This window comes from Marinobacter daepoensis DSM 16072 (genome assembly GCF_000421165.1).
GTDB classification, from domain to species: Bacteria; Pseudomonadota; Gammaproteobacteria; order Pseudomonadales; family Oleiphilaceae; genus Marinobacter; species Marinobacter daepoensis.
This window is the reverse complement of sequence record NZ_ATWI01000009.1, coordinates 57,672-115,342: the sequence shown is the minus strand read 5'-3', so window position 1 is coordinate 115,342 and position 57,671 is coordinate 57,672. Positions and strand designations below refer to the sequence as shown.

At 56.4% G+C, this 57,671-nt stretch carries 48 protein-coding genes and 1 other RNA gene (2 of these 49 cut by a window edge); 13 read left to right on the top strand and 36 right to left on the bottom strand.

The features are described from left to right. The 3 genes in view from holB to K325_RS0105980 are tightly spaced (each overlapping or abutting the next) and all read right to left on the bottom strand, a layout consistent with a single transcriptional unit that may run on beyond the window. Positions 1-644, bottom strand: the 5' portion of a protein-coding gene (gene holB, locus K325_RS0105990; protein WP_029653362.1) for a DNA polymerase III subunit delta'. The gene continues 388 nt to the left of window position 1, outside the view; 644 of the gene's 1,032 nt are visible here — the first part of the coding sequence; its start codon is at positions 642-644; the stop codon falls past the left edge of the window. Continuing rightward, the gene (locus K325_RS0105985) at positions 637-2,727 is read right to left on the bottom strand and encodes a transglutaminase TgpA family protein (RefSeq protein WP_036193142.1); all 2,091 of its coding nucleotides are present in this window, start codon (positions 2,725-2,727) and stop codon (positions 637-639) included. The genes holB and K325_RS0105985 overlap by 8 nt, the downstream gene beginning before the upstream one ends. Beyond that, positions 2,724-3,746 carry a DUF58 domain-containing protein gene (locus tag K325_RS0105980; RefSeq protein WP_029653360.1) on the bottom strand — a complete coding sequence of 341 codons (1,023 nt, stop codon included), beginning with the start codon at positions 3,744-3,746 and terminating at the stop codon, positions 2,724-2,726. Before K325_RS0105980 ends, K325_RS0105985 begins: the two co-directional genes overlap by 4 nt. A gap of 241 nt (positions 3,747-3,987) precedes the next feature. Between K325_RS0105980 and K325_RS0105975 the strand changes: the two genes are divergently transcribed. Further along, positions 3,988-4,599, top strand: a complete 612-nt coding sequence (locus K325_RS0105975; protein WP_029653359.1) for a hypothetical protein — start codon at positions 3,988-3,990, stop codon at positions 4,597-4,599. A gap of 135 nt (positions 4,600-4,734) precedes the next feature. Here K325_RS0105975 and K325_RS0105970 read toward each other — a convergent pair whose 3' ends face one another. Then, positions 4,735-5,565, bottom strand: a complete 831-nt coding sequence (locus K325_RS0105970) for a DUF6160 family protein (RefSeq protein ID WP_029653358.1) — start codon at positions 5,563-5,565, stop codon at positions 4,735-4,737. 158 nt (positions 5,566-5,723) lie between these two features. Continuing rightward, a complete protein-coding gene (locus K325_RS0105965) occupies positions 5,724-6,272 on the bottom strand; it encodes a hypothetical protein (protein ID WP_029653357.1) in 549 nt (182 codons plus the stop codon). 215 nt (positions 6,273-6,487) lie between these two features. On the opposite strand from K325_RS0105965, the gene pabB reads away from it, so the two are divergent. Beyond that, positions 6,488-7,831: an aminodeoxychorismate synthase component I gene (gene pabB / locus K325_RS0105960; RefSeq protein WP_029653356.1), complete on the top strand. Its 1,344-nt coding sequence runs from the start codon at positions 6,488-6,490 to the stop codon at positions 7,829-7,831. Between the two features lie 45 nt (positions 7,832-7,876). Here the strand turns inward: pabB and thrH are convergent, their stop codons facing one another. Next, the gene (gene thrH / locus K325_RS0105955) at positions 7,877-8,491 is read right to left on the bottom strand and encodes a bifunctional phosphoserine phosphatase/homoserine phosphotransferase ThrH (RefSeq protein WP_029653355.1); all 615 of its coding nucleotides are present in this window, start codon (positions 8,489-8,491) and stop codon (positions 7,877-7,879) included. Positions 8,492-8,696: 205 nt separating this feature from the next. Between thrH and K325_RS0105950 the strand changes: the two genes are divergently transcribed. Continuing rightward, positions 8,697-9,425, top strand: a complete 729-nt coding sequence (locus K325_RS0105950) for a phosphoadenylyl-sulfate reductase (RefSeq protein WP_029653354.1) — start codon at positions 8,697-8,699, stop codon at positions 9,423-9,425. Positions 9,426-9,514: 89 nt separating this feature from the next. On the opposite strand, the gene cysB is transcribed toward K325_RS0105950, so the two are convergent. Then, a complete protein-coding gene (gene cysB, locus K325_RS0105945) occupies positions 9,515-10,492 on the bottom strand; it encodes an HTH-type transcriptional regulator CysB (protein ID WP_029653353.1) in 978 nt (325 codons plus the stop codon). A gap of 297 nt (positions 10,493-10,789) precedes the next feature. Here cysB and K325_RS0105940 point away from each other — a divergent pair, with 297 nt between their 5' ends. Next, a complete protein-coding gene (locus K325_RS0105940; RefSeq protein ID WP_029653352.1) occupies positions 10,790-13,528 on the top strand; it encodes a winged helix-turn-helix domain-containing protein in 2,739 nt (912 codons plus the stop codon). 237 nt (positions 13,529-13,765) lie between these two features. On the opposite strand, the gene dinG is transcribed toward K325_RS0105940, so the two are convergent. Genes dinG through K325_RS0105915 form a run of 5 tightly spaced genes read right to left on the bottom strand, consistent with a single transcriptional unit; the run spans position 13,766 to position 20,649 of the window. Next, positions 13,766-15,943: an ATP-dependent DNA helicase DinG gene (gene dinG, locus K325_RS0105935; protein WP_029653351.1), complete on the bottom strand. Its 2,178-nt coding sequence runs from the start codon at positions 15,941-15,943 to the stop codon at positions 13,766-13,768. Continuing rightward, entirely contained in the window at positions 15,943-16,665 is a 723-nt protein-coding gene (locus K325_RS0105930; protein WP_029653350.1) for a general secretion pathway protein GspB, read from the bottom strand. Before K325_RS0105930 ends, dinG begins: the two co-directional genes overlap by 1 nt. 7 nt (positions 16,666-16,672) lie before the next feature. Then, on the bottom strand, positions 16,673-18,349 hold the full coding sequence (locus K325_RS0105925) for an ExeA family protein (RefSeq protein WP_029653349.1): 1,677 nt from the start codon (positions 18,347-18,349) through the stop codon (positions 16,673-16,675). 6 nt (positions 18,350-18,355) lie between these two features. Then, positions 18,356-19,843, bottom strand: a complete 1,488-nt coding sequence (locus K325_RS0105920; RefSeq protein WP_029653348.1) for a DUF3336 domain-containing protein — start codon at positions 19,841-19,843, stop codon at positions 18,356-18,358. A gap of 23 nt (positions 19,844-19,866) precedes the next feature. Beyond that, positions 19,867-20,649, bottom strand: a complete 783-nt coding sequence (locus K325_RS0105915; protein WP_029653347.1) for an MlaA family lipoprotein — start codon at positions 20,647-20,649, stop codon at positions 19,867-19,869. Positions 20,650-20,737: 88 nt separating this feature from the next. Between K325_RS0105915 and K325_RS0105910 the strand changes: the two genes are divergently transcribed. Next, positions 20,738-21,145, top strand: a complete 408-nt coding sequence (locus K325_RS0105910) for an acyl-CoA thioesterase (protein ID WP_029653346.1) — start codon at positions 20,738-20,740, stop codon at positions 21,143-21,145. Between the two features lie 6 nt (positions 21,146-21,151). Here the strand turns inward: K325_RS0105910 and K325_RS0105905 are convergent, their stop codons facing one another. The 3 genes from K325_RS0105905 to K325_RS0105895 form a co-directional block, all read right to left on the bottom strand. Continuing rightward, positions 21,152-22,273: a beta-ketoacyl-ACP synthase III gene (locus K325_RS0105905; RefSeq protein ID WP_029653345.1), complete on the bottom strand. Its 1,122-nt coding sequence runs from the start codon at positions 22,271-22,273 to the stop codon at positions 21,152-21,154. Between the two features lie 125 nt (positions 22,274-22,398). Then, complete coding sequence (gene hrpA / locus K325_RS0105900; RefSeq protein WP_029653344.1) at positions 22,399-26,319, bottom strand: ATP-dependent RNA helicase HrpA; 3,921 nt, start codon at positions 26,317-26,319, stop codon at positions 22,399-22,401. 133 nt (positions 26,320-26,452) lie between these two features. Further along, positions 26,453-28,129 (bottom strand): long-chain fatty acid--CoA ligase, encoded by a 1,677-nt coding sequence (locus K325_RS0105895; RefSeq protein ID WP_029653343.1) that lies wholly within the window; start codon positions 28,127-28,129, stop codon positions 26,453-26,455. A 223-nt stretch (positions 28,130-28,352) separates the two neighbouring features. Here K325_RS0105895 and K325_RS0105890 point away from each other — a divergent pair, with 223 nt between their 5' ends. Continuing rightward, complete coding sequence (locus K325_RS0105890) at positions 28,353-28,838, top strand: MaoC/PaaZ C-terminal domain-containing protein (RefSeq protein ID WP_029653342.1); 486 nt, start codon at positions 28,353-28,355, stop codon at positions 28,836-28,838. Between the two features lie 14 nt (positions 28,839-28,852). Here the strand turns inward: K325_RS0105890 and K325_RS0105885 are convergent, their stop codons facing one another. The 21 genes from K325_RS0105885 to K325_RS0105790 form a co-directional block, all read right to left on the bottom strand. Beyond that, positions 28,853-29,833 (bottom strand): AgmX/PglI C-terminal domain-containing protein, encoded by a 981-nt coding sequence (locus tag K325_RS0105885; protein ID WP_029653341.1) that lies wholly within the window; start codon positions 29,831-29,833, stop codon positions 28,853-28,855. Continuing rightward, a complete protein-coding gene (locus K325_RS0105880) occupies positions 29,826-30,314 on the bottom strand; it encodes an ExbD/TolR family protein (RefSeq protein ID WP_029653340.1) in 489 nt (162 codons plus the stop codon). The genes K325_RS0105885 and K325_RS0105880 overlap by 8 nt, the downstream gene beginning before the upstream one ends. After that, positions 30,311-30,841 carry an ExbD/TolR family protein gene (locus K325_RS0105875; protein WP_029653339.1) on the bottom strand — a complete coding sequence of 177 codons (531 nt, stop codon included), beginning with the start codon at positions 30,839-30,841 and terminating at the stop codon, positions 30,311-30,313. The genes K325_RS0105880 and K325_RS0105875 overlap by 4 nt, the downstream gene beginning before the upstream one ends. A 2-nt stretch (positions 30,842-30,843) precedes the next feature. Further along, positions 30,844-31,491 carry a MotA/TolQ/ExbB proton channel family protein gene (locus K325_RS0105870; protein WP_036193138.1) on the bottom strand — a complete coding sequence of 216 codons (648 nt, stop codon included), beginning with the start codon at positions 31,489-31,491 and terminating at the stop codon, positions 30,844-30,846. Between the two features lie 23 nt (positions 31,492-31,514). Next, the gene (locus tag K325_RS18015) at positions 31,515-31,880 is read right to left on the bottom strand and encodes a hypothetical protein (RefSeq protein WP_051146580.1); all 366 of its coding nucleotides are present in this window, start codon (positions 31,878-31,880) and stop codon (positions 31,515-31,517) included. After that, positions 31,877-32,365, bottom strand: a complete 489-nt coding sequence (locus K325_RS0105860) for a tetratricopeptide repeat protein (RefSeq protein ID WP_051146579.1) — start codon at positions 32,363-32,365, stop codon at positions 31,877-31,879. The genes K325_RS18015 and K325_RS0105860 overlap by 4 nt, the downstream gene beginning before the upstream one ends. After that, positions 32,362-35,184, bottom strand: coding sequence for an outer membrane protein assembly factor BamD (gene bamD, locus K325_RS0105855; protein ID WP_029653335.1), 2,823 nt, complete (start codon positions 35,182-35,184; stop codon positions 32,362-32,364). Before bamD ends, K325_RS0105860 begins: the two co-directional genes overlap by 4 nt. After that, positions 35,181-36,743 carry a tetratricopeptide repeat protein gene (locus tag K325_RS0105850; RefSeq protein WP_228128398.1) on the bottom strand — a complete coding sequence of 521 codons (1,563 nt, stop codon included), beginning with the start codon at positions 36,741-36,743 and terminating at the stop codon, positions 35,181-35,183. Before K325_RS0105850 ends, bamD begins: the two co-directional genes overlap by 4 nt. Positions 36,744-36,839: 96 nt before the next feature. Beyond that, on the bottom strand, positions 36,840-37,310 hold the full coding sequence (locus K325_RS0105845) for a hypothetical protein (protein WP_051146578.1): 471 nt from the start codon (positions 37,308-37,310) through the stop codon (positions 36,840-36,842). 429 nt (positions 37,311-37,739) lie between these two features. Next, positions 37,740-38,918, bottom strand: a complete 1,179-nt coding sequence (locus K325_RS0105840) for a vWA domain-containing protein (protein ID WP_029653332.1) — start codon at positions 38,916-38,918, stop codon at positions 37,740-37,742. Between the two features lie 22 nt (positions 38,919-38,940). After that, positions 38,941-39,783, bottom strand: a complete 843-nt coding sequence (locus tag K325_RS0105835) for an AAA family ATPase (protein ID WP_029653331.1) — start codon at positions 39,781-39,783, stop codon at positions 38,941-38,943. An 18-nt stretch (positions 39,784-39,801) separates the two neighbouring features. Continuing rightward, positions 39,802-41,805, bottom strand: coding sequence for a VWA domain-containing protein (locus K325_RS0105830; RefSeq protein ID WP_029653330.1), 2,004 nt, complete (start codon positions 41,803-41,805; stop codon positions 39,802-39,804). 34 nt (positions 41,806-41,839) lie between these two features. Next, positions 41,840-42,184: a hypothetical protein gene (locus tag K325_RS0105825; RefSeq protein ID WP_029653329.1), complete on the bottom strand. Its 345-nt coding sequence runs from the start codon at positions 42,182-42,184 to the stop codon at positions 41,840-41,842. Then, complete coding sequence (locus tag K325_RS0105820; RefSeq protein ID WP_029653328.1) at positions 42,184-42,630, bottom strand: YcgN family cysteine cluster protein; 447 nt, start codon at positions 42,628-42,630, stop codon at positions 42,184-42,186. The genes K325_RS0105825 and K325_RS0105820 overlap by 1 nt, the downstream gene beginning before the upstream one ends. Continuing rightward, entirely contained in the window at positions 42,627-42,920 is a 294-nt protein-coding gene (locus K325_RS0105815; RefSeq protein WP_029653327.1) for a YcgL domain-containing protein, read from the bottom strand. The genes K325_RS0105820 and K325_RS0105815 overlap by 4 nt, the downstream gene beginning before the upstream one ends. Beyond that, on the bottom strand, positions 42,917-44,068 hold the full coding sequence (locus K325_RS0105810; protein ID WP_029653326.1) for a ribonuclease D: 1,152 nt from the start codon (positions 44,066-44,068) through the stop codon (positions 42,917-42,919). Before K325_RS0105810 ends, K325_RS0105815 begins: the two co-directional genes overlap by 4 nt. 17 nt (positions 44,069-44,085) lie before the next feature. Beyond that, positions 44,086-44,688 (bottom strand): recombination mediator RecR, encoded by a 603-nt coding sequence (gene recR, locus K325_RS0105805; protein ID WP_029653325.1) that lies wholly within the window; start codon positions 44,686-44,688, stop codon positions 44,086-44,088. 32 nt (positions 44,689-44,720) lie between these two features. After that, positions 44,721-45,044, bottom strand: a complete 324-nt coding sequence (locus tag K325_RS0105800) for a YbaB/EbfC family nucleoid-associated protein (protein ID WP_029653324.1) — start codon at positions 45,042-45,044, stop codon at positions 44,721-44,723. A gap of 4 nt (positions 45,045-45,048) precedes the next feature. Beyond that, on the bottom strand, positions 45,049-46,908 hold the full coding sequence (dnaX, locus tag K325_RS0105795) for a DNA polymerase III subunit gamma/tau (RefSeq protein ID WP_029653323.1): 1,860 nt from the start codon (positions 46,906-46,908) through the stop codon (positions 45,049-45,051). Between the two features lie 166 nt (positions 46,909-47,074). Further along, positions 47,075-47,171: signal recognition particle sRNA small type (gene ffs / locus K325_RS18365), an RNA gene on the bottom strand. Between the two features lie 71 nt (positions 47,172-47,242). Next, positions 47,243-48,007: a 2OG-Fe(II) oxygenase gene (locus K325_RS0105790; RefSeq protein WP_228128397.1), complete on the bottom strand. Its 765-nt coding sequence runs from the start codon at positions 48,005-48,007 to the stop codon at positions 47,243-47,245. Positions 48,008-48,112: 105 nt separating this feature from the next. On the opposite strand from K325_RS0105790, the gene K325_RS0105785 reads away from it, so the two are divergent. The 7 genes from K325_RS0105785 to K325_RS0105755 form a co-directional block, all read left to right on the top strand. Beyond that, the gene (locus K325_RS0105785) at positions 48,113-49,033 is read left to right on the top strand and encodes a D-hexose-6-phosphate mutarotase (RefSeq protein ID WP_029653321.1); all 921 of its coding nucleotides are present in this window, start codon (positions 48,113-48,115) and stop codon (positions 49,031-49,033) included. Positions 49,034-49,063: 30 nt separating this feature from the next. Further along, positions 49,064-49,879, top strand: a complete 816-nt coding sequence (locus K325_RS0105780) for a lysophospholipid acyltransferase family protein (protein ID WP_029653320.1) — start codon at positions 49,064-49,066, stop codon at positions 49,877-49,879. Beyond that, the gene (locus K325_RS0105775) at positions 49,879-50,826 is read left to right on the top strand and encodes an SDR family oxidoreductase (RefSeq protein WP_029653319.1); all 948 of its coding nucleotides are present in this window, start codon (positions 49,879-49,881) and stop codon (positions 50,824-50,826) included. Before K325_RS0105780 ends, K325_RS0105775 begins: the two co-directional genes overlap by 1 nt. A gap of 125 nt (positions 50,827-50,951) precedes the next feature. Further along, positions 50,952-53,090 carry an XrtA/PEP-CTERM system histidine kinase PrsK gene (prsK, locus tag K325_RS0105770; RefSeq protein WP_029653318.1) on the top strand — a complete coding sequence of 713 codons (2,139 nt, stop codon included), beginning with the start codon at positions 50,952-50,954 and terminating at the stop codon, positions 53,088-53,090. A gap of 135 nt (positions 53,091-53,225) precedes the next feature. Continuing rightward, a complete protein-coding gene (gene prsR / locus K325_RS0105765) occupies positions 53,226-54,596 on the top strand; it encodes a PEP-CTERM-box response regulator transcription factor (RefSeq protein ID WP_029653317.1) in 1,371 nt (456 codons plus the stop codon). A 50-nt stretch (positions 54,597-54,646) separates the two neighbouring features. Next, on the top strand, positions 54,647-57,349 hold the full coding sequence (locus tag K325_RS0105760) for a tetratricopeptide repeat protein (protein WP_029653316.1): 2,703 nt from the start codon (positions 54,647-54,649) through the stop codon (positions 57,347-57,349). Positions 57,350-57,467: 118 nt separating this feature from the next. Further along, on the top strand, positions 57,468-57,671 hold the beginning of the coding sequence (locus K325_RS0105755; RefSeq protein WP_029653315.1) for a PA14 domain-containing protein. The gene runs 1,761 nt beyond the window's last position; only the first 204 of its 1,965 coding nucleotides appear in the window; it begins with the start codon at positions 57,468-57,470; its stop codon lies beyond the right edge, outside the window.

Below are 57,671 nucleotides of genomic sequence, written 5' to 3'. Positions count from 1 at the left end.
AGTCTCGGGGCATTGCCTGCGATGGCCAGACTCTTGACCAATGTCTCAGCCGACGGTCGCTCGTTCTCTGGCAGCTCCGAAGCCCGGACGGCCAGCCATCGCCCCGCATCGTCCGGATTCGGTAACGGAATGGCTAATGCCTGACACCGGGAGCGGATGGTGGGAAGAACCGGCCTGCCGCTCTCCTGAAGCAGCAGCAGAGTCACGTCCGGCAAAGGCTCTTCAAGCGTTTTCAGAAGAGCATTGGCCGCGTTGATATTAAGTTGATCCGCCCGGTCCACAATGGCAACTTTCCGGCGGGCAACCTGAGGCGAGGCCACTGCGAACGAAGACAGCGCTCTGATCTGATCAACTTTTACCATTCGGGATTTTTCAGGAGCATACACCCGGACATCCGGATGGCTGCCAGCCGCGACCAGCTGGCATTGCCGGCAGTGTCCGCACGAAACCGGTGCCCCCTCCTCCCTGCCCTCCGGCTGATCACACAGGAGCAACCCTGCGACCGCCTCAGCCCAGGCCCGCTTCCCAACGCCCCGCTCACCCACCACCAAAAGCGCATGAGGCAGCCGACCCTGAGCCAGGCGATGCTGAACCGCGCTCCAGGCTCGGTGTAACCAGGGCATATCCTTGGCAAGATCAGTCATTTTCAGGGTTCCGGAAGGTGGATTTTCGTGAGCGCCGCAGCTGACGTTTCATACGATTCAGCAACCGGCTCAGTCGACGTACATCATATACAGAGCCCTCTGGCGCTAACGTTGTATAGTAATGGCTGTTAACCGCGTGGGCAAAAACACGCGCCGTTGCTGCCACCTCGGGGTGTGCTTCGGAAAGACGTTCCGCCAGCGCAAGCGGTGTCTCACCCGAACGAACCGGTACTCCGGTTTTCGCGCATAATCGGTGCCAGGAATCCACCACCCGTCCGAAGGCGTCTCTTCTCACGCCTCGCCGGGCCGACACGGCAGATACCAGGCCGGCGATCAGCAACGCGGCACCAATCACCCCGGCAGTCGCATAACCAAAGTCCCTGAGCCCCCAACCACCCGGTAATCGGGACATGAGATCCATCTGGCTTTGCCCCTGGTACCCAACAACCCAGCGCTGCCACTGGTAGTTGATACGGTCCATCTGCAACGACGCCCATTGAAGAATCGCAATGTCGCCATAACGCTGGGGCGAGGTCAGATCGTTTTCGAGAAATGACCCTTCCTCGGCCACGGCCTCCCGCAATCCGGATTCTATTCGGCTGGGAGCAATCGCGGCGGTTGGATCTACCCGGACCCAGCCCCGCCCTTCCAGCCAAACCTCAACCCAGGCGTGGGCATCGTACTGGCGGACAATAAGATATTCACCCCCGGCCCCGGCATCGCCCCCCTGATACCCCACCACAACACGGGCAGGTATCCCCGCCGCCCGGAACACAAAGGTCGCTGCCCCGGCATAGTGAGCGCAAAATCCCCGCTTTTCGTCAAAAAGAAGCGCATCAATGCCATCCTCCGGCATCGCCGGCGGTCTCAGTGTGTAGAAATAAGCCTCCTGCCGGAATCGGCGCAACAGCTCACCCACCAGCTCAACCGGCGCCAGATCACCCGCCAGGTGCTGCGCCAGCGCCCTCGCTCTGGGGTTTCCTGTTGCCGGCAGTTGGAGGTAACGACGTTCGTCGGCCGCATTCAGCACATCCGATGCGCCGACCTCATCCGACCGTTGTTCCAGGCGGTAACGGACGGGGCTGTCCGCCGGGCGATTGAACCGAAACAGGCGTTCTGGTGTGGCCTGAACGTTGTCGGAAACCGCTACGGAATTTTCCAGAGAGAAGGCCCACCGCTGATCCGTAGGCTCCATCAGAATGTCATACTCGCGGCTTTGAAGCGGGCCAACACCGCCATCATTATTCACTCGCGCCGGCCTGCGGAAGCCGTCAGCCTCTCGCTGACGCCAGGTTTCCCCGTCAAGGTAATCCAGAATAAGGCCTCGCCAGTATCGCTCCGGGTAAGGTGGCGGCTGATCACCAAAGGTAACCCGGAAAGCCCGCTCACTACTCTGTGCCAGATTGGAGATATCGCCCGGCCGCATCGTATCCGAAATGCCACTCCGGGCCTGACCGGACACCAGAGGCACACTCCACAAGGGTGCCATTCTCGGAAAAAAGACAAACAGCAGAATCACCACCGGCACCGTTTTCAGGACCATCCCGCCCAAGCGCTTCCAGCCTGCACTCTGGCTCTCCGGGACGTCCGGCGCATTCAGCACCTGCAACCCCACCATCAAACAGCCTATGGCGACAAAGGTCAGCAACGCCCACGCGATCTCCTGCTTGAACAGAAAGTTAACGGCAGCGAGGTACACCTGAATGAAAAACAACACATAGAAGTCGCGATTTGAGCGGGTTTCCAGCCACTTAAGCCCAACAGCCAGCACAAAAAACGAGGCCGCGGTATCCACCGTAAATCGCCCCTGTACCGTCGCTACGTACACGCCAATTAACGCAAACATAACGCCGCCCCGAAGCAACCGGCCTGGCAGTTTGACACGACCGCGCTGGGCCAGCCATCGCCAGGCCGAAAGCACCACACACGCCGCAATCAACCACCATGGCAGGCGGTCCCACTGAGGAATCAGAAGCAAACCAAAACTGGCAATCAACCAGAGCAACGCCGGCGCGGGGATCGCCTGAACCGGTTCAGCATCCGCCCCCCTGAAAGAGAAACGCCCGGTAAGCCATGCTCTCATACGGAGCCCCCCACCACCGGATGGTCCTGTAACTGCCTTGTTCCGAAGGGCTGACCATCAGCGTCTCTCGGAGGCTGCTCGCCCCAGGTCGCCAGTGCCCTGAGACAACGTTCGCCGTGGAGCGCCCCGGCGTCCGGCTCAATGGCATCCCCGGGCAGAGCCAGGCCAAATTTCGCGTTCTTCTGAACCCGGTCCAACACCATCCAGGCGAGGTAACTCAACCGGGTTTCCGCATCCACGCCGGGAAAAGCGTTAAAGTCCAGCCAATGGGGGCTCCCCTGTTCGCCCTGCCAGTCTGCGACAATCATCTGCCCGGAGCGCGCAAACCGCTTCCACATGACCCGCTGACTCATATCCCCCTCTCGCCAGGGGCGGAGATCAGCGGTGTCCTGGCCCGACACCGGTGAGGAAGCTAAGAGTTCTTGCCCATCCATCACCGTACTGTTGGTGTCTGGTGCGGGTATTGGTCGCGGAAATGCTACCCCCGAGGAAACCGGCCGCAACCACGTCCAGGCCTTAAGCAGGCCAAACGGAAAACGGGTTTCAATCCGGATCCGATCCGGGCGAAGGTACCCCCGATACGCGGAAGGGACTGGCACAACCACCTCCCGGCTTTCTGACGACGGCACATGTACGCCGGCCACTGAGGAATCCTCAACCGACAGGTCCAGCCCCAAGCCAGCATCCTTGCCTGCCGTCACCCGAAGGGTGAACGAAATGTCTTCGCCAGCCTGCCCTTCTCCCGCACGAACAACATCAACCGTTAGCCCCGACAGGTTTCTGTGGGTTTGATGCATAGCCCCAACGAACAACGCGCCAAGAAGGAACGTCAGCAGGTAAATCAGGCTGTTCTGATAATTGATTGCGGTAATCAGCATAATCAGCAACAAAAAACCGAACACCACACCCGCCGCCGTTGGCAGGATAAAAATGTTCTTCTGGCTCAGAACCTGGCTGTCCGACCTTGGGATACGGCGATTTATCCAGCGTCGCCAGCGCGCCTTGAGAGAAATTGACATCGTACTCCTGAACCAAAAAGGACCGCCCGAAACTCACACCCCAGGCAGGCATCAAACCACAAATGACCACGCCTCTTAAAGGTTTCCCCTCTGACAGCGGATGCGGGTCACACACCGGGCACTTACCGGTTGAAAAATGGTCAGACAAACCGAATACTCAATACGTTAGCATGAAGCGTAATGCCTGAAGCAGTATATCAGCAGCGCCTCTTTGAACCGGTTCAGCATGAGGCAAACTACAATGCGTCGCAAACTGCTTGCAGCAGCCCTCACGGCATCAGCAATTACCCCCGCCTGGGCAGGTGTACAAACCATGACATCGGACGAGATGGTGGATACTTATGTTGAGGATTCCGCCGTCATTGTCGTCCCAAGGCAACAACAGAAAACGGAAGCGGATCGGCAGAAGATCATTCGGGCTCTCACCATCTCCCCCGGCGAGCCCGTGTTAAGTGAAGCCGAAGAGGAAGCCTACCGGGAGGCCCTGCAACGGTATCTGGATGACGGAAAAAAGGACGCCCTGTCAGATGCTGAAGAGGAATTCCTTCGCAGGGCCCTGCTCCTTCCGGTCGACGAGCTGGCCAGAGCACAGCCGCCGGCCGACTTCACCCCCCGAACCCTGCCGGTTATATTTGGCCAGCAACCGGAAATACCGGACGAACCCTTCTCACAGACTTTCCTGAACGACCAGTTGGGCATTGGGTTTGACGGCCAGAACCTGAACTTTACCATTGGCAACCCTCCAGGTATTGATCAGATTCAGATCCCGCAGGCCATCAATGAAGGACCAATCAGCCTGACCCCCAGGCCTGGCGGCGGTTTTGATCTCTCAATTCAGGTACCGGATCAGTAGCAAAAGCTTTGCCCGGAACCGAGATGGCGCCCCATCCCCATGATGCGCCATTTTTTTCGCCCGGTTTTCCTGAGTACAAAAAAAACGCCCCGCAACCTGCGGGGCGTTCTCACCATCAAAGGCCGTCTGGTCAGATTACTGGTGACCGTAAACCTTCATGCTGGTGTTGGTAACCGCCAGGTTATTGATGCGGAAGGAGCCAATGGACTCACCGCCGATCTCAACGGCGCCAACGCCGATGTCAGCTGCAAAGGAAGGAATGGAGATTTCCAGTGCATCGCCACCGGTGGCGGCAGAAACACCCTTGCCAACCGTGATCTGGGCGCTGGCGAACAGGCCGGCAGTGTCCGTCGGCTGACCGGAAGTTTCAACCTGCTCGAAGAACTGAGCACCGTAGACGGTCAGGTCACGAACGTTCACACCCAGGAAGTCAACGTTCATATCCATGTCTGTCACGTTAAAGGCAACGTCCATGATCAGGTTATCGGTTGCGGTATCCACTTGGATATTGAGTTTACCCAGCGCACCCTCGATGCCGATGTTGCTGGCCAGCAAGGTGGTGTCACCGCTTCCGTCGGTTGCGTGCAGAGAGGCTGAACCGATACCCACGGCATAGTCAATCGGCGCGCCGGAGATGCTGTGAACATCGATAACCGCGTCACCGTCGGCCAGCACATCAATATCAATCAGCAGGTCGTCCAGCATGCCGGAGACGCCGGTCACCACTCCGTTAGTATCACGCTCAACCGTGCCACCACCAATCCAGATGTCACTGACAGACAGGTAACCTTCGTCGGTGTAGCGGAACTCACCGATGGAAACTTCAGTTTCCAGCTCGATGCTTACACCGGCCTGACCGGTAACGTTGCCCATGGTGGTGTCATCAAGCGCCTTCAGGTCGGCTTGAGCGGCGAAGGGAGCTGCAGCAACGGCCGTTGCCAGTGCAATTTTTTTCAGGCCTTTCATAACGTTCTCCTAATTGGAACAGTTTGTTGTTATTTCAATCCATGCAGACTGTTTGGTGTACTTTTGTATCTGCACGGCTACAGAGTACTGCAGAGATTGCTGGGCGTTCCGTGACCACCTTCACGTAATCGATACTTGGATTGTCTAACAATAAATGGCTATTCAGAGACCTCGTCAGAAGCCTTGAGATTAAAAATACGGCTCTCCATGTCGACCACCACCTGCTCTCCAAAGCGTGCCTGCCCTTCCATCACGGTATAGGGCACCAACTGCGCAAGGGTCGGGCCAAAAATGTGCTCCATTTCCACCACCAGCACCTGCTTCGCATCCGACTCCTCATTGGGGTTTGCCGTGGTATAGAACACCGCCGTCGCCCCGATTTTGCCTTTCTTGACCAGAGCCACCAATGATCGGCGCAGAACTTCAAGAGCAACGCTTGCCGGCATTTCCTCAATCTGCTTGATACGAATGGTCTTGGATTTGTCGGCGGTGTCGGTCACAACCGCAAAGGGCTTTACCCCGCCCGTAACCACGATCCGCTCTTTCAGATCTTTGACGCCTTTCTGGTACATCCGCTCAAACTGCTCCTGGATCATCTGCTTGATCTCGGCATCCGAAGCCTGCTGGGCGTTAACGGGCGCCGTTGTCATCAGCCCGGAGAACAGCAATACCAGGGCCATCATCAAACGGGATTTCAACTGTGTCATAGCTACTCCACTTTCCTCAAAAAGCTCGCACATGGGGGCATGCCGGCTTTCAGTTTGTTTTTATACTGGGGGCGTTCCGCCAACTCGGTTAGAATACCCCGCGGCGTTCAACCCACTTCGGCGGAACGTCATTTTCATTAGAGCAGCGCCGCCGCGAACGCTACAACGCTGTTTTTGTGGCCTGCTTATCATTTCAGCAAGATTCCGGAGGACCCTTGGGCCTGGCAACAACACGGGAGCTCTCCCGGGAAACCTATCAACAGCTGCTCAGACACGCCTGCCAGGTACCCGACTTTGCTTACCTGGGAAGCCCTGGAAACGGGCCAGGGAGAGGGCAATTCTGTGGGTTCTCTGCCTTTGCCGTCGCCACCCGGTCCCTGAAAGGCGATGCCTCTATTACTGTCGACACCCACGCGTTAGCGGCGGACATGGACGCCACCATGACCCGCTATCGCCAGGAACCTGGCCATCATGGTTTGAGGGGCGGTTGGATTGGTTACCTCAGTTATGAACTCGGCTACGCCCGGGAGCGCCGTCTCGCCAGCCTGGCCCCGGTACTCCCAGTGCCACTGCTCCATGCCGGGCTATATTTGTGGAGTGCCAGCTATGACCGGAACACCGGTCGCTATTGGCTGTGGCAACATCCGGACTGCCCTGCTCCGGTGCAGAAACAGATTACCGAGTGGCTCTCAAACGACACGCCCCCCACTCTTCACTGGCGCATGGACGATGCTTTCGCGCCAGAGCAAACCCCGACTGCCTTTCAGGCGAGCGTGAAGGCCGTCAAGAATTACATCGACGCTGGCGACTGCTATCAGGCCAACCTGTCCCAGGGCTTCTATGGCAGGTATAGCGGCAGCCCGTGGCTGGCTTTCGAGAAACTGGCCGAGGCCAACCCAACCCCATACGGCGGTTTTCTGAACGTCCCCGGGCACGCCATCCTGTCTATTTCCCCTGAGCGATTCCTGAAAATCGATCGTACCCAGATCTCCACCAGCCCGATCAAAGGCACCCGGCCCCGGGGCCAGTCACCGGAGCACGACACCGCGCTGGCTAAAGAGCTGCTGGCCTCTGAGAAGGACCGGGCTGAAAACCTGATGATTGTAGACCTGCTCCGCAACGACCTCAGCGTCCACGCGGAGCCTGGCAGCGTTAGGGTGGAACAGCTTTTTGCCCTGGAATCCTACGCGAACGTTCACCATCTGGTCAGCCATATCCAGGCCAGACTGAAGCCGGATGTCAGCCCTCTGCAGGCAGTTTTTGATGCTTTCCCGGGTGGTTCTATCACCGGAGCACCGAAGATCCGGGCCATGGAGATCATCCGGGAGCTGGAGCCACACTGGCGCGGCCCCTACTGCGGGTCATTGTTCTACTACGGTCTGGACGGAACGCTGGACAGCAACATTGCCATTCGAACCTTGCTGTGTGGAGACGATGGCACCGTCAGGTGCTGGGGTGGCGGGGGCATTGTGGCCGACTCCGACCCGGAAGCGGAGTATCAGGAAACCCTCACCAAAGTGAGGCCCCTGATGCGGTTTCTGGAAACTCTCAACGTCTGACCGGTATTACCGAACGCCCGGCAATACCGGCCCTGACTCAACCACTCAGGCGCTGTGAACGGCACTCGCCTTCAGGAATTCATTCCTGAGATCGTCAAAATTATGCACCGCAGGGAACTGGGGGAACTCATCAATCACATTCTGGGGGGCATGGAACAGAATCCCCGCCTCAGCCTGCCCCAGCATGGTGGTGTCGTTATACGAATCACCCGCCGCAATCACCCGGTAGTTCAGCAACTGAAAGGCACGCACAGACTGGCGCTTTGGGTCGCGCTGACGCAACAGGTAGTTGGTAATCTGGCCGTTCTCCGCCACTTCCAGCTTGTGACACAACAACGCCGGATAACCCAGTTTTTTCATGAGCGGCATGGCGAACTCATAGAAGGTATCCGACAGGATCACCACCTGAAACCGCTCCCGCAGCCAATCCAGAAACTCACGAGCTCCGGGCAATGGGTCCAGTGTACCGATGACTTCCTGAATTTCAGGCAGACCGTAGCCGTGCTGGTCGAGAATGCGCAGGCGCTGTTTCATCAAGACATCATAATCAGGAATATCCCGAGTGGTTGCCTTGAGTTCTTCAATACCGGTTTTTTCTGCAAAGGCGATCCAGATTTCCGGGATGAGTACGCCCTCAAGGTCAAGACATGCAAGTTCCACAACGGTCTCCTGAACATTAAAAAAAACAGACGGGGCACGGCCGCCCCGGTTCGAAACCGTATGATATGAAAAAGTCCATGCAAATGCATCGTATATCCCCGGCCCGACCGGATCGGCATAAAGATATAGATGCTCATTCCTTCAGGGCATTAGGGCTTTACTGGTAAGCTGCATAACCTACTGTGACCACAGACTGGAGCGCTATGTGACTGACATCGATTCTCTCCGGGCCGAGCTGGACGGCCAGAGCCCAAGGGCCATCCTGAAAGCCGCCCTTTCCCACTACGGCAACATCGCCCTTTCGTTCAGCGGTGCGGAGGATGTGGTCCTGATCGAAATGGCCCATAAGCTTACCGACAACCTTCGGGTGTTCACTCTCGATACAGGGCGCCTGCATCCGGAAACCTACGAGTTTGTTGAGCGGGTACGAAAGCATTATGGCATCAACATCGAGGTGCTGTTTCCTGAGTCCGAAGAGGTTCAGGCCATGGTAAACCGCAAGGGCCTGTTCAGCTTCTATGATGATGGACATTCAGAATGCTGCGGCATCCGGAAAGTTAATCCTCTCAAACGCAAACTCGCCACCCTGGATGCCTGGGTCACCGGCCAACGCCGGGACCAGAGCCCTGGCACCCGAAACGATGTGCCGGTTGTGCAACTGGACACCGCCTTCTCCACCGAAGCGTCCCCCCTTGTCAAATTCAACCCGCTGGCTAACTGGAGCTCAAAGGACGTCTGGGACTATATCCGGATGTCGGAAGCACCTTATAACCGGCTGCATGAACAAGGGTTCGTCAGCATTGGCTGTCAGCCCTGCACCCGCCCTGTGCTCCCCGGCCAGCATGAACGCGAAGGCCGCTGGTGGTGGGAGGAAGCCACCCATAAAGAATGCGGTCTGCACGCCGGAAACCTGATTGGCAAATCCAATATGTAGCCACGCCCGAATCTGACAATACCTGAACAACAGGCTCAAAAAAGCCCGCGTTACCACAAAGCAACGCGGGCTTTTATAATTCAAGGCTCTCAGTAGGTCGGCAACTCGATGTCTTTGAACAACGCCTGAATTTCTGTCCGGCTACCCTGATGCGCCACCGCCTCGTCAACCATTTCCTTCGTCAGATGAGGGGCAAAGCGACGCATGAAATCGTACATATAACCTCTCAGGAAAGTCCCTTTCCGGAAGCCGATCCGGGTTACTGAGGGACGGAACAACTTGCTGGCATCCAGCGCCACAAGATCGGTATCCACCTTGGGGTCAAATGCCATGCTGGCAATGATCCCGACCCCGAGGCCAAGCCTGACATAGGTTTTAATCACATCGGCATCCGCAGCGGTAAAGACCACTTTGGGCGTCAAGCCTCTGGACTGGAATGCTTCATCCAGCTTGGAGCGCCCGGTAAACCCAAAAACATACGTGACCAGGGAGTACTCCGCCAATTCCTCCAGCGTCAGTTCCTGACCTTTTGCCAGCGGGTGGTCCCTGGGTACGATCACGCATCGGTTCCACCGATAGCAGGGCATCATGATCAGGTCGTTGAACAGGTCCATACCTTCTGTGGCAATGGCAAAATCTACAGCACCATTTGCTGCCATCTCCGAAATCTGCATCGGGGTTCCCTGATGCATGTGCAGCGACACATCCGGATATTCCTCGATAAACCCACCAATCACCGGGGGAAGCGCATAACGGGCCTGGGTGTGAGTGGTCGCAATACTCAGATCCCCTTTACGCTGGTTGCTGAATTCCTGGGCAATCTTTTTGATGCCTTCAGCCCGGCGAAGAATTTCCCCGGCTTCACGGATGATGATTTCCCCGCCCGGGGTAATCCGGGTCAGGTGCTTACCGCTCCGGGCAAAGACTTCAAGCCCAAGCTCATCTTCCAGCAGGCGAATCTGTTTGGATATACCCGGTTGTGACGTAAACAGGCTTTGAGCCGTCGCGGACACGTTGAGGTCGTGGTGTGCAACTTCCCAGATATAACGCAGTTGTTGTAATTTCATTAATTCTGTCGCCCCCTGGATGATCTGGCCGGAGTCTTTCGCTCAGGCTCTACTCGTAAACGCTGGTGAATTCATAACCGGATAATACGCATAAAAAACCATTTTTTCATTCTTTTTTGATATACAAGAAAACCTGTATTCAGTGTAGACCGAAATTCCGGGTTTCGCTGCTCCGCCAGCCCGATGCGTCAGCGTGGCACTTGACTTGTGAATGACATAGCACACAATCGTTTGGGAGCCTCAACTCGGGAACCGAACCGATGCTCCAATTCCATTGCGCCCAGATCCCGGTATGCCATGCTGCTGACAACCAAATTTCTCAGGCCAACTCCCGACTCCCGGGCCGTTCAGCGTCAGCGGCTCGCCGAACTGCTGCAGCCAGATTCCGGTCAGCGTCTGAACCTGCTCATTGCCCCGGCAGGCTATGGCAAAACGACCCTCGCCAGCCAGTGGTGCGCGGGTAACAGCCGTCCAACGGCCTGGCTCTCACTGGATGAACATGACGATCAGCCCCGGCAGTTCTGGCAATACCTCGCCGGAGCGTTCGAGCATGCTGGCCTGATGGGCCTCGAACACTGTAAGACCTTACTGGCCCGACAGAATGATGAGGAACTGACGCCTGCGATTACGGCTCTGCTCAATGCCCTGGCCGAAGACCGTAATGCCTGGTCGCTGGTACTTGATGATTATCATGTGATCAATAACGATGCCCTCCATCGCCAACTGGCCTGGTTTATAGATTATTTACCTCCTGGCATCCTGGTCACGCTGACATCCCGTACAGAGCCACCGCTGCCACTGGCACGCTGGCGAGTGCGCCGCCAGGTTCAGGACATACACCCGGGCCTGCTGGCCTTTTCTGAAGAGGAGTGCCAGGCATTTTTCCGGGATACCATGGCAATGTCCCTGACCGAAGCCGACATTCGTGCAATCTGTCTCAAAACCGAGGGCTGGGTGGCCGCCATGCAGCTATCAGCTCTGGCAGGCCGGAAAGAAGCGATTTTACCGACCCAGGGCTCTGCTTTCACACTGGGCCCACCGGATACCCGCCTGATTTCAGACTACGTGCTCAGCGAAGTCCTTGAGCAACTGCCGTCAGAACTCACCCGCTTCTTACTCGAAACGGCCTGTTGTCCCCGCCTGTGCGCCGCTCTCTGTGATGCGGTCCGGCAGCGAGAGGACAGTCAGGAAAAGCTGTCTGCGCTTCTTTCACAAAATCTCTTTCTGATTCCTCTGGACAACCGCAACGAATGGTTCCGGTATCACGATCTGTTTCGGGAGGCCCTGTTGGTGCGGGTACAGAGCTCAGACCCGGCCCAAAGTTCCGAATTTCAATCCCGTGCAATTGACTGGTTATTGCGCCATGGACACGTTCAGGAAGCTATCGCCCAGATCGTCCACCGTAAAGACACCGAGCACCTGGCCGAGGTCTTGTCCGAGCACGGCAACAAACTCATCCATGGAGGCTATCATCTGCCAGTCCTGACATGGCTGGAAGCCATTCCTGTTCAGAAAATCCAGGACAGCCCCCAACTGCAGATGCTCAGGATCTGGGGGTTATTCTTCGCGAACCGGGTTGAAGGCCTTGAGCCACTGTTGTCCGACGTAGAAGATCTGCTGGATCGCCGGGTTGCCGACTCTCACCCAGACGCGGAAGGTGCACTGGCACTGCACAGTGAGATTTCCCTGATACGCTCTTACCTGGCCCGCTCCCGCAACGACGAAAAACACGCCTCGGATCTTACACGGCAAGTGCTGGAAGACATTGACCAGATAAGCATTCCACTGAAATCCGTCACCTACTACGGCCTCGGGCTGGATTACTTTGGCAAGGGAGAGCTTAAAAATGCTGAAGAAGCGCTGGAGACTGCCGTGCACTATGGGCAGATCGAGCGCAAAGCCAGTACCGTACTTTCCTCTGGCGGCTTGCTCGCCTGGATTCAGTATAATCGTGGCGACACCGACTTCGCTCTTGAAACCACCAACCGCGTCCGCCAGTGGGTCGACGAGCACTACGCCGATCCCAGCCAGCCCCGGCTGATTTCATGCTGGCAGAGCAGCGCACTGACTGAGATCTATCGGGAAAAAAATCTTACCGACACCGCTCAGGGTTACCTGGAACCGCTGATTGATCATGTGCGAAAAGGCACCGAACCAGGCCAGCACGTTGTCATTCAGTACGTACGAGGCCACCTGGCCTTTACTCTGGGCGACCTGGATGCCGCCATTGAAGCACTGGATGATGCCGTGGCTCTTGCCAGGCGTCGACGGGAGCACATTGTGTTTGAACCTCCTGCCGCCTCAGCCCTTCTGGCGCGCTGCTATCTGGCCGCCGGCCACCCTGAAAAGGCGTGGGGCAGTTTGCAGTCGGCGTTGGAGCACCCGGCAACCAACCCTTTGAACCGCGAGCAACATCAGATCGCCCTCGCCCGCGTGCAGCTGGCCCTCGGAAACTCTTATCAAGCACAGGAAACCCTGTCGTCCCTGATACCAGCCGCAGAACGAAACGCCCACAACCGACACCTGGTAGAAATTCTGCTGGTCTACGCTGAGGCTTTGGCCCATGAGGGGCGAGAGGAGGAAGCCAGTCTGATGCTGAACAAAGCCCTGGACAGGGCCGAAGGTGCGGGTTTCCTCAGGCTGTTTGCCGAAGAGAGTCCTGCGTTACAGAATATGCTTCTGGATCTTCCAAGGCTGAGAACCCCCGGGCGATGGAACCGGGAATTGCTCGCCATGCTCAGAGAGCGGGCCGTCGAACCTTCAGATTCAGCGCCCAGTCCCTCTAAAACAAGCGCGCCAGCCGGGCGAGACACTCAGGAGCTTCAGGAACCCCTGAGTCAACGGGAACAGGAAGTCCTGCTCCTGATTCATCAGGGCCTCGCCAACAAAGACATTGCACAGCGCATGTCTGTCGCCCCCGCCACGGTCAAGGCTCATATCCGGAATCTCTACGGTAAGCTAGGGGTGAGCCGGCGCACCGAAGCTCTGGCGAAAGCGAGAGCGCTTCACCTGCTCGAAGAAACCGCCAAAGCGTGACCACTCTCACACTTTTCGGGAATTACGCCTCCCCACTACGCCCTTTGGACGATCCGTCTACGCCCCTTTGCGCCCTATCATTTAACCATGGTGAGGCTCAGGCCTTACCGGGAATTCTGAAATTCAGGCCTTCAGACTTCTTGTTCCGCGTTGTTTCGACGCCCGGGTTCCTAACGAACCCCTTCCACAAGAGCCACCCAATTCGGGCTGGCTCTTTTTTTATGTGCCCGGGAAAGATCAGTGCTCAATGATGCGGCGAAACGGCGGTAAGGCGTCCAGCAGCAACTGGCCATAGCGCCGGGCGACAATCCGTCGATCCAGAATGGTTACCCGACCGGTATCCTGTTCTGTCCGCAGCAATCGACCAACAGCCTGAACCAACTTAACCGACGCATCAGGAACGGTGATCTCCATGAAGGGGTTACCTCCGCGCTGCGTGACCCACTCGGCCAGGCTGGCTTCAATCGGATCGTCGGGCACCGAGAACGGCAAACGCGTAATAACCACATGGTGCAAATAGCGGCCCGGCAGATCGATGCCCTCCGCAAAACTCGCAACACCGAACAGAACACTGGGTCTGCCCTCGTCAACCCGCTGGCAATGAGTCCGCAACACCTCGTTCTTCGCCATGTCGTCCTGAGTCAGGATGAGGTCTGGGTACTCCGGTGCCAACGCGTCTCGCACCTGCTGCATCTGTCGGCGCGAAGTGAACAGCACCAGAGTCGCTTTTTCACCCGCCCAGAGCTCTGGCAACCTTTTGATCAGGGCGTCACCAAATCCATCGTCTGTCGGCAAGGCAAGCATCGCAGGCACTTCAACGGTCGCCATTTCCGCATACCGGAACGAACTCGGCACCACCAGATAACGACTTGCTTCCGGCAGGCCTGCCCGTGAACGTAAGCGGTCAAACCTGCCCAGAGCGGTCAGGGTGGCACTGGTCAGGACGGCACCATAAGCCCGAGACCACAAGCGGGAATACAACAGATTGTCCGCGAGCACCGGGGAGCTGAACAACGTAATGTCCTCAGCATGGTCCCAGCGCTGCCTCACAACCCAACGAGCAAAAGGAGGCCCCTTTCTCGGAGGTGTGTCCACCTGGAGCTCTTCTTCATCCGTGACCGTGGCAACCCCTTCACTCCAGGCTACCCACAACCTTAGCTGATCCTCCGCCCTGGCCTGAAAAGAGCCAATGACCGGATACCACGAGTCTGCCGTATCCCGGTCCAGTTCCGGGTCTTTTCGTTCATCGAATGCACTTTGAAGCTCGTCCACAAGCGTCCCCAGATGACGGCACAATCCTGCCGTCGCAATCCGGGTTTCGCCCGCCAGTTCGGCCAGTGCCTCCGGTAAGGCACCATCCGGATAGCGCCACTGTGCACTGCGTCGTTCTTCGTTGACCTCCCAACCGGTGTTCTGCTCAATCTCTTCAAAAACCCGGTCGAGCACCAGATCCAGATCACGGCCCGCCGTGCTGATTTTTTCCACCGACTTGGCTGCCTGGGAACCGGCCGGAAGCCATGGCTGTATTTTCACCAACGCCTGCGACAACTGCTTCAACCACTGTCGGGTTGCATTCAGGGGAACCGATGCGGCGAAATGATTCAACGCCTTATCCGGCAGATGGTGCGCCTCATCGAAGATGAACAGAGCATTTTCCGGCTCGGGCAGAATAGCCCCACCGCCAAGGGCCAGGTCGGCTAACACAAGGTCATGATTCGCAACCACGACATCGGCCTCGTCCAGATCCTTGCGAGCATCGAAGAACGCGCAGCTATCGAAATAGCCGCAGTGACGGTTCGTGCACTGCCGGTGGTCGGTGGTTACCTGGCGCCAGATGTCATCCGGAATCTGCTCCGGCCAATGATCCCGGTCTCCATCCCATTCCCGCGAGCCATAGCGAGCCAACATGTTTTCGAACGTGGCCCGGCTGTGCGCTTCGTCATCCAACGGCTGGTCCAGAAGGAACAGCGGCATGGTTTCACTGTCGCCATGCCCCTCATCATGAAGCCTTGCTTCCAGCCTGGACATACACAGGTAACGACCACGCCCTTTGGCGAGAGTCCAACTGAAGTCGAGCTTACTGTGTTTGCGCAAATCGGGCAGGTCTTTGAGTACAATCTGATCCTGAAGAGCCACGGTTGCAGTGGAGATCACCAGCGTTTTACCGAGCGCCTTGGCCACAGGAATCGCGGCAATGAGATAGGCCAGCGTTTTTCCGGTCCCGGTTCCCGCCTCCACCACACAGGTTGCCGGCGGCGAAGTCCGCTGGCCATCATTATCTGTAATCTCTCCCATGTACCGGGCGATTTCCGCGATCATCAACCTTTGGCCATAGCGGGCCCGTACCTCTTTACCCGCCAAGACGTCCCGATAAGCCTGCTGGATTTGCTGTTTCACGTTGTCGGTTAATGCCATTATCGCGGGCTCACCCAATCACGGACGGTACCTACCCTGAAGAACTGCCCGTTCCTGCTGAGTACAACTCCATCTTCGGTAATCCGCTCCACCGCCAATGGTCCAAACCGGTCACCGGACTTAAGGTAATGGCCATTAATCATGACCCGGCTGGCCGAAGGCTCCGACGAGTATATGTGACTATTGAAGGTCAAATCGGGAACGCTCTTCTGAAATGAAAGGGGCAACTCAACGAGGTGTGGCACCCTGCCCTGCGGCACCCGCCCGGTCAACTCCGTGCCATTGGCCTGTGGGTCATTCTTCCGGCTGGGCACAATGACAACAGGGGCTTCGTACCGTTCAGGCGCTGTCTCCGGCACTTTTTCAGGCAGGAGTTCGGGGACCCTTTCCTGTTCCTCAACCTCAGGAGCGCCCCTCGGTTCTGCTGGTACCACCGGCGTTGGCTCGACGCTGGGCAAGTTGGTAGTGGCGGGCATCGTTTGAAGGATGTCCGAACCCGCAGCCGCCTTTGGAGTGATCCGCTCAACGGATTCGCGGCCTGGCCAGAACAGATAAGCAAACACCGCCGCATTCACAACCAACGCCAGGGCAACCCAGATAATCGCCGAGACGGGTTTTCGTTTTGGACGATAAATCATCTGCACAGGCTGGCCGAGATCCGGCGCCTTGCCCTGCCGGCGTTCAGCTTCGGACTTTCTGAGCGCATCAAGAATATACGACATACCTTACCTACCCATTCCTGGCAGTCGCAGGCGACACCAGCCGCGGGACATTCACAGCCAGATCGTTATTCATCTGGATAATGGTCATCGCCCCGGCAATGCCGTCAACATTCAGACCCCGTCGCTCCTGGTACCAACGCACCTGGTCCTGCATCGGCATACGCTTGACCCGCCCGGCTTCCTGTTCGTTGCTGCTCAAGCGTTCGGCCAGTTCCATCATCCGGGCTCCGATCCAGAGTTGCTGGCCGGATTCTTCTCCATAAAAACCATCACCCGTCATATACTCCGGGACCCGCCAGAGCACCCGGAACTCCCCGTACCAATAGGGTTCCAGTTGCTGAAAGGGAACGCGCTCTTCACCCTGAGGCGTAACAATCACCGCCACATCCCCGACCAACCGCTGGAGGAGCAGCTGTCGACTCTCGCCGTTTTCATCCCGTAACTGCAAAATCGCCGGGCGATCTATGAACTCCAGGCTTCGGCGGCTCCCCTGCCGTTCCAGGCAAGCCAGCCCGACCGATGCCGCGTAGTCACAGGCAATCGGATTGCCGGATGGTTCATAGCTTTTATCCCACAAAGCAAACATGGCAACGAAAGCATCGGCAAGGGGCTGGGTATGCTGCCGGAATACAAAGTCCTTAGGAGCGGGAGGCGCAGATGGCACCGGGGCCGCCGTGGGCGCTGTTGTCGGCACGCCGGCCCGTTCAATGACACCAGAGACCGCCGGACTACTGCCGTCGCCAGCCATCGCTTCGCCAACCTCTCCGGGGCGGTCAAACACCCAGAGCGTGCCAATGATGGCAAGGATCACCGACGCAACGACCATCCACAGATGGCCCGCCCTATTTCCGAAACTGGGTCGCCGGGACGGTGCAGCCATCCCGCCATTGACTTCCCGGGCTGCCTGTCGAACGTGAGGGGTAGAGATCAGATGGTCGCCCTCGGCATAAGCTCCGAGCAAAGCCCGGTCACTGATCAGATTAATCAGCCTGGGAATCCCCTGACTTTCCCGGTATAAGCGCCGCACCGCTCCGGCAGTAAAGATATCGCCCCGCATTCCGGCAACGTTCAGGCGGTACTGCAGGTAGGCAGGTAGCTCATCCCGGTCTATCGAATCCAGATGGTAGCGCGCCGTCACCCGCTGGTTGAGCTGTCGCAGTTCCGGTAACGCCAGAATGGCCTGCAACTCCGGCTGGCCCAGCAGGACAATCTGCAACAGTTTTTTCTCAGCTGTTTCAAGATTGGTCAGCAGTCTCAACTGCTCAAGAACTTCCGCCGAAAGATTCTGAGCCTCGTCGATGATCAGAACCTTGTGCCTTCCAGCCGCGTGGGCTTTCAGCAAATCCTTGTTGATGTTGTCAACCAGTGTCTTGATGGATGCATCGGGGGCGTGAGCAATTTCCAGCTCATCGCAGACCGAAGACAACAACTCCCGGGCCGACAGGCGTGGGTTCAGCACCAGCGCAATATCCACATGCTCTGGCGCATTTTCGATGAAACAGCGGCAAACTGTGGTTTTTCCTGTCCCCACCTCACCGGTGATAACGATAAAACCACCCTGGCCCTGAACGCCATACATCAGATGGGCTAACGCCTCTTTATGACGATCACTCAGGTAGAGATAACGCGGATCTGGAGCTATTGAGAACGGCGGCTCACGAAAGCCGAAAAAATCGTAGTACATGGTCCCTCAGGGCCTGGCCAAGGCGTTACCGCCTACCAGTTTGAGTTCCGCTGCACGCCGGTTCTGATGCTTTAACCGGCGAACACAACGCTCCAGGGTTTTTGAGATACGCGCGTGAGATCGGATCATGGAGATCCTGGGCCAGGTGGCACGCTCCCCTTCCAGAATCATTTCCCTCACGTACTCGGGGCTCGGGTTAGCAAGCATACGCCGAAAATGCCTGAGAGAATAGTTTGGCGCAATGGTGACATCACCGGAATACCGCTGTGCCATGATGGTATAAAGCTGCCCAGCCAGTTGGCGAGCCAGTTCGGGTTTTACCCGCTTTCGGAGGTAATCAAACACGCCCTGGCCATGAAACTGAATTTCCGACTTGATCAAATGAGATGGCAGATTGGCCAGGGAAAGTTTTTCATCCTGCCCCCGATCACTCAGAAAGGGCACCACATGGGGATTGGTCTGGCTCACAATGGTGAAATTCACATCGTACAGGTGCATTAAACGCTCAATGGGCAGATCGCTGACAACAGAGCCGTCCACAAATCTGAGCCGGGGCATGTAGGGTAAGGAATGGCCATTCAGGTCTTTTTTCATCAGGGTTACCGGCGGGAAGACGCCCGGTACCGCCGCACTGGCCAGAGCCGCACTCCAGACCAGCAGATACGGCGAAGTGTAACCACACAGCAACCTTGCTTTCTGGTGGGCCTGAACCGGTGAAACGCTGATGTTGATGCTCCGCCCGGTTCGCTGATACGCTTCTTCAAACGTGTAGTCGCCGATGTTCTCCCTCAGACAGCGACGCAGGGTTTCCTGATCCATCAACCCGGTGCCGCGCATGGCACTCAACAGCCCCCGCCATTTCCAGGCTTTCAGGTTATGGTTTTCAGGAACCAGCATTTCCGGAATCTCTGCATCGGTATGCACGCCCAGGATGCCGGCAATAATGGCCCCGATACTGGACCCCGCAATTACCTGAGGTAACAGCCCCTTTTCCCAAAGCGCTTTGATCACTCCGAAATGAAACATTCCCAGGCTGGCGCCGCCACTCAATAACAACGTCGGCCGACCAAAGCTGGTCAGGGTATCGCGGAAAAACTGGAGCCTGTCGTGCACCGGAAAACCCGGTACCGGGTGATCACAAAGGTAATCCAGTGACTCGCACACCTGAGTGATGTATTCCTCTATCAGGTGTTTGGTCCCGACCCTGGACCTGCTGTAAAGGGCCGGATTCCCCATATTGCCGAGATCATGGTGCAGTCCTTCCCGAAGCGCACGTTTCAGGCGCTCGACATCATTCTGCTGCCGATACTGTTTAAGGTTGCTCAGGCGATCATAAATCAACTCGTAGTGGTACAGATCCGAGGAAAAGTCCTCTTTCCACTCAGCGTTACCCTCAAGAAAATCCAGTTCCAGTGCCGCCGCCTTCCACTGTTCATAGTTGGAGGCCTGCGCCAGCATTTTCCGGAAACGGGCTATTCTCGGGTCCTTGATCACCTGTCGCCTCCCAGCTTCAACACTCAGAAATCATCGAGCATCAGATCTTCGTCATCACTCGCGAAGGGGTCTTCAGTGATCTTACCATCGTTAATGAGGAATTCCCGGCGCTGCAGAAACGCATTGCGCATAAACGTGTACCGGTCCCCGGAAATAAAGCTTTCTGCCGGAATCAGATCGGCGCGCTTGTCCACAATCTGCAAGCCCCGGAGATAGTACCACTCAGGTGATTCCACCGACTCCCAGGCCGATGGCAACATGAAGCCATCAGCAGCCATCCCCGTGAAATAGCGTGGAGTCGACGGCCCCAGGAACGGCAGCATAAGATAGGGCCCCGAGTCCACCCCCCAGGTGGCCAGGGTCTGACCAAAGTCTTCGGGGCGCTCGGGCAACTCAAATGCATTCGCCACGTCAAAAATACCACCAAGCCCGAACACAGTATTGAACGTGAAGCGTCCGAACGCGACCACAGCCGATTCCCCTTTGAGCTGCAGGAGGCTGTTGGTGAAGTTCCGGATTTCGGTCAGGTTATTGAAGAAATTGGTAATACCACGGTCAACCAGATCTGGCGTTACCGTGCGGTACCCCTGAGCCACCGGACGGAGAAACCAGCGGTCCACGGAATCATTGAAAACAAATACCTTGCGATTCCAGCTCTCGTAAGGATCATTGGTCGCAACCGGCATAGCCTGCTCACCCGGCGGCTCCTGAAGATTCTGGGCCACGACGGGGGAGGAAGCCACAAGGGCGAGTAATACTGCGGTGACCATCCTGGATGACCAGCGCCGGGACTTACGCTCTTTCATCTTGCCTTCTCGGGTTGTTTAACCTGTTCGATTTCGTCAACAATACCGGCGCTTTATTTTTCTTTTTCATTCTTCCGGAGGAAATCCGATGTCAGTACCGGGAAATCCTGTCAGCACCCTCACCATGGCCTTGCGGTGGGGGGACATGGATGCATACGGCCACGCCAATAACACCGTATACTTTCGCTTCTTTGAAGAAGCCCGGATTGTCTGGCTCTCTTCCCTGGATCTTGGCGATGCCGAGGCTCCAACCGGGCCAGTCATTATAAAGACCAGCGCCACATTCCTGAAGGAGTTGACACACCCCGCCAGTGTGGTGGTGGAAACATACGCGGACAAAGCCGGAAATACCAGTCTGGATACTTACCATTTGCTTAAGGACAGGGACACCGGGGACATCTATGCAGAGGGGTATGCAAAGGTTGTGTGGACCGATCGAACCACCCGAAAATCCACCCCACTGCCAGATACGCTACGGGCACTGGCAGCGAGATAATATCGTTTAGCGGTGGCGCACCACAACGCTGCCAATGGAATAGCCTGCACCGAATGAGCAGATAACACCCAGTTCGCCGGCCTTCAGGTCATCTTTATGCTTATGGAAAGCAATGATGGAACCGGCGGAACTGGTGTTTGCATACTCATCAAGGATAACAGGCGCTTCTTCCAGGTTGGCGTCGCGGCCCAGCACCTTGCGGGCAATCAACTGATTCATGTTCAGGTTAGCCTGATGCAGCCACATGCGAGTGAGATCATCCGGGCTCAGTGAGAGTGACTCAAGGTGCCCCTGGATAGTCTCAGCCACCAACGGTGATACTTCCTTGAAAACTTTACGACCCTGTTGAATAAACAGCTTGTCGGGCTTGCCAATCCCCGCTTCGTCAGCGCGATTCAGGAATCCGAAGTTATTGCGGATGTTGTTTGAAAATCTGGTGGTCAGGCGGGTTCCAAGAATCTCAAACCCCTGCCCTGCCTGGGTATCTTCCTCACGTTCAACCAGAATTGCTGTGCAGGCGTCCCCAAAGATGAAGTGGCTGTCCCGGTCCCGGAAATTCAGGTGACCCGAGCAGATCTCAGGACTGACAACAAGAACCGATCTCGCCGCTCCGTTCTCAACGGAGTTGACTGCCGCCTGGAGCCCAAAGGTGGCCGAACTGCAGGCAACGTTCATATCGTAGGCAAAGCCCTCAATTCCCAACGCTTCCTGAACTTCGATTGCGATGGCCGGATAGGGTCTCTGCATGTTGGAGCAGGCCACAATAACCGCATCCACGTCCTTCACCGTCTTACCGGCCTGGGCTAGAGCTTCTTTGCAGGCAACAACCGACATTTCACACTGAACCGAGGGCTCGTCGTTGCTGCGCTCAGGGATATAGGGTGCCATGCGGTTGGGATCGAGAATACCGTCGCGATCTATAACGTGGCGGCGCTTGATACCGGACGCTTTCTCGATAAACGCAGAAGACGAGGGTTGCAGGGCAGCCACTTCACCACGGGCAATCTGCTCCGCGTGCTCGTTGTTGAACATTTCAACGTACTGATTGAACGCTTCAACCAGTTCATCATTCTCGATAATGGCGGGCGGCGTATAGAGGCCGGTTCCGCTGATGACGGCTTTAATCACAATAACCCCACGTCATAGTTATAAATCGGTTTCTGACATCACAGTGTCAGAAATACTAACACAGTCCGGCAGAATTGCCCGTGGGACTATTGTCCAGTGGCCCCATTCCAGTGCAGCCGGAGGGATCAGATCCGTGTCTTTTCCCATTGTTTATCGAGCCGCTTTACCGACACCGTCATCGCCGTGCCCAATTGCTGGGCAAAAAAGGAAATGCGAAACTCCTCGAGCATCCAGCGATAGGTTTCCAGCTCCGGATCCCTCACCCCCTGGCGCTTTTGCTGTTCGGTTTTGGTGGCGTATCTCGCCCACAACGGTTCAATAGCATGAAGAAACTCCCGCTCACGCCCCATCTCTCTTGGCATTTTCTCAAGCCGGAGATCAGCGGCCTCGAAGTAAACGCCAAAACGGTCGAGCCAGCAGGCCGGGGTATTCACAAGAAACCCCGGATAAACCAATTGTTGCAGCTGGAACTTGATATCCGCCATACTCGCCGCGAGCGCCAGACTGATCTTGCCCTTCAGCTGTTTCGCCACCTTCTGATAACCCGTCATTGCCTGAAAAAGGCGCTGATCTGCCGCTTCCAGCGCTGGAATGAAATCGCCTCTGTGGCGATCAAACACTTCGATGAAGGCTGCTTCCGTTCGCGGCAGAGCATCCGACAGAAAATGCTGCATGACGGTAGCCAACAGCAAGTCGTCCAGCAGCACTCTAGCCTGCCCGACCGGCGCAAACATTAAGGCAGATTGCCTGAACTTTGGCAGCTTTCGGTCAAGGTCAGACAACGTATTCCCGAACCGATTGACAATCAGCCTTGCGAGCCCACGCCTAAGGGTATCTTCCGCCGTCAGGCGGTCCAGGCAACGAACCGAGCGCACCTTGCCACCAAGATCTTCCAGTGCCGGATAAACCGTCACCTGCATGCCGCCTTTTTCCGTCTGAACCTGTTCCGGCAACCCTCCGAACTGCCATTCGCTGAACTCTCCGGCCAGCGTGTCACCGTTTTCATCCTGAGTGGCAGAGGCCAGTGCCGCTTCCGCCCGGCCTTCCAACTTTGCCTGGAGCTTATTAGTATCCCGGCTCTCGGCAATCACTTTGCCTTGATCGCCGGTGACCCTCAGGTTCATACGCAGGTGGCGAGGTAACTCGTCCTCCGGCCAGGCAGCAGGATCAATCTGGACACCGGTCATACGCCGGAGCTGGTCACCCAGCTTGATGGCCAATGGCTCGTTACCGGGCTGAAGATTGGCAAGAGCGGCATCGACAAAGTCCGGCACCGGCACAAAGTTTCGTCTCAGTGCCTTGGGAAGGCCTTTTACTAAGGCAATGCATTTCTCACGCAGCAGGCCTGGAACCAACCATTCCAGACGCCGGGCAGGAATCTGTTTGAGTGCCATCAGCGGGACATTCAATGTCACGCCATCGCGTTCACTGGTGGGTTCAAACTCGTAACTGAGCGGGTATTTCACCCCCTCCCATTCAAGAAAATCCGGATACTGTACCGCGGCCGATTGGTCCAGAGGTCTCTGCAACACATCCGCTTCGGTCAGTTCCAGTTTCTTCAGATCCTGAGCCGACAGGCTTTTCCACCAGGTTTCAAAATGCCGCCCACTGACGACTGCGTCCGGAAGTCGTTCGTCGTAAAAAGCAACGAGCACCTCATCGTCTACCAAGAGGTCCCGACGCCGGGTTTTCTTCTCCAGATTCTCGACGGTATCCAGCATCTCCCGGTTGCGGGCGATAAAGGGAGCCTTTGACAGATAGTCTCCTTCCACCAAAGCCCGGCGGATAAACAGTCTCCGGCACTCCGCCGGATCCACCTTGGCGTAGGGAATCCGACGTTTCGAGACCACATCAAGGCCATACAGACTGACCTTTTCATACCCCATTACCTGGGCCCGCTTCTGTTCCCAGTGGGGTTCAAAGTAGTGATGTTTGACAACATGGCCGGCAAGCGGCTCGACCCACTCAGGCTGAATGGCCGCTACCATTCGCGCGAAGACTTTACTGGTCTCCACAATTTCTGCCGCCACAATCCACTTAGGTGCAGCCTTGCCGACCCTGGAGCCGGGAAAGATCATCACCTTGCGGTTGCGGGTAGCCAGATATTCCCGCTTTTCCACTTTAACCGCGACCTGGCCGAGCAAACCCGCCAGAATTGCCTTGTGCACAGCGTCGTAGTTGGCCGGCTGAGTGTTCAGAGCCAGTTTCTGTTCCCGGCAGATCAACGTAAGTTGCCGGTGAATATCCCGCCATTCCCGCATCCTCATCCAGCTGAGAAACGTTTTCTGGCAAAGTTTCTTGAGTTGGTTCTGGGACTGTTCCTGGCGCTGGTCTTCAAACCAGTTCCAGATATTCAGCAAAGTCGCGAAATCCGATTCTTTGTCATTGAACGGCGCATGGGCCTGATCTGCTGCCTGCTGTTTTTCCTGTGGACGTTCTCTGGGGTCCTGAATACTGAGCCCCGCGATCACGATCAGCACCTCTGCGAGGCTGCCCAGTTCTGAAGAGGTCACAAGCATCCGTGCCAGCCGCGGGTCCAGTGGCAGACGGGCCATCGTGCGCCCAAGCCGGGTCACCCGTCGCTTTTCGTCGACCGCGCTGAGTTCTTCGAGCAGCTTGTACCCATCATTGATCTGGCGCCGGTCCGGGGCTTCAAGAAACGGAAAATGCCGGATTTCGCCCAACCCGGAGGTGGCCATTTGCAAAATGACGGACGCCAGATTAGTCCTGAGAATTTCAGGGTCGGTGTACTCCGGACGATTCAGAAAATCGGTTTCATCATACAGCCGGAAGCAGATACCAGGCGCTACCCGTCCGCATCGGCCCGCCCTCTGGTTGGCACTGGCTTGCGAGACCGGCTCAACCGGCAACCGTTGTATCTTTGAACGAACACTGTACCGACTGATCCGGGCGACCCCGGTATCAATAACGTAACGTATGCCCGGCACTGTCAGCGACGTTTCAGCGACATTCGTGGACAACACCAGACGCCGCCCTTTATGGCCCTGGAATACCCGGTTCTGCTCCTGATTGCTCAACCGGGAATACAGCGGCAACACCTCGGTATGACGGAGATCCGCGTGGCGAAGCACTTTGCTCAAACCTCGGATTTCACGTTCACCCGGTAGAAACACCAGCACGTCGCCGGGCGGCTGTTTATGCTGGCGCTCGTGCTGTTCAATTTCATCAAGGGCCGAAAGGACCCCGTCGGTCCAGCTCTGATCCCGGTCATCTTCGTCACCCGTCAGCGGGCGATAGCGGATATCGACCGGGAATGTACGACCACTCACCTCGATAACCGGCGCCTCGTTGAAAAACTCACTGAAGCGCTCAACTTCAATCGTCGCAGACGTGATGATAATTTTCAGATCAGGCCGCTTTGGTAACAGCTGTCTGAGGTAACCCATCAGGAAATCGATGTTAAGGCTGCGCTCATGGGCTTCATCGATAATCAGCGTATCGTAACGATCCAGAAAGCGGTCGTGCTGAATCTCCGCCAGCAAAATACCGTCAGTCATCACCTTGACCCGGGAATGTTCGGAGGTGTTATCGGTAAACCGAACCTGATATCCCACCTGTTGCCCGACCTGCTCGCCCAACTCTTCAGCAATTCGATTGGAGACACTGCGTGCGGCTATCCGCCGGGGCTGGGTATGACCAATCAATCCTCTTGTCCCACGCCCCAGGTTCAGGCAGATTTTCGGGATCTGCGTGGTCTTCCCGGAGCCGGTTTCCCCGGCAACAATCACCACCTGATGCCGATCGATGGCTTCGCTGATGTCGTCTACCCGGTCACTGACCGGAAGCCCGTCCGGAAACGTTACCGGTTTGTGCAAGGCCTGGCGCTTCCGAACCTTGTCCAGCCCCTGCTCCAGCCACTGTGCCATCTGTTCGAGATCGCGGGTACCAGGCACGCCTTTGCAGCGCCCCACACGGCGAATAATGCGAGCGGCGTCCTGCTGGTTACAGGCATCCAGCTGGCTCAGTATGGCTTTCACGGCGCCCTTTGGGTCCGCAGAAGCGTCAAACGGGGTTTTATCAGTCATTTAAAGCAGCAGACTCAACAATCAGTGGGTGAACAGTCAGGGCGAGACAGTCTAACGGGAAAACCCGGGGCGAGAAACACAGAGACCCCGCCGAAGCGAGGTCTCTGGTGTGGAGCGAAACCGAAAAAGCGGTTTACTTGTCGCTGGCCTCGTCGCGCAGTTCCCGGCGCAGAATTTTGCCCACGTTGCTCTTTGGCAGTTCTTCACGGAATTCAAAGTGTTTGGGCACCTTGTATGCCGTCAGTCGCTCACGGCAGAACTCTTTCAGCTCATTGGCGGCAACACCTTCTTTTGTGGGCACCACATAGACCTTCACTGCCTCGCCACTCTTGGCATCCGGAATACCCACCGCAGCACACTCTACAACTTTGGGATGGCTGGTTACCACGTCTTCAATCTCGTTAGGGAAGACGTTGAACCCGGACACAATGATCATGTCTTTTTTGCGGTCAACAATGCGAATATAACCGTCTTCCTGAATCAGGGCTACATCACCTGTTTTCAGGAAGCCATCGTCGGTAAAGGATTTCTGGGTATCATCCGGGCGCTGCCAGTACCCACGCATAACCTGTGGGCCCTTCACACACAGCTCGCCGGGTTCGCCGATCGGTGTTTCATTACCGTCATCATCAATGGTTTTCACCACGGTAGACGGAATCGGCAGGCCAATAGTACCAAGCTGAATCGCGCTTCGTGGGTTAAAGGTAACCACCGGAGACGTCTCAGTCATGCCGTAGCCTTCACTGATCTCACAACCGGTCACCCGTTGCCACATTTTCGCCGTATCACTGGTCAGGGCCATACCACCGGACGCGGTAAGTTTCAGCCCGGAAAAATCCAGATCCTGAAACTCTTCATTGTTACACAACGCTACGAACAAGGTGTTCAAACCAATGAACGCAGAGAATTTCTGCTTCTGAAGCTCTTTAACAAAGCCCGGAATGTCCCGTGGGTTGGGGATCAGAATATTATGAGCACCCGCCTCCAGCATGATGCCGCAGTTCAGGGTGAACGAATAGATGTGATAGAGCGGCAGTGGCGCAATCACCACTTCCTTTCCTTCGTCTACCTGATCTTCCAGCATCGGCCGGACCTGAGTCAGGTTCGCGACCAGGTTGGCGTGGGTTAACATTGCACCTTTGGCAACGCCCGTCGTACCGCCGGTATACTGCAACACCGCCAGGTCGTCGAGTTTAATATCGATCGGGGTGTATTTTTCCCGGGCACCGGCACTGAGAACGGCAGGTAATTTCCGGGCACCAGGAATATTGAAAGCGGGGACCATTTTTTTCAGGTGCTTTACGACAGCATTCATCAGCGTGCGCTTGAGTGGAGAATGCATGTCCGCGACTTCGGTAACAATCACGTGCTCTACGCTGGTATGGGGCAATACTTTTTCGGCTTTATCAGCCATGTTGGCCAATACCACCAGCGCCTTGGCGCCCGAATCGTTGAACTGGTGTTCCATTTCCCGGGTGGTATAGAGCGGATTGGTGTTCACCACAATCAAGCCGGCACGCATAGCACCGAATACAACCACCGGATATTGCGTAATGTTCGGCATTTGCACGGCAATACGATCGCCGGGCTTCAGGTCGGTTTTGTTCTGCAGCCAGGCCGCAAAATTACGGCTCTGAGTATCAAGATCCCGGTAAGTCAGGGTAACACCAACGGCAGTAAACGCGGGCTTATCAGCGTACTTCTGCACTGCCTTTTCAAATACATCTACCATGTTTTTGTATTTGTTAAGGTCTATTTCCCGGGGGATGCCAGCTGGGTATTTGTCTTGATAGAACTGCTCAAAATCCATCACCATCTCCTGTCTGATTGGCGCTATGGGGAGCTAACGGATGGGTTCACAAGCCCCCGGATCATTACGTTTTGCCAAGACCGAACCCTCGGGAAAATCAACCCGACAAAAGTATCAGCCGCAAAAAAGTGGGGAGAGAATAGCAGTTTTGTTACCGATGAGGTAGTTTTCGGGACTGCAAACGGCACAACCGTACTCAAATGACCGATCACCGGAGCCCGTGATGACAGACACCCTGGATACACTGGAAAACATTACCTACGACGAACTGCATGAAGGCGATTCTGCAACCTTTACCCGCACGCTGACCGAAGATGAGCTGGTACTTTTTGCAGCGGTCTCTGGCGATGTTAACCCTGTGCATCTGGACCCGGAATTTGCCGCTGAGTCCATGTTCCGTGAGCGCATTGCCCACGGCATGTGGAGCGGCTCACTGATTTCAGCTGCCCTGGCGACCGTGATGCCTGGGCCAGGCACCATCTATCTGGAACAAAGCCTGTCCTTCAAAAGACCGGTCAAGCTTGAGGATACGCTGACCGTAGCCCTGACGGTGCAGAGCAAGGGCCCCAAAAACCGGGTAACATTCGGCTGCGATGTACGAAACCAGAATGGCGATCAGGTGGTGTCCGGCGAGGCCCGCGTGATTGCTCCGACCGAAAAGATATCCCTTCAGAAACCAAGACTACCAAAGATCACGATCGAGAACTGAGGCGTCTCAGTGGCTCACCCCGGAAGGAAGTCTATCGGGAATCTTACCTTCCGGGTCGTCACATTGTCTGCGCCAAAATGGAACATCTGTACGCGCAAGGCTATCCGCTTCTCAAGCATCGGGTGGCCCAGCTCTGAGCCCACCACATCACAAGCCGAAACGGTACCATCCGGCTCGATCACAAGTTCCAGCGTCACTTTCCCCTCCAGCGTCGGATCCTGCCTCAGCTCCCTCTGATACAGGGAGTACAGCACGCCTTTCTGAGCATCAAACACCTGGCGAATGTTGCTCATGGCACGCTCCCCCATCAAGGGGCGAGCCGGCTCTGGCTGGCTTGCACCCGGCGACACGGTCTCTTTAGGCGCAGCCACGTTACTGGTTTCATGATTCGCCAGCTCAACTTCCCGAACCGGTCCTTCCCGGGCCTCGACCCCACCGCTTCCTTTAAATACCGTGTCAGGCGGGGCGGCCCCTCCCGGATCTCCGCCCCGCCCTGCATCAACGTTGGCAATTCGCCGGACATCCGAACGGGAGGATTCAATCGCCGTCAGTGCACTGAGCCGGTCTTTCATCGCAAACAACCCGGAACGTGACGCAGTCTCCCTGGCCTGTTCTGCGCTCTGAGCCACCGGTGCAGGCTGCTCCGGAAGCCGCGGAGCCTCCGGGCGACGGACCGGGGCCGCGGGCTCAGGCCTGGCCTCTGGCTCGGATGCTGGTTCGGGCTCCGATGGCATCTGCTCGGGAGGCTCGGGAATCACCACGGGCTCTGGTGCCTTGTCCGCTTTCGGGGGCATCACCAACTTTGCCACCCTCGACGGTATGCGCTCAGCTTCCTCTCGACTCAGCTCCGGGACTAACATCCCTGGAATCAAGATGGCGGGAACCAGAAAAATCGCCATCACAACACCGACGACCGCCGCAAAACGACACGTTTCGGCCCGATCCCTCGACCACGGAAGTCGGGAGGTCTGCGACAATGCCATTTGCTCAGCCATTGCGAACCTCAGCCTCCACCGCCAGCCTTACCTGTCGGAACTGCTCATTCACGCAGGTCTGCATAATTTTTCTCAGTAGGCGATAATCGGTTTCTTTGCCGGCCAGAATGGTTACCTCCAGGCCCTGTTCCGGCACCGTTTCCAACTGATTCCTGCGATATGCGAGTTCATCCGAAAGGCCAGATATGAAGGTATCGGTCTCCTCAATGCCGTCCAGCCGGGCCACTTCTCGCCCCTGTACAAGAATCGACGGCCCGCTGACCTGAACGGTCAGATTTTCCACGGCCTCCTGCTCCGCGGTGGAGGTAGGCAAAGGCACATCTGCCGCATTCTGCATCACCTTTACGTCGGAGGAATTCACCATCAGGAAGAACACCAGAATGGTAAAAATATCCATCAACGACACCAGATTCAGGGCTCCGGCTTTGTTCATCCGCCGATAGTGGCGCTTGCGCAAACGGGCTTTCCGGGACAACTTCATACGCCCTCCCCCTTAACTGCAGCCGGTCGGGCAGCCAGTTCACGGGCCTCCCCGGCATCCATCAGAGAAATTTCCGGAAACAGCTCAGCCTGAACCACACTCGCAGCCACCACCGCCGGGTATGAACGCACAGTATCCATGACGGAAACCAACGTCTGATAATCGATGTCCGGCCCAACCTCAAGAGTGATATCGGTCTTATCCGGCAGACGGGACTTGATCCCTTGTAACAACGTGCTCAGGCGGGCATAGTTTTGGCCTTCACGGCCGGCTGGCAGCACCTCAATCACTCCCCGATCACTGTCCGTCAACTCCATGCCATCGGGCAAGACAGTGACGACCAACCGAAACGATTCCACCTCCGGGGCCTCTCCCATCTCCAGGCCAGGAAAATTCAGTTCAATCATGCGGATCTGACTGAAGACCATCCCAAGCAGCAAAACCGGTACCAGAACAATCATCAGATTCAGAAACGCGGTGATATCCAGGTCAGCGGTGGCGGTCAGCCTTCGATGTCGACGCCTCATGGTCATCCCGCGAACTGACGATCATCAGTTTCGGAAACCAGATTCAATAGCTTCACGCCAGCCATTTCGAAACTGTCCACAATTTCATTGGTACGGGTCTGTAAAAGGGCATGGAACAACAACAATGGAATCGCCGACATCAACCCAAACGCCGTGGTGTTCATCGCCACAGAGATGCTTTCCGACAACAGCGAAGCCTTCTGGGCGGGATCGGCTGCAGCCACCGCCGTAAAGGCCGCAATCAGCCCGATGATGGTGCCAAGCAAACCCAGAAGCGTGGCGATGTTTGCCAGGGTAGCGAGGTACTGCGTGCGCTTTTCCAGCCGGGGTAAAATCTCCATCAAGCCCTCCTCCATCGCGTACTCGATATCCTCCCGGCGGCTATTGGACATCAAGCGAGCAATACCAGCACCGAGGACCGAGGCAATGGCACTGTCTGAGCCGGACGCGGCTTTCATCGCCCGGTGATAATCGCGTTTCTGCAGCGCAGGCAAAATCCCCCGTTCAAACGCCATTCGGTTACGCCGTCGAACGCCCCCAAGGTAGAGAAAGCGCTCCAGCGTGATGGCCAGCCCCAGAGCAAGTACGACGGCGATCGGGTACATGAAGGGGCCACCCTCCTGAAAAAAACGGATCACGGTATCCAGCATAGTTATCTCCATTGACGACGGGGTCACGGTTGCAATTCGGCCAGAGCAGCACGCGACCCTTCAGGTCGGGGTGGCTCCAAAACCAGGGGATTCAGGGTTTGACGAAACAATCGATGGTTTTCCAATACCGGTTCCGAGACCGGTGCCAGAAGTTCAGGGGCATCATGTCCGAGTTCAGCTCTCGGACGTCGTGGCAGGCTCGGGGTTTGCCACGGCAAAATGTAAAGAATTCCCGGGTCGTCCTCCCCGGCACCCGCCGACACCCCGCTCACTCGCAGGATGTCCCGGTTGTCCATATCGGTAGTTGCCCCACCGGCCAGAAGACTGCCGGACAATGACAACAGCCAAGCCACAAGAAAACACCTGCCGAACATCGCCAAGGGTCTCATTGGAGCCTCCTTTCCAAATCTGCAATCCAGCCAGCCACCTGAGCGTCTCGCCCTCCGGACAGATCCTGAAACTGCCTGTAGTGCTTGAGTGCTTTGGTAAAATCCAGCAGATAAAGCTCTGAAATAACAGCCAGGTTGTAGTGCATATCCGCGACTTCCGGGGTCACGGCCAAGCCTTCTTCAAAGGTCTCGGCCGCCTCGGAAAAACGCGCCAGCTCCTTCAGTACCAATCCGAGATTATTGCGAACGATGGCGTTAGTCGGATCTGCCGCCAAAGCCTTTCGCCACGCGTCGAGCGCGGCCTCCGGGCGCCCCGCCTCGTATGCCTGCCGGCCCTGGCGCACCCATTCCCGGGACTGTTCCGGCTGATAGCGCACCGTTACCTCCTCTGGCTCAGGGGCGTTCGAAGCGCAGGCCCCCAGGGCCATCATCACAACCATCAGCCCAGTACGACAAGCCGTCAAAGTCACCCAATGACCCATCATGTTTCTCCCGGGTTGCTCTTGGTGGCCCAGCTCATCCATCGGAACTCACGTTGGTATCGGCCCGGGTGCAGGGTCGCAAGCGCTGTCATGCTTCGCTGTATCCACTCGTCGAAACCAGCATTGGGAATGCGCTCGTGATTCTGCGAGTGCAGTGCCATCGCTTGTTCTTCCAAAGGAAAGGCTTCTTCTTCGAGCAGCATTTTGTATTGCATTGCTTCCAGTTCGTTAAGCCCTTCCGGAACGTCTGAGGCCATCAGGTCCCTTGCCAGCACCCGGTAAAGTTCGGCACGGCGAAACAGCACCTCAGAACGAACGAGCTTTCCGGCAAATGACTCCGCTTCCTCCAGATAATCCTGAGCTTCTCGCATCGCCGCCTGTTTGCGGGTTAGGGAACGCTCCAGGGGAGCGATCAGGGGGATATCCATAAAACGGCGTGAAGCCCGGGCCCCGAAATAGAGCGCAGCCTCTGCTGCCCACAGCAATGTTTCTTCGGAATGCCATTGGCTGGCACGCTCTCGGGCCAGCAACTGATGACGCAAGGTATCGTCAGCCCCGCCCGACTCAATCAAACGCTGCCTTACCTTTTGTTGCTGAAGATGCTCGCCGGGGGCTTCCGGCGGGGAAGCAGCCGCCAGCCAGCCCCGGTAGAGCTGGTTCCGCGACTCTGTATCCCCCTCATCATGATAAATTGCCGCGGCACGAAGCCTGGTTGGCCAGGGCACCGCTTCTTGCTCTGCGCGCCTGAGTAACTCGGCCGCTGCTTTCCCACCTTGCCCGGACTCCCGGTAAGCCAGTACCAGCTTCTCGCTGGTGGCTGGCGTTAACTCATGTTTGGGATAATCGTCTCGGAAGCGGTTCAGCTCGTTGATGGCGGCCAGCCAGTCCGCCGCTTTAAGTAAGGCATTAGCGGCATCGTACCGGGCGTTGATCGCGATTTCAGACCCCGGAAGAACATGTTCAACGCGCTGATAATGCGCTACGGCGATGCGAACCTGGCCCGCCTCAACGGCATCGTCGCCTTGGTGGTAGACCGACGTGGCGATCTGCTCCCGGATGTGCTCTTTCTGGCTTCCGGACGCCGGGCCGAGCTGCTCAGCCAGTTCAAGGGCCTGCCGCCAGGCCTGCTCAGCCAGTGCATGGTCCTGAGCCTGTTGGCGAACGCGGGCGGTTACCAACCAGGCAGCGTAGCGCTCAGACACCCCCGCATCTTCCCAGTCGAGGGTCCGGGCAGCGTACAGAAGGGCTTTGTCGCTTTCCCCTTCCTCGTACCAGCGATTGGCAAGATCTGCCCTGAGCTGCGACAACCGCGCATCCGGACCGAACGCATTCGTGTAGCGTTGCTCCTGATCGCTGACCCTTTCAAGCTGCCGGTGTCGGTCATCACCGGCCACCAGATCAAGATCATCCCGCAGTATCCGGACCGCAGCCCACGCAGAGTCTCCCGACTTCTCATGACGATGCTGGTACGCCGAGGCCTGGAAATTGACGAGCGCACCGGAACGATGGCCAGACAGCAATTGAGCGTCGGCGGCAAGATGCAGAAGTGCTCCCGTCTCCCGGGACCGGGGTGCCAACCGCTCGTAGTAGGTTGCGGCCGCCGCCCATGCCTCCCGGGCAGCAACCAACTCACGCTGAGAGGACAGTTCAGAACCAGCAGCGTAGTAATGGTCCGCCAGGAACCGGCTGTATTTGTGCCAACGCGCCTTCTGTTCAGGGCTCAGGCTTTGATATTCTGCTTCTGCACTCAGTTGCTGCACATAATGCTCTCGGGCAGCGCGAGCCTTTCCTGAAGCGCCAGCCAACTGCCAATAGGTGACGCTCTGAGCCAGGAAATCCGGGCGAGCAGGATGGTCTGGATACCGTGCCACGAAAGCGTCGTTTACCGAGACGGCGCGTTCAAAACGTTTCTCAGCAGCGTGCAGATCGGCCAGACGGTCGTACAACAGGTGCGGCCAGGCCGAACCACTCCGGTTCGCCAGCCAATCGGCCAAGCTGTCGGCATTGCCCTGACGGGATGCCATTACCGCCAGGACGCGAAGCGTATCCTCCAGCATTTCCAGCGCAGAGGCCGGTGGCGTGCCGGACTGTCTGGTTCCGGGCAATTCACGATCCAACACATCCATAAAGGTCGCCGCCGCCCTCAACCACGCCCCGTCACCTTGTTTGAACTGACTCCATCCAAGCATATACCGAGCCTTTGCGGCCAATACCGGATGCCGTTCATCCGTCAATAGCCGGCGATACCCTGACTCCGCTTCCTGGTACCGGCCTGCCGAGAATGCAGCCTCCGCAACCCGAAACCTGGCTTCAGGCACGAGATCTGAGCCCGGATAGAGCCCAATCAGCTGTTTCAACCGGGCAATCGACTGATCGGGTTGGCCAGTCAACGCATGGGCTTTGGCCATCTGATAGAGCAACTCATCCAAACGCCCCGAAAAGGAGCCTTTGGCGAGAATGCTCTCATAGCTTTCAAGCGCTTCCTTATAAAAGGCGGCTTCCCGCTGTTCAGAAAACCCGACATCCTTACCGGACCGATCCCGGATATTGTTGAGCCGGTTCAGAGCATCAATCCGGACTTCCGGCTCATCGGAGGATTCAAAGAGTTTTTGATAACGCCGGGCAACCTCCATCGGCGAAATAGCCGGGAGAGGCCGGCTTTCGAACTTGAGAAACACCGGGCGCATATCGCCCAGGGTTTCCCCATCGCGCCCCAGCTCTACCCGGAAAGACTCTTGCGCAACGCAAAGCGCCGGCTGGGCGATAACGGTTGCAAGAACACAACCACGGAGGATCGAGGCCGGAGAGAAATGCCGGGTCATTGAGCACCTCCCTCAAGGGTTTCCAGTGCCAGGTACTCGTACAGGTGCGCTATCTGTTGCTCCGTCTTGTTGAGCACACGACTCATCCGCTCCCGCTGATCATCCACAAAGGCAAGCGCAAGATCATCCAGCTCCCGGGCGGCCTCCTTGCGCAGAGCACGGGCACGCTGCCTTAACCCCATGATCGCGCCTTGATGGACGGACGCCTCTTGCCGAGCTGAATCAATCAACGCCGGATACTCAGGCATCCGCGACCGCCAGCCTGCGATGCGTTGCCCGGAGACTCTGAGCGACCACTGAAGGTCTTCTAACGCAGCCTTTTGGCCTGCCGCCTGAGCTTTTGTGACAAGCCCCGCCAGCTGAGCTTCCAGCCCGGCCTGAACCTCCTGAATCCCCCCACTTCTGATCCCGGCTATGTCCCTGTCCGATCTCTGACCAAACACCTGCATCATGTCAATAAAGACATCAAGGTCAGACTCGCTCTCCTCCAGGGTCACCAGCAATTCATCGAGCCTTGCGACACGCCGGACCGCGGCCTGAGCATCTGGCGCTTCCATAAAACGAAGAAGGTAAGCCATCCGGGGCTGCGTGAGGGTCCGGCTGTCGGCAAGAAACCACTGTATTTCATCCACCCGGGCATCCCTGACCAGGGTTTTAAAGGCTCCGTCATGCCCGATCTGATCCGCCAGCTTATCCAGCGTAACCCGCTCACTTTCATAAGCGGCGTTGGCCGCCAACCAGGATTCGCCCGCTTGCCCAGGATAGCCGGACAGGTCGTACCCACGCCCCATCCCGATCCAGGCTTCAGCAACGCCAGGAAACGCAAGAGGAAACTTCTTGGCCCTATGCCAACTCTGCATCGCCGCTCGGTGGTTCCCTTTACCCGACAAGGCAAGCCCGTGAAAGTACAGGGCTTGCGGCGTGTGGTATCCCTGCAGAGAAACCTTTTCGAGGAAATCGATGGCCTTGTCATGGTCACCGGCATTCAGGGTCAGAAAGCCTGCCCGGAGATTCAGTTGATCAAGAAGCGCCTGGGCGCGCACTGAGTTGTCATCCCGGGAGGCCATCGCCATGGCGACCCTCAATGACACAAGTGCCCGGGACGAATCCAGATCCTCTCTGGCAAAATCCGCTGCAAGATTCATGTACCCCACTGCAGCCCGGTATCCGTCATCCAGTCGCGCCAGATACTGCCCTGCAGCATCCCTCTCTCCTTTGCCCCGGGCCAGCTCTGCGAGCCCCAGCAGCGCTCTTTGAGCAACGTCCCCGAACCCGGTACGCCGAGCCTCGCTGAACCAGTGTTCGGCCCCGTCGGTATCTCCCATGGCCAGCGCCAGTTCTGCCAGCCTCAGGGCGCTTTCTCCCCGGTGGGCATGACCTTCAAAAACAGCAGAAAACCGTTCCCGGGCCTGATCAACTTCCCCGGAGTTCAGCAGCAACCTTGCCCGCAGATATTCCGCCGACTCTCCTTTCAGCTGAGCCGCCTGCCCCACCACTTTCGCGGGCTCACCGGTATCTAGCCCAAACCGGATCACACCGGCCGCAACTTGCTGATTCATGGCATATCCGGACGGTCCTGACAGACCCAAAATCGGGATCAGGATTACTCCGAGAACCTGAATCAAGGACCGCCGTATTCGCTCAGCCATGGTTGGCTATTTCCATTCCGAAAATGAGACGTCGGGGTCGTAATCCGGGGCGTTTGCACTCAGGCGCATCTGCAGATGCAAAGTCCCAGACTCTTTCCGGAAATCGTGAACCAGCTCCCGCCGAACGAACCGGTTATTGGCTCCCCGTGCGTTTATGACCGCCCGGAGGCTGTGCGGCCCATCCGAAAGGTTGCCAACAAACAGCTGGTGTATGCCGCCTTGCCCAAGTGAGTGCCGTTCTTTATCGCTGTACAGATGCGCCGTCACCGGCTTCTGATTGACAAAAAGCTCAACCGAGTCCAGTTCCAGAGCGTCGCTGTCCTTGATCGACAGGAAAACAATCACCCGCGTATCAACCGGATGCAGTAACTTCTGTTCAAGAGCATAAACGTTCGCCGTGTGCCGCGTGATATCGGCGGTCAGGCGTTGTATCTGGTCGTCCAGTGAAGACGCATGAGCGGATGACACCATGGCCATCACGATATAACCGGATTTAAATAACCCCCTGGTCCTTGGGGTACTCCGGCATTGTTGTGTTTTTTTTCTGCCGAACATTATCTTCCTGCCTTGCACGACCTCGCGGGATGATTGCGAGGCTCAGGTAACATTTCGACATAAAGCGTAACACCCGATAACAACCAAGAACGGTATCCATTTCACCAAATGGACATTTGTCAGGATTTCGATCAGAGAAGAGTGTCGACCAATTTGACAGATGCAGAGGGAAGCCCTGAGAAGGGACGGAAAACCAGGGGGGAGAAAAAACACTAACTGATTGAATGAAAAGACAATAAATGAAGGTTGGCCCCGCACTTGCTATACCTGAAGTGGCGGGAGCGCCTTTTGGGCAACCCCCGCTTGAATATGCCGAGCTTTGCCGATGCCCTCAACCGCATCGGCTTTTTTTTATTTGCTCAACTGACGCATCGCCGATTCAAGCCCCTCAACCGTCAGCGGGTACATGTGATTATTCACCAGCTGCCGGGTTATTCCCAGCGAACCACCGGTACCCCAATAGCTTTCTGGTAACGGATTCAGCCAGACCACCTTGCGGAAGTGCTCTGTCACTCTCTGAAACCAGGCCGCGCCGGCTTCTTCGTTCCAATGCTCAATTGAACCACCAGGGTGCGTGATCTCATAGGGTGCCATCGTCGCATCTCCTACAAAAATCACCTTATAGTCTGATGTGTATTTGTGAAGGATATCCCAGGTGCTGGTGGTTTCATTCATGCGCCGGATGTTGTTTTTCCACACACTCTCATAAATAAAGTTGTGGAAATAAAAATACTCCATGTGCTTGAACTCAAGCCTGGCGGCAGAGAACAATTCTTCGCACACTTTAACGTGTGGGTCCATCGAACCGCCCACGTCAAAAAAGATCAACACCTTGACGGCATTATGTCGCTCTGGAACCATTTTAAGGTCCAGATACCCGGCATTCCGGGCCGTTGAACGAATGGTATCGTCCATATCCAGCTGGTCCGCCGCGCCCTGTCGGGCAAACTTTCGCAGGCGGCGCAATGCCACTTTTACGTTCCGGATGCCTAACGTAATACTGTCATCCAGGTCCCGGTATTCCCGTTTTTCCCATACCTTGATGGCCCGTCCATGCCGCCCCTTGTTCTGGCCAATACGAAACCCTTCCGGGTTGTATCCGTTTGCACCAAATGGCGACGTACCACCCGTTCCAATCCATTTGTTGCCGCCAGCGTGACGCTCCTGCTGCTCTTCCATGCGCTTCTTGAAGGTTTCAATCAACTCTTCCAGGCCACCAAGAGATTCAATTTTTGCTTTCTCTTCGTCGGTCAGGTGTTTTTCAAATTCGGCGCGCAACCAGTCATCGGGAATCAGGGCTTCCAGCAGCTCATCCAGGTTCTCAATGCCTTCAAAGTATGCTTTGAACGCCCGGTCGAACTTGTCGAAATGGCGCTCATCCTTGACCAGGCATACCCGGGCAAGGTAGTAGAACTCCTCCATGTCTGCGAACGCCAGGCGCTGCTGGACAGCTTCCAGGAGGTCCAGAAATTCCCGCAGGCTGGCGGGTACCTTGGCCCGCCTCACTTCGAGGAAAAAATCGATCAACATAAAGCAGAGCTCTTGTCGGTGATCAGTTTCGGCGACGTGCCATAAAAGCGAGTTTCTGCAGCAAGTGCACATCCTGCTCGTTCTTCACAAGAGCACCGTAAAGCGGCGGCAACGCCGAGCTGGAATCCTTCTCCTGCAATGCCTTGGCAGACAATTCATCGGCCATCAGGAGTTTGAGCCAGTCAATCAGTTCAGACGTTGACGGTTTTTTCTTGAGGCCCGGCACCTTACGAACATCAAAAAACACTTCAAGCGCATCACGCACCACCTGCTGCTGGATATCCGGGAAGTGCACATCAACGATGTCCTTCATCGTATCGTGATCAGGGAAGCTAATGTAATGGAAGAAACAGCGGCGGAGGAATGCGTCTGGCAGCTCCTTCTCGTTATTGCTTGTAATCACGACGATTGGGCGCTTTCTCGCTTTCACAAACTGCTGGGTTTCGTATACGAAAAACTCCATTCGGTCCAGCTCGAGCAGGAGATCGTTTGGAAACTCGATGTCTGCCTTATCAATTTCATCGATCAGGAGAACAACCTGCTCGTCTGCCTCAAAAGCCTCCCAGAGCTTCCCTTTGACGATATAGTTACTAATATCTTTGACCTTCTCATCGCCAAGCTGCGAATCACGAAGCCGCGAAACCGCATCGTATTCATACAGGCCTTGCTGAGCCTTGGTGGTGGACTTGATGTGCCAGGGGATCAGCTTCATTCCCAGTGCGGAGGCCATTTCTTCCGCCAGAAGGGTTTTGCCGGTGCCGGGCTCACCCTTGATCAACAACGGGCGCTGCAGCGCTATCGCTGCGTTCACTGCCATTTGCAGGTCATCAGTGGCGACGTATTTTTCGGTACCGGTAAACTTCATGTGTCTGCTTCCTGTTAGTTACTTTTTAGAATTCTCTTTCTTATCTGTCGGTTCTGGCCAGTCATTGGCCGGAGAATCTTCACGATATTCGGACAGATCATCAAACTCTGAAAGATCAAAGTCCTCCAGACCGAATTCGTCGTCTTCCTCAACATCCAGTCCAGCTGATGCAGGATCGTCCGCCTCAGAGGGGTCCGGATCTTCGACCGCCTCGGCTAACACTGTCTCTTCTACTGTCGGAATTTCAGGCTCTTCTGGCTCAACGGGCACCGTCTCGGTCACTTCCGGAATCGTCGCCTCTTCAGCTTCAGCCTCTGGCACAAACTCCACCGCATCGTTCTCTGGCTCAATCACCGGAGGCTCTTCGTCAACATCCAGATCATCCAGCGTTTCCCGGCCCGCCGCAGCGGCCTCCTGGGCCTCTGCACGATGTCTTTTTTGCCGGACCGCAAACAAAACAAACCCTGAAATAACTACCAGCAAAGCGACTCCGGAGCCCCAGGCCCAAAGCGGCAATCCCCAAAGAGTCTCTGGCGCCTTCTTCGTATCGGAGTCAGATGCTTCCACTTCAGAGGCATCTTGTTCCGGCGCAGCAGGCTGAACTTTCTGCTCGGGGGTCGGGGGCTCAGCTACTTCGGCGGGCGTTTCCAGTACCGCAGGCGCGGGGGATTCAGCCCCCTCAAAGCCGGGCAAGGCTTCCGCCTGCTCCGACAGGTCCGGCACCAGAGGCTCACGCACCACCTCCAATGGAGCCTCTTCGCCTGGAATGACAAAGCTGGTCATTACGCTGAATTTTCGGGAGAACGTGCCGGCGTCTGCCAACACATCAATCTGGTATTGCCCGGAAACAGGAAGCCTGGCCACCGTGTCCCGGTAGATACCATCCTCCGGAGGGGATTGCGCGGATAATTCCTTCGTCCCTTTCCGTCCGTCACTTGCCGTGATCGAGAGGCTGACGTCAATCACTGACAGGAAATCGGCCCCTGTCAGTCTTTCCATTTCTTCAAAAAAAGCCACTTCAACGCGCAGGGGTTCATTTTCTGTAAAGGTTGTCGGTATGGGGCTGACCGCCATTCTCAGATCACTCACCACCGTTACCCGACTGCCCTGCCCGAGGTCACCGAGAAGGCGCCAACGTCCGGCCGCAGGCTCAGTCACCGTGATCAGGTTGTAGCCTGGCTCAGATGCCCAATTTACATGGTCTGGCGCACTTTCATAGGTATAGGGTGCCCCGTCTGGCCCTGCCAGTTTCAGAGATGCCTCTGTAGCCGCCTCGGGGCCGGAAAAGATCAGAGCGGTAAATTCCTTGACGCCGGCGTCGACGTTAAAACCATCGCCCTCGATGGGTACCTGTTCCTGCGGAACGGCGGTATTAAGAGCGTTGGCAAAAGCCAGGCTCAGGGCTTCGGCCGATTGAGCCAGCTGGAAACTGCCTCCGGTTTCCCGGGCCAGCGTGCGGAGAAAGCCAATGTCCGCCTGTTCAGACAGGCCAACGGTGTGAATGGTGGCACCTTGTGCCTTGAGTTCAGGTATCCAGGCGGAGAGGATCCGGCGCTCTTCCGCTGCGCTTGCGTCTGCCCCCCCGGGCACGTCCACTTTCCCGTCGCTCAGGACAATCAGATGGGTATTCTCAAGACGACCACCCGACACCCAGGCATTGGATGCCTTTTCCATGGCCAGGCCGAGGTTAGTATGCAGCGCGACAGAATTAATCTGAGATGAACGTTCGATTGCCGTCTCGCGCCACGCCTGATCCACCACGTCATAGGGCACCAGCATGTTCACGTATTGCCCGAAAGTCCATAACCCCGCACGAGCCCCCTCAGGGACCATGCGCGCCAGTAGGCGGACAGCGGGACGGCGAAGATTCAGAGGATCGGTTTCTTTCATCGATCCGGAAATGTCCACCACAATCCGGATATCGGCATCCGCAGGCAGCGACAATGATGGTTCCTGCGCAAACACCGGCAGAGAAAGCAGTAGCAGGACGGCAGCCATCCGAACGTGTCTGAACCTTTTCATTGACCCCTCCTGCGTTGACGTTACCCGAGCCGCACTACCGGTTAACCAAGCGGTAGCGAACAAGATCCAGAATCCAGACCAAGAGCATGACGAGGCCCGCAACACTGAAGTTGAACAGTGCCCTGGCCGCCGCATCCACATCTCCCAGAATCAACTCATAACCCGCGAACAGCCAGGCGGGAATCCACCAGCCGGCAATATCCGGCGACTCAACCGGGGTGAGAATCAGTACCACCAGGGTGGAGAGCAACAGCGTTCGCAAACCATAGACAGGCAACACTCTGAACAACGATTTCATCATGTAGAAAAACACGGCGAAAGCGACGATATAAGCCGCCCAGAATATGCCATAAGCCGTTGAAGCATCCGTATCGATCATTACAGAACCCAGTGAATGATATGTTCTTCCCAATCCTCTTCCGGAACGCAGTCCTCTGACATCACTTTTCCCTGTACCGATACCCCGGACCGATGAACGGTCTCAGGATCTCCGCTACGCAGAGGATGCCAGTCCGGTAGAGCCCTTCCTTCGGCAAGGGTGCGGTACGCGCAAGTGTACGGCAGCCAGTGATACTGGCTGATCGTATCTGCAGTCAATACCGTGCACCCCGGCACTTTCTTTAACCGTTGCTCGTATACGGAACAGCCACAGGTGCTGGATTCCATGTAGCGACAAACAAGGTCGGTATAATAAACCTCGCCGGTATCTTCATCTTCGAGTTTCTGCAGGCAACATTGGCCACAACCATCACACAAAGATTCCCATTCTGATGGACTCATCTCGGCCAGCCGCTTACGCTGCCAGAAAGGGATCTGAGCGATCATTTTCGATGCTGCTCGATCTTGCGCTTGAAATCGACGATGTATGTTTCCTGCTCCTCCGGCATTTGCAGGTAGAAGTCTTTTTCCTCTATCGAAGCCAGCACTTCTTCACCGGTTGTCCGGGCGAGCTTTTTTTCTCTCGTCAGCAAAAGATCCATTGAGTGGACAGGGGCCCCAAAAACCTGGCGCAATGCATCCGGCAACGCCTCCCAATCCTGTCCCCGACGGACATAGATATAAGTGTCGCTTTTGTTGCTGCTTCGAAACACCGATACAAATTCACGATCAGTCATTGGCTGAGCAGTTCCTCAATCTCTTTTTTTACCGGCGCAACAATTTCTGCACGCCAGCCTGAAAAAAACGCATTACCGTCCAGAGTTCGGTTCTGGATCAGCTTTTCAATCCTTTTTCGTGGCGCCAGAATTTCCATAGGAATATCAAGGTGTTCTGCCACAGAATTAAAGTAACGCTTTATCTTTTTGTACAACGCTTGCTGATCACGGGTCAGTGGCCGGGCAATAGGCTCAAGCGCGGAATTATCGGCCGTGAGCGCAGCTTGTACCAGCGCCACCACGTGTTCGCCGTAACGTTTGACAAAACCACCCGGGACCCCCTGAACATCCCTGAGCTCATCAGGGCTGTCCGGCAGCCTGTCGGCGATGGCAATTAATAATCCATCGTTCAAGACCCGGTTTCTCGGGCGATCCTGCCGACGGCATTCGTCTTCCCGCCAGGCTACCAGCGAGCGAAGCACCGCTTGCTGATCACGGTTCAACGTCCAGCCGCCACGAAGCTTCAGGTAATGTTGAGTCGGGCTTTCCTGAGCCGCCGCCTCATCGGCAAAACGCTGAGATTCATACGCCAGCGCCTCCATCAGGCCCCGCTGCACCAGTTTTTCACTTACCCATTCATACAAGGGTTCAAGAAACCGGATGTCGTCCAGAGCATAACGCTCTTGCTCGGGCGACAAGGGTCTGGAAACCCAGTCAGAGCGAGTGGCCGATTTATCCAGCATTTCACCAAACAGGGTTTCAACCAACCGGGCATACCCAATCGAGAAGCCGGCACCCGCCAGGGCCGCCCCAATCTGTAAATCCAGAACCCCTGCTGGCTCAACATTCAGCCAATGGCGAAACAACTCCAGGTCTTCACTCATGGCGTAAAGCAGCTTAGGCCGGGCATCATCGGCCAGCATATTTCTGAACCCATCAGAGGCTTCGGCAACCTCAGGGTCAACCAGCCAGAAATCGCCACTGGCACCAAGTTGCACCAGTCCGGGAATCGGGAAGAAGGTGGACACACGCTCAAACTCGGTATCAAGAGCGACCGGAGCACCGGGCTCAAGACCTTCCAGCCATTGATTCAGCTGTTCCGGCGATTTCAGCCAGCGAACGGTGTCCGGAGCCGGGGGAACGGGTACAACCGGATCGGAATGAGTCATAGACAGGCCTTGGGAGCTTATTCAGACAGGGGCTTGCGTCCCCGGAATGCATGGGTGAGTGTGAAGCCATCAACATAGCCCAGCTCACCGCCAACCGGAATACCATGGGCCAGGCGAGTGATCAGGATATTTCGGCCATCGAGACGGTCGGCAATGTAATGGGCGGTTGCCTCCCCTTCCACGGTGGGATTTGTGGCCAGAATCAGTTCCGCGATGCCTTCCTCGTGTACTCGCTTCAGCAACCGCTCAATCCCGATTTCCTCCGGACCAACGCCATCAATGGGTGAAAGGTGCCCCATCAGCACAAAATAACCGGCTTTGTAGTCGCCGGCCTGCTCAATAGCAAGCAAGTCAGAGGGGCTTTCTACTACGCACAAAGTTCCGGTTTGACGCTCCGGATTTTCACAAATCTGACAGATCTCGGTATCCGAAAAGTTCTGGCAGCAGTCACACCGACGAACACCACTCATGGCTTGATCAAGTGCTGAGGCCAGCCTGGAACCGCCAGACCGCCCTCGTTCCAACAAATGGAATGCCATCCTTTGCGCGGTTTTCTGGCCTACGCCTGGCAGGCACCGAAGCGATTCCACCAATTCATCTACCAGAGGGCTGAATGCCATGACTACTCCTTAAAAATCGATGGCAAGCCGGTTCAGAACGGCATTTTGAAGCCGGGGGGCATTCCCATCCCAGACATCATGCCTGACATTTTGTCTTTCTGATTAGCCTCAACCCGACGAACCGCATCATTGACGGCAGCGGCCAGCAAGTCTTCCAGAATTTCCTTGTCCTCAGACAGCAAGGACGTGTCTATATCAACCTTGCGTACATCATGCCGACCGTTCATGGTCACCTTCACGAGGCCAGCACCCGCCTCGCCGGTCACTTCGGCCTTTGCGATTTCTTCCTGAGCCTTTTGCATCTGCTCCTGCATTTGCTGGGCCTTTTTCATCAGATCGCCCATGTTATTCATCATTCAGTTATCTCCTGGCTGTTTCTGCAGGACGGATACTTTCTTCGACGACCCGCCCTTCAAATCGTTCCACTATATTTTTTACGATCGGGTCCTGCCGGATGGACTCCTCAGCTGCTTTCTGGCGAGCCGCCCGAAGACGCTCTTCAAACGCCGCTGGCGTGTGAAGCCCTGGCACGCCCTGCTCCACTTTCAGTTGTGTGGCGTCACCAAAGCGTGATCTCAAGGCCGCAAGAATCTTTTCTTCGTGACGGGCATTAAGCAAACGGGCGTGACCGTCGTCCAGCGTCAACACCACCGTCTGGCCGTCAAGCTCCATAGACGCATAGCTGGCCAGATTCCCCGGCATACCTGTGATACCGAGGGTCCGAAAGTCCCGCTCCCAAACGAATCCGTCCGGACTGACCGGTTGCTCCGGCTCCACCACTTCCTGTGCCTGTGGCGGCTCCGAAAAACTCTTTTCCAAAAATGGCTCCGTCTCGGGCTCCGCCTCCACCGGCATTGGAGCTTCCGGCACCGGCTCATCCGCCTGGGGCTGAGCGTAATCATCCTCGGGCTCCCATGGAGGCACCTCATCGAAGCCGGATGCCTCAGGTGCAGGCTCCGGCGCCGATAAAGCTTCAGGCTGCGGTTGCGGCTCTGAAGCAGGTGCAGGAACAGCTGCAGGCTCTCCCACCGGCCCGGATACACCATTGGCAGGAGGACCAGGCTCGGGCTCCGCTTTCGGGGCGGGCGCATTGCCCGCAGAACCCGTGCCCAATGCGGGCGGTTCCCGTCGATCTGTACCCGGCCGGAACGCAAGCATTCTCAGTAACGTCATCTCGAAGCCCATCCGGGCATCTGGTGTCACCGACAGATCTTTCCGCCCGATCAGTGCTGTCTGGTAAAACAGCTGGGCGTCCTCAGCGCTGAGTCTGCGGGCAAGTTCCTGAACCTGAGCCGCATCGCCCATAGCATTGTCTGCACTGCCAGGCACAACCTGCTCCATGGTTACCCGATGGAATAGCGACAGCATGTCGGCAAGAATTACACCGTAATCCGGCGCAAAATCCGAAATCCGATTGATTTCCGAAAGCAGGCCAGGCCCGTCCCGCTCAACCAGAGAATGAACGATACGCTGTATGTCCCGCTGATCGATGGTGCCCAGCATAGTGCTGACATCACTGGCCGCAAGGTTTTCATTGCCAAATGCGATCGCCTGATCGGTCAGACTAAGAGCATCCCGCATACTGCCATCGGCTGCCCGGGCCAGCAGCCACAATGCTGGCTCTTCGAAAGGGATGCGCTCCTCAGTCAGCACGTGCTTCAGGTGCCCGACAATATGCTCAGGAGTCATCCGTTTGAGGTTGAACTGCAAACACCGGGAAAGGACGGTAACCGGCAATTTCTGCGGGTCGGTTGTCGCCAACAGGAACTTGACGTGCTCAGGCGGCTCTTCCAGGGTTTTCAGAAAGGCGTTGAACGACTGATTAGTGAGCATATGCACCTCATCAATGAGGTACACCTTGTAACGCCCACGAGTTGGCGCGTACTGAACATTGTCCGTCAACTCGCGCATGTCATCCACGCCGGTTCGGGATGCCGCATCAATCTCAATCAGGTCGACAAACCGGTTCTCCAGAATTTCCTTGCAGCTGTCGCACTCGCCGCACGGGTTCGGGGTAATGCCGGTTTCGCAGTTCAGGCATCGGGCCAGCAACCTGCCAATGGTGGTCTTACCGACACCTCGTGTGCCGGTGAACAGGTAGGCATGATGCAGTCGCTGGTGCTCCAGAGCATGAATCAATGCCTGCAACACGTGCTCCTGCCCCACCATGTCTCCAAAGGTGCGGGGGCGCCATTTTCGGGCTAAAACCTGATAGCTCATGATCCGTCAACTGCTCTGAAAAATGGGGATAACTCTAGCATGGACAGAGTATGAGAAGAAGCCAGGATATTCAGCACGGGCAAGTCATACGCGTTGACAGGCGGCAGATTCACCGGAAAGCGAGGAAACCAGAAAAATCAAAAACGGGGGGTATAAATGGGGGTGGCCCCATCAGCAATCCTCCGGCACACAAATCCACCGCTGCGGCTGCTCCCTTCCGGGCCTGACCGGGTTCACGGTTTCATGTTGCGGAGGCACCAATGGAGCCACCATAACGGCTTTTCGAAACATTTCCCTCGAAAGCGGCGCGCATAGTAACAGAAGGGTATAAGGACTACAACGGCAATGGCACCTCATCCTGACGAAACCAGCAGGCAATGCTGTATCGGGTTCGTTTGGCCGGTAGCACTTCATGGGCGACGTCCTCGCTCAGGAAAAGAACCGCCCGCCCAGCTTCTGGCCGAACCAGCCCCACCACCTGATCCTGATCCATGGCATCGAAAACCCGGAGCTCTCCCCCATCTTCCAATCCCCAGCTCTCGTTCAGGTACAACACCAGGCTGACCATTCTTGAAGCACGGCCCCTGAAACTGTCCAGATGACGCCGGTAGAAGTCACCAGACTGGTACGTGGCGTAGTGCGCCTCATATCGTTTCAGCCCAAGAAACAATCTCTGATTCAATCCAAGCCTGATCATCTCGAAGAAACTGAACAACTCCGCCTGGGGTGCGGTAAACCCTTCCATCCAGGCTATTCGGTCACGACGGACACCCCGGTCTTTAACAAGATCCGTACCCCGGCCAATGCCAGCCTGCTCCATCGCCTTGGTACGATCCAGTATCTCAACTTCGTTCCGCAGCGCCTCAATCAGCCCAACGGGAAGTCGGGCACTAAGGTCTAACTCTATCCAGGCTTTCTGGCTCAAGCCATCCGCCAACGCTTCCAGCCAGACGTCGGTGGCAGCGACACCCGCCCCATCTGCCTTGCCGGCGAGACTGGCAGTATCACCAGCCACTTTGTCAAACCGGCCAGTGGCACCCTCAAGCCGAGGCTCTGGCATCGACACAATGACGCTCGTGGTGTTTTCCGGATTCATCATTAAACCCTCAGTTATTTGATTTATTGTATTCTGAAACTCGCCGGGTACAGCGTTTTAATTTACCCTGAGACTACGGATTTTCACCTAAGGATGCCGTTCAGTATCATGTCGGACAGCCGTAACAAACCACCCGCTAACGGAACTCTTGGCCCCTGGTCTTTCACACGCTGGAATACCATCGGACAACTGGAAGCCCTGGAGGTTCACCACCCGCTCTTCCAGGCCACACTCTGCCTGCAGGGCGCTCACCTCACCCATTTTGCCCCAAAAGATGAGCCCAACTGGCTCTGGCTCAGCGACCTGGCCCGATTCCAGCCCGGCAGCGCCATTCGGGGAGGCATCCCTGTGTGCTGGCCATGGTTTGGTAACCCCGCCAGGAACGCACCAGAGATCCGCAAGCGAATTCTTTCAGAACAAGCTCACGGCTTTGCCCGCACCGCTGTATGGCACCTGGAAGATGTTCGAGAGAACGCCCATGAGGTTGAGATCAGCCTGTCACTGAACGCCAACCACGACTTCGATCACGAATGGGAGGGGCGTGCACTGGCCCTCATCACCTTCAGCTTCTCCATCAGGGGCTGCCAGATTGCACTCACAACCACCAATCTTGCACCCGAACCACTGGCCTTCAGCGAGGCACTGCACACTTACCTTCCCACGGATGACGCGACAAGAACACGAGTCCTGGGACTGGGCAACAGCCAATACATCGATACGCTGCGGGAATGGGACTATTTCAATCAGGAAGGCCCCGTCTATTTCGACGGCGAAGTTGACAGAATCTACGAAACGGACGAAGCGCTGACGGTGATCACCCCACATACCCGTCGCAAGCTGACCTCTGTTGGCAGCGGGTCAACCGTTATCTGGAATCCGGGCCCGGACAAAGCGCGACGCCTGTCTGATTTTCCAGACTCCGGCTGGAAAAATATGCTGTGCGTCGAAACAGCCAATGCGGCCTCGGATTACCGGGTATTAAATGAAGGCCAAAGCCATACCTTGGGCGTGTTTCTCGGTCGCACATGAGCGGCGGACATTCTTGAGCAGGGAGCGGGCATGAGCCTGGCAGCGTATCTGAAATCGAAACTGGTACCGGCGGACCTGGACGAACAGGTTAACCGGATTCGAAAGCCCATCGGGTCGCTTGGCTATGACCCCTGGGGATACAATAACGAAGCGATCAAGTACGGCTTTTCGGCCGCACGCCAGATTTACGAAAAGTACTTTCGGGTGTCCGCAAGCGGTGTGGAAAAGATTCCTGCCAAGGGGCCGGTCCTGATCATTGCCAATCATTCAGGCCAACTGCCTATTGATGGCTTACTGATTGGCTATGCGCTTGCTTCCAGACCAGAAAATCCCCGAATTCCCCGAGCCATGATTGAGCGCTTTTTCCCCACCGTCCCCTGGCTGGGCAACCTCCTGAATGAGGTCGGCGCTGTGCTGGGCGACCCGGTTAACTGCGCCAAGATGCTCGCCAACAATGAAGCGGTCATCGTCTTCCCCGAGGGCGTCCGTGGTTCCGGGAAGCTCTACAGGGATCGATATCAACTGCAGCGATTCGGCAATGGCTTCATGCACCTCGCCATGAAATACCACGCAACCATCGTTCCAGTCGGTGTGGTGGGGTGCGAGGAGACCATTCCTGCCATCGCCAATATCAAACCCCTTGCCAGGGCGCTCGGCGTTCCTTATGTCCCCGTAGCTCTGCCTGTCATCCTGCCGGCCAAAGTCCACCTGAATTTTGGCGACCCGATGATCTTTGACAACCGAGAAATCCCTGAGGAACAGGTAACCGAGCGGGTTGAAGCGGTCAAGGCCGAAATCAGCCGCCTGATCGACAAAGGACTGAGTGAAAGGAAAGGGCTGTTCTGATGACCAAGCCACAACGCCCCCGCATACTGATTACCGGCGCCGCCGGTGCCCTCGCCCAACAAGTCATCCGTCGACTCAGGGCAACCTGCGACCTGGTGGCAGTAGACTTTCGGGAACAGATTTACCTGGGTGACGACATTCCCAGCTACTGCATCGATTTCAACAAACGCGTTTTCGAAGACCTCTTTCGCCGATACCAGTTTGATGGTGTTATTCATCTGGGGCGCATTCTGTCCAGCCAGCTTACCCGCATGCGTCGATACAACGCGAACGTTCTGGGCACCCAGAAACTTCTGGACCTTTCCCACAAGTACGGTATTCGCCGGGTCATCGTCCTTTCGACCTATCATGTCTATGGCGCAGTGGCCTACAACCCCGCCCTGATTGATGAATCCGCCCCCCTGAAGAGTGCCGGCCTGAGCGCAGATCTTGTGGATTCCGTTGAACTCGAGAACCTTGCCAATATTTACCTGTGGCGCTACCCGGAGCTCAACATCACCATTCTCCGCCCCTGCAACATCGTGGGGCCAGGCGTCCGCAACACCATGAGCACCCTGCTGGGCAGCGAACGCGCCCCTGCACTGGCAGGCTTCTCGCCCATGATGCAGTTTATCCACATTGATGACATGGCGGACGCCATCGTGGCCGCCTGGGCCAAACCCGTCAAAGGTGTTTTCAACGTTGCTCCGCAGGACTGGGTGGCTTATCAGCATGCCCTGAAACTGTGTGGCTGCAGGAAAATCCCGATTCCATCCATCCCGCCCGGTGTACCGAAGGCCATTGCGCGCCTGCTCAACCTCAGGAGCTTTCCACCTTACCTGATGGCCTTCTTCAAGTATCCGGTCGTTATCGATGGGCGAGCCTTTGCAAAAGAATTCGGATTTACCCCCAAACGACCGCTCAAAGAAATCTTCCGGTATTACCGGGACAACAAAAGGCCGGTGTAATCCCTGCCGGTTATTTTCCGGGTTGGAATAGACGCACGACAGGTTTCAGCGCTACCCTGTACAGGATAAATACAGTCCCAGGGAATCCTTGAAAAGCGACGCCCTGGAGTTCAAGGAAAGAGCGAATGTTCAGGGATCTCAGCGTGATCAGCCACGGGGCCGCTGCAGCAGTGTTTGCAGTATTGGCGGTGCTCGTTGCTACCCGTTACCTAAGGCGCGACATTGATCGGGCCCTGTTCCTTGCTGCCACCGTCACCACGTTATGGGCGTCTGTTATGGTCGCCCAGAGCCTCTGGGGCCAGCCCGGCTTTTTCATTCGGTACCTGCTTGAGCTTCTCAGGGATACCGCCTGGATTCTTCTGCTGTTTGCCATGCTTCGTGATGGTTTCCGTCAGGGCCGCTTTACCAGTCAGGTCAAAATGGTTCTCGGCGCCAGCACCGCCATTCTCATCGTGACACTGCTGGCCCTTGGCACTCTGGAGTTCGCACTCGAAATTGATCTGGTAAGCGGAAAAACCAAAGTCATCGGGCAAATTGCCCTGTCCCTGCTTGGACTGTCACTCGTTGAGCAGATCTGGCGCAACTCGCCGGCCTTTGGCCGGTCCAGCATGAAGTACCTCTGTATCGGTATTGCCACGCTCTTCGCGTTCGACTTTTTCATGTATGCCGACGCTCTCCTGTTCGGGCAGGTGGCTGACTCTTTCTGGAATGCGCGGGGCTTTGTGAATGCGGCGCTAATGCCCCTGTTTGCCATCAATGTGATCAATACGCGCAAGCAGCCTGTAGACTTCCGGCTTTCCCGGTCCGCCGTGTTCCACGCAGGCACCCTGATTTTCGCGGGTGGCTACCTTCTGCTTCTGGCCGTCGGCGGCTATTACGTGCGAGCGCTCGGCGGCGAGTGGGGAGAAGCACTGCAGGTACTGTTCATCACGGTTTGCCTTGCCTTCCTGCTGACCCTTCTGCTGTCCCGGCGGATTCGCGGGCGCCTCATGGTATTCATCAGTCAGAACTTCTTCGACTACAAGTACGACTACCGGGAAGAATGGCTGAAACTGACCAAGGAACTTGCAGACCTTAGCCACGAGCCTCCATTGCCGGAACGAGTAGCTCGCATCCTGGCCGGGCTGGTAGAGAGCAACGCCGGCGCCCTGTGGATCAAAGGCGAGCAAAAAGATTTCCATCTGCAGGCCAGCGTAAACATTGCGACCTCCAGATACACCATTATTGATGAACACTCTGACCTGGTGTCGTTTTTCCGGGAAAAGGAATGGATTATCGACCTGAATGAATATCGCGAGGACCCTCTGAGCTATAACCTGCTGGAGATTCCTGATGCCATTACCAACACTCCCGAGGCCTGGCTGATCATTCCTCTGTATCTGGATAAGGAGCTTTACGGCATTGCCATGGTTGGGGAGCCATACGCCAAGGTAGAGTTGAACTGGGAGAACTTTGACCTGATCAAGGTCGTCGCGCGCCAGACCTGCAACCTGATCGCCCAGAACGATGCTCAGAACCGGCTTTCACGCGCCATGCAGTTTGAAGCCGTCAGCAAGGCCAGCGCTTTTATGGTTCACGATCTGAAAACCCTGATTGCGCAGCTGTCACTCCTGGTCAAAAATGCACCCAGGCACCGAAACAACCCGGCCTTTATAGACGATATGATTGCGACCACCGATCATGCGGTACGGAAGATGGCCAATCTGGTCGATCACATCCGCAAGCCGTCTTCGGAGACTGCAGAGCAGCGCGCCGCCATCAACCTGACCGAACTGGTACGCGCGCTGATTGAAGACAACAGCCGCCGAAGCCCGGCACCGATCCTTCTGGGCGAGCCTCCGGAAATCAGCGTTTGCGCCGACAAGGAACAACTCCGGAGCGTGCTGGGACACCTGATAAACAATGCCCAGGACGCCACGCCTCCGGCCGGAGAAATCACGCTGAACCTCAAGACCGCCCGGGGCAGCGTTGTCCTGTTTATTCAGGATACCGGCAGCGGCATGACTGAAGACTTCATCAGTACCCGTTTGTTCAAACCCTTTGAAAGCACAAAAGGCCTGACCGGTATGGGAATAGGCGCCTACCAGGCACGGGAATACATCCAGGAACTCGGAGGCTCTATCGATGTGACCTCCGAGCCCGGGCTGGGTTCCTGTTTTTCGGTTCGGATCCCTCTGGCCAACCCCGGAACAAAAGTACCCGAGACGGTTTTCCCGAAAACGTCAGAGACAGACATCGATGAGAATAAGCGGGCCGTCAATTAATCGTCGGATCAGACTATTTTTAAAGGCGAGCATTGCAAAGTGTCAATGTTCAGTTAAGAATCGTGATTATGGAATCGTGATGCGCAACGACGACGCTATCCGATAAAAACACGGAACAAAGGACTGATTTTTGTTGTGAAGCAGTTACTGATAGTTGAGGATGATCCTGGCCTTCAGAGCCAGATGCGATGGTGCTTCAGCGAAGACATTGAAGTCTCGGTGGCCGCCGATCGTGACGCCGCACTGACCGCCTTGCGCCGCCTTGAACCGGAAGTGGTGACGCTGGACCTGGGATTACCTCCAGATCCAGGCGGAGCCACTGAAGGATTTGCCCTGCTAGAAGACATCTTGCGGCTGGCGCCAATGACAAAAGTTATTGTGGTTACCGGTCGCGAAGACAAGGAAAACGCTGTCAAAGCCATCGGCATGGGAGCCTGCGACTTCTACCAGAAGCCACTGGACGCCGATATCCTGACCTTCGTTGTCAACCGAGCCTTCCGGCTGGCTGAGCTGGAAAAGGAAAACCGGGAACTGTCCGCCCAAGGCAACGGCACCAACATCAAAGGCATCGTTGCCACCAGCCCTGAAATGCTGACCATTTGCCGCACCGTAGAAAAAGTTGCGCCGACCGACGTCACTACTCTGATCAATGGCGAAACCGGCACCGGCAAGGAGCTGCTGGCAAGAGCCCTCCACGATCTCAGTCAGCGGGCTGATCAACCGTTTGTTGCCATCAACTGTGCGGCAATCCCGGAAAACCTGCTGGAGAGCGAACTGTTCGGCTTTGAAAAAGGCTCGTTTACCGGTGCCACCCAATCCAAAAAGGGCAAGATTGAGAATGCCAACGGTGGCACCCTGTTCCTGGACGAAATCGGAGACATGCCAATGGCGCTGCAAGCCAAGCTGCTCCGATTCCTGCAGGAAAGAGTCGTGGACCGAGTGGGTTCCGTAAAGCCCATCCCGGTCGATGTCAGGGTGGTGTGCGCAACACATCGAAACGTACAGGATCTCATCAGTCAGGGAGAATTCCGGGAAGACCTTTACTACCGGGTCAGTGAAATCACCCTCGATGTCCCCGCACTGAGAGAACGCGAGGGAGACCCTCTGGTCATTGCCCAGTCGCTCCTGAAGACACTGGGCAAACAACTCGATCGCCCCAACCTCACCTTTTCCGACGACGCCGTACAGGCCATTAACGCATATGGCTGGCCCGGCAACGTTCGGGAAATGATCAACAAGGTAAAACGAGCCATTATCATGGCTGACGGCAAACGCATTACCGCCGACGACCTGGTATTACCCCTTAGTGGCTGTGATACAGACTTTCAGCTGAACCTGCGCCAGGTACGGGAAAACGCTGAACGTAAAGCCATCATACAGGCACTGACAACCAGTAATTTCAATATGGCTCAGGCCTCCCGGTTACTCGGTGTAACGCGCCCAACGCTCTACAACCTCACCGACAAGTACCGGATCGAGACCAATACGGCCACTAACGGAGCCTGAGGCATCCAATGCTGGAAAAGAACAAGACCCGACGAAGGAAGGAACAGGGTATGAAGATCAAAACCATCGCGCGAGTTTCACTGCTGTCCGCGGCTATTGCATTAACCCTGACCGGATGCGACAGCGAACCGGATATGTCGCAGGAAGACATCCAGTACATCAGCCATGTCGACCAGGCTCGCTTTTTCCAGCGCCAGGGCGAACTCAAGGCCAGCACGATCGAAGCAAGAAGCGCCCTTGATCTGCAACCCGCCCGTCCGGCGCCCTACTTCGTCATTATCAACAACCTGCTGACTGCAGGCGATGCCGCCAATGCCGAGCGTCAACTCGATGAACTTCTTGAAAACACCAGCATTGAAGAACTAAGCCAGACAGAACGGAATCAGGCACTCCTGATTCGTGCGAAAGCCAGAATTCTGCAGGGCAAAAACCAGGAGGCGCTCGAACCCCTCGACCAGATGTCCTCCTTGTCCGCGGACCAACAGCGTGAAGCCGATAACCTTCGGGGCCGTGCCTGGCTTGCCAGCGGTGAATTCGATAAAGCCGAGGCCGCGTACCGCTCCGCTTTTGACAAGCACAGCAACAATGTTGTGGCCATGGTGGGCCTGTCTCGGGTTGCCACAGCGCTGGGGGATTTTGAAACCGCCAGAAAGTACCTCGACAGCGCGATTGAAATTGATGCAGAACACGAAGAGGTCTGGCTCTGGAAAGCCCAGTTTTCCCACAGCCAGAAGCAATGGGCCGACGCCGAGCAGGCCTACATACGGGCTCTGGAAACCATTGGCCAGTTTGACGTCATGACGTTCAGGAAATACCAGACCATTTCCGCACTCATCACCGTTTTGCGGGAACAAGGCAAATCTGCCGAAGCGTTTGTCTACGAAGAAATTCTGGCCAAATCTGGCCCCGGCACCATCAAGAGCAATCTTGAAGCGGCCTCGTCAGCCTATAGCGATGGCGATCTGGACACCGCGGCACGGTATCTTCAGGAAGTGCTGAACCAGGCGCCAAACCACCAGCAAAGTGCACTAATGCTGGGGGTTATCCGTTTTCGCCAGGGCCGGTCTGAAGAAGCGGAAAAGCTGCTTGAGCCATTGGCAAGCATGGAAAACTCCGATGAAATCAGAAAGCTGCTGGCAGCGACCCGAATTTCCATGCAAGACCCGGCTGGTGCCAAGTCACTCCTTGAAGATCTGGAAGGAAAGGAAACCGACCCGCAAACGCTAGCACTGGTTGGTATTGCAACCCTGGCTTCCGGCGATGACAAGAGTGGACGCCAGCTTCTCGAAAAGTCGCTGGAGCTGACCCCGGACAACCACAACCTGAGGTTGCGCTATGCCGGCTACCTGACACAAACCCGGGATTTCGCAAATGCCGTCAAGCAGGCAAGGCAGATTCCGGAAAGTACCCCGGAAGGCCTTCAGGCAACCATTCTGATATCGCAGGCTCAGGCCCTCTCGGGCGATACCTCGGCGGCAACCGCAACTCTGGACGCCTGGCTGGAAAGCGATCCGGACAGCATGGCTGTATTGATCGCCCGGGGGAAGCTGTCCAGCAGCCTGGCCGACCACCAGCAGGCACAACGTTACTTTGAGCAGGCCCACAACCAGCATCCGACAGAGGCCGCTCCTCTCGTCGCCCTGGGCACCCTTGCCCAGGACCTGAAACAAGTGGACCAAGCCACGACTTACTATCAGCAGGCTATTGAAACAGACCCTGATAACCTGCCGGCCATTCAGGCCATCGCTTCGATCATGAAGCGGGACGAACTAAACGTCTTGATGAAAGAGGTTCGCTCTAACCATCCTGAGGCAAACGGCCCGAAGCTGATTCTGCTGGAATCGGCGCTGATCAATAACAACACAGCAGATACCGACGAACTGACGGCCCAACTGATGGAAAGGGAGCGTGAGAATGAGGCGTCGGTATCCGAGCCCATGGTTGCAGCAGTTTATGAAGGTATCGCCACCCAGATGGCCCAGCGCGGCAACAATGAACGCGCTCTTGAAATCCTTGGACGGGGCCGCGTCTTGTTTCCAAAGAACGAAGCCATTGCCCTGAAAGTCGCCGCCATTGAATTCAATAACGGCAATGCCACCGCGGCGAGAAACGCCCTGCAGGATGCAAAGCAGCATCATCCGGATTCACCGGCCCCCTATCAGGTTGAAGCCAGCTACTACGAAAATCAGGGAGAACATCAGCAAGCCGCAGAGCTTTTCCAGTTGGCGCTCTCAAAGCGCCCCACGCCAGATCTGGCCGTGGCTCACGCCCGCGCGCTTTCAAACTCCGGCCGGACCCAGAGTGCGGTGGAGGCATTGCAGCAAGCCAATATCCAGTTCCCCAACAACCCACCTATCCTGCTTAACCTGGCACTCCAGCTTCAGCAGTCTGGCCAGACAGGACCAGCGAAGGAACACTACCAACAACTCCTGGAACTGACGCCGGACAATGCCCTGGCGCTGAACAACTTGGCCTGGCTGTACTACGAGGCCGGCAACGACGAAGCCGCAGATCTGGCCAAACGCGCCTACGAACTGGTGCCGGACAATGCCGCCATTGCCGACACCTACGGCTGGATTCTGTTTGAGTCAGGCAAGCACGAAGAGAGCCTATCCGTGCTTGAGAAAGCCCATGCCCTGGCGCCTGAATCACAGGAAATTGCCATGCATCTGGCGGAGGCTTACAGAGCTAATGGCCGCACAGATTCAGCAAGGCATATCATGGACAAGTTCAACCCCACGTCAAACAACTAAAGGTACTCACGCTATAACGGATTAGGGGACATAACGAAACGTTCCTAATTGCAAGTGGCAGCCACGACCCACTGCGCCAATACTTCATATACTGTATTCGACGCAAGGAAGGTGGGTTATGGCTGCTGTCAAAGTACTAAGCTTGAGCGCTCTGGCAATTCTTATCAGTGGTTGCCAAAGCTGGCAGTTTGAGGATATCGAAGAATTACCACCTACAGCGGCAATCCCGGAAACCAGCGAATCAGGAAAAGTAGACGCCTGGTATTTTGATGGGATATCCGGTAACTATGTTCAAAATCTGCTGGATGCCGACAAATACCCC

Excerpts from the sequence above, each read along its gene's own strand:
- K325_RS0105875 (WP_029653339.1), bottom strand. The coding sequence starts at position 30,841 with ATGAGGCGTCGACATCGAAGGCTGACCGCCACCGCTGACCTGGATATC.
- K325_RS0105870 (WP_036193138.1), bottom strand. The coding sequence starts at position 31,491 with ATGCTGGATACCGTGATCCGTTTTTTTCAGGAGGGTGGCCCCTTCATG.
- K325_RS0105940 (WP_029653352.1), top strand. The coding sequence starts at position 10,790 with ATGCTGCTGACAACCAAATTTCTCAGGCCAACTCCCGACTCCCGGGCC.
- K325_RS0105800 (WP_029653324.1), bottom strand. The coding sequence starts at position 45,044 with ATGATGAATAACATGGGCGATCTGATGAAAAAGGCCCAGCAAATGCAG.
- recR (WP_029653325.1), bottom strand. The coding sequence starts at position 44,688 with ATGGCATTCAGCCCTCTGGTAGATGAATTGGTGGAATCGCTTCGGTGC.
- K325_RS0105835 (WP_029653331.1), bottom strand. The coding sequence starts at position 39,783 with ATGAAGTTTACCGGTACCGAAAAATACGTCGCCACTGATGACCTGCAA.
- K325_RS0105790 (WP_228128397.1), bottom strand. The coding sequence starts at position 48,007 with ATGATGAATCCGGAAAACACCACGAGCGTCATTGTGTCGATGCCAGAG.
- K325_RS0105825 (WP_029653329.1), bottom strand. The coding sequence starts at position 42,184 with ATGATCGATACGGATGCTTCAACGGCTTATGGCATATTCTGGGCGGCT.
- K325_RS0105815 (WP_029653327.1), bottom strand. The coding sequence starts at position 42,920 with ATGACTGATCGTGAATTTGTATCGGTGTTTCGAAGCAGCAACAAAAGC.
- K325_RS0105820 (WP_029653328.1), bottom strand. The coding sequence starts at position 42,630 with ATGATCGCTCAGATCCCTTTCTGGCAGCGTAAGCGGCTGGCCGAGATG.
- K325_RS0105775 (WP_029653319.1), top strand. The coding sequence starts at position 49,879 with ATGACCAAGCCACAACGCCCCCGCATACTGATTACCGGCGCCGCCGGT.
- K325_RS0105980 (WP_029653360.1), bottom strand. The coding sequence starts at position 3,746 with ATGTCAATTTCTCTCAAGGCGCGCTGGCGACGCTGGATAAATCGCCGT.
- hrpA (WP_029653344.1), bottom strand. The coding sequence starts at position 26,319 with ATGACTGATAAAACCCCGTTTGACGCTTCTGCGGACCCAAAGGGCGCC.
- K325_RS0105925 (WP_029653349.1), bottom strand. The coding sequence starts at position 18,349 with ATGTACTACGATTTTTTCGGCTTTCGTGAGCCGCCGTTCTCAATAGCT.
- prsK (WP_029653318.1), top strand. The coding sequence starts at position 50,952 with ATGTTCAGGGATCTCAGCGTGATCAGCCACGGGGCCGCTGCAGCAGTG.
- K325_RS0105965 (WP_029653357.1), bottom strand. The coding sequence starts at position 6,272 with ATGACACAGTTGAAATCCCGTTTGATGATGGCCCTGGTATTGCTGTTC.
- cysB (WP_029653353.1), bottom strand. The coding sequence starts at position 10,492 with ATGAAATTACAACAACTGCGTTATATCTGGGAAGTTGCACACCACGAC.
- K325_RS0105890 (WP_029653342.1), top strand. The coding sequence starts at position 28,353 with ATGACAGACACCCTGGATACACTGGAAAACATTACCTACGACGAACTG.
- K325_RS0105895 (WP_029653343.1), bottom strand. The coding sequence starts at position 28,129 with ATGGATTTTGAGCAGTTCTATCAAGACAAATACCCAGCTGGCATCCCC.
- K325_RS0105860 (WP_051146579.1), bottom strand. The coding sequence starts at position 32,365 with ATGATGGGTCATTGGGTGACTTTGACGGCTTGTCGTACTGGGCTGATG.
- K325_RS0105915 (WP_029653347.1), bottom strand. The coding sequence starts at position 20,649 with ATGAAAGAGCGTAAGTCCCGGCGCTGGTCATCCAGGATGGTCACCGCA.
- K325_RS0105975 (WP_029653359.1), top strand. The coding sequence starts at position 3,988 with ATGCGTCGCAAACTGCTTGCAGCAGCCCTCACGGCATCAGCAATTACC.
- K325_RS18015 (WP_051146580.1), bottom strand. The coding sequence starts at position 31,880 with ATGAGACCCTTGGCGATGTTCGGCAGGTGTTTTCTTGTGGCTTGGCTG.
- K325_RS0105785 (WP_029653321.1), top strand. The coding sequence starts at position 48,113 with ATGTCGGACAGCCGTAACAAACCACCCGCTAACGGAACTCTTGGCCCC.
- K325_RS0105880 (WP_029653340.1), bottom strand. The coding sequence starts at position 30,314 with ATGAAGTTGTCCCGGAAAGCCCGTTTGCGCAAGCGCCACTATCGGCGG.
- K325_RS0105885 (WP_029653341.1), bottom strand. The coding sequence starts at position 29,833 with ATGGCTGAGCAAATGGCATTGTCGCAGACCTCCCGACTTCCGTGGTCG.
- dnaX (WP_029653323.1), bottom strand. The coding sequence starts at position 46,908 with ATGAGCTATCAGGTTTTAGCCCGAAAATGGCGCCCCCGCACCTTTGGA.
- K325_RS0105930 (WP_029653350.1), bottom strand. The coding sequence starts at position 16,665 with ATGTCGTATATTCTTGATGCGCTCAGAAAGTCCGAAGCTGAACGCCGG.
- K325_RS0105910 (WP_029653346.1), top strand. The coding sequence starts at position 20,738 with ATGTCAGTACCGGGAAATCCTGTCAGCACCCTCACCATGGCCTTGCGG.
- K325_RS0105830 (WP_029653330.1), bottom strand. The coding sequence starts at position 41,805 with ATGAAAAGGTTCAGACACGTTCGGATGGCTGCCGTCCTGCTACTGCTT.
- K325_RS0105845 (WP_051146578.1), bottom strand. The coding sequence starts at position 37,310 with ATGGCCATGGTGTCATCCGCTCATGCGTCTTCACTGGACGACCAGATA.
- bamD (WP_029653335.1), bottom strand. The coding sequence starts at position 35,184 with ATGACCCGGCATTTCTCTCCGGCCTCGATCCTCCGTGGTTGTGTTCTT.
- K325_RS0105840 (WP_029653332.1), bottom strand. The coding sequence starts at position 38,918 with ATGTTGATCGATTTTTTCCTCGAAGTGAGGCGGGCCAAGGTACCCGCC.
- K325_RS0105780 (WP_029653320.1), top strand. The coding sequence starts at position 49,064 with ATGAGCCTGGCAGCGTATCTGAAATCGAAACTGGTACCGGCGGACCTG.
- K325_RS0105985 (WP_036193142.1), bottom strand. The coding sequence starts at position 2,727 with ATGAGAGCATGGCTTACCGGGCGTTTCTCTTTCAGGGGGGCGGATGCT.
- K325_RS0105760 (WP_029653316.1), top strand. The coding sequence starts at position 54,647 with ATGAAGATCAAAACCATCGCGCGAGTTTCACTGCTGTCCGCGGCTATT.
- dinG (WP_029653351.1), bottom strand. The coding sequence starts at position 15,943 with ATGGCATTAACCGACAACGTGAAACAGCAAATCCAGCAGGCTTATCGG.
- K325_RS0105810 (WP_029653326.1), bottom strand. The coding sequence starts at position 44,068 with ATGACTCATTCCGATCCGGTTGTACCCGTTCCCCCGGCTCCGGACACC.
- K325_RS0105850 (WP_228128398.1), bottom strand. The coding sequence starts at position 36,743 with ATGAATCAGCAAGTTGCGGCCGGTGTGATCCGGTTTGGGCTAGATACC.
- K325_RS0105970 (WP_029653358.1), bottom strand. The coding sequence starts at position 5,565 with ATGAAAGGCCTGAAAAAAATTGCACTGGCAACGGCCGTTGCTGCAGCT.